General features: G+C 66.8%; 42 protein-coding genes. 29 read left to right on the plus strand and 13 right to left on the minus strand.

Annotated features, from left to right (window positions below; translation table 11 throughout):
• Positions 1–299: 299 nt before the first annotated feature.
• Positions 300–1,496 carry a PQQ-dependent sugar dehydrogenase gene (locus tag AC3A4T_RS14070; RefSeq protein WP_487675963.1) on the minus strand — a complete coding sequence of 399 codons (1,197 nt, stop codon included), beginning with the start codon at positions 1,494–1,496 and terminating at the stop codon, positions 300–302.
• Positions 1,497–1,755: 259 nt separating this feature from the next.
• Between AC3A4T_RS14070 and AC3A4T_RS14075 the strand changes: the two genes are divergently transcribed.
• Entirely contained in the window at positions 1,756–2,247 is a 492-nt protein-coding gene (locus tag AC3A4T_RS14075; RefSeq protein WP_487675964.1) for a hypothetical protein, read from the plus strand.
• 17 nt (positions 2,248–2,264) lie between these two features.
• Here the strand turns inward: AC3A4T_RS14075 and AC3A4T_RS14080 are convergent, their stop codons facing one another.
• Positions 2,265–4,157, minus strand: coding sequence for an ABC transporter ATP-binding protein (locus tag AC3A4T_RS14080; protein ID WP_487675965.1), 1,893 nt, complete (start codon positions 4,155–4,157; stop codon positions 2,265–2,267).
• Positions 4,158–4,251: 94 nt separating this feature from the next.
• Positions 4,252–4,560, minus strand: coding sequence for an NIPSNAP family protein (locus AC3A4T_RS14085; RefSeq protein ID WP_487675966.1), 309 nt, complete (start codon positions 4,558–4,560; stop codon positions 4,252–4,254).
• Between the two features lie 228 nt (positions 4,561–4,788).
• Here AC3A4T_RS14085 and AC3A4T_RS14090 point away from each other — a divergent pair, with 228 nt between their 5' ends.
• Positions 4,789–5,025 carry a hypothetical protein gene (locus tag AC3A4T_RS14090; protein WP_310981115.1) on the plus strand — a complete coding sequence of 79 codons (237 nt, stop codon included), beginning with the start codon at positions 4,789–4,791 and terminating at the stop codon, positions 5,023–5,025.
• A gap of 99 nt (positions 5,026–5,124) precedes the next feature.
• Here the strand turns inward: AC3A4T_RS14090 and AC3A4T_RS14095 are convergent, their stop codons facing one another.
• Positions 5,125–5,493, minus strand: coding sequence for a hypothetical protein (locus tag AC3A4T_RS14095; protein WP_487675967.1), 369 nt, complete (start codon positions 5,491–5,493; stop codon positions 5,125–5,127).
• Positions 5,494–5,640: 147 nt separating this feature from the next.
• On the opposite strand from AC3A4T_RS14095, the gene AC3A4T_RS14100 reads away from it, so the two are divergent.
• The gene (locus AC3A4T_RS14100) at positions 5,641–7,194 is read left to right on the plus strand and encodes a fumarate hydratase (protein ID WP_487675968.1); all 1,554 of its coding nucleotides are present in this window, start codon (positions 5,641–5,643) and stop codon (positions 7,192–7,194) included.
• 184 nt (positions 7,195–7,378) lie between these two features.
• Here AC3A4T_RS14100 and AC3A4T_RS14105 read toward each other — a convergent pair whose 3' ends face one another.
• From AC3A4T_RS14105 to AC3A4T_RS14115, 3 genes are all read right to left on the minus strand, one after another.
• Positions 7,379–8,335, minus strand: coding sequence for a patatin-like phospholipase family protein (locus AC3A4T_RS14105; protein ID WP_487675969.1), 957 nt, complete (start codon positions 8,333–8,335; stop codon positions 7,379–7,381).
• 81 nt (positions 8,336–8,416) lie between these two features.
• Positions 8,417–9,589, minus strand: coding sequence for a phospholipase A (locus AC3A4T_RS14110; RefSeq protein WP_487675970.1), 1,173 nt, complete (start codon positions 9,587–9,589; stop codon positions 8,417–8,419).
• A gap of 144 nt (positions 9,590–9,733) precedes the next feature.
• Positions 9,734–10,219: a DUF456 domain-containing protein gene (locus tag AC3A4T_RS14115; protein ID WP_487675971.1), complete on the minus strand. Its 486-nt coding sequence runs from the start codon at positions 10,217–10,219 to the stop codon at positions 9,734–9,736.
• Between the two features lie 213 nt (positions 10,220–10,432).
• Between AC3A4T_RS14115 and AC3A4T_RS14120 the strand changes: the two genes are divergently transcribed.
• On the plus strand, positions 10,433–10,639 hold the full coding sequence (locus AC3A4T_RS14120) for a cold-shock protein (RefSeq protein WP_036109558.1): 207 nt from the start codon (positions 10,433–10,435) through the stop codon (positions 10,637–10,639).
• 830 nt (positions 10,640–11,469) lie between these two features.
• On the opposite strand, the gene AC3A4T_RS14125 is transcribed toward AC3A4T_RS14120, so the two are convergent.
• The 3 genes from AC3A4T_RS14125 to AC3A4T_RS14135 form a co-directional block, all read right to left on the minus strand.
• Complete coding sequence (locus tag AC3A4T_RS14125) at positions 11,470–12,576, minus strand: M35 family metalloendopeptidase (protein ID WP_487675972.1); 1,107 nt, start codon at positions 12,574–12,576, stop codon at positions 11,470–11,472.
• 239 nt (positions 12,577–12,815) lie between these two features.
• The gene (locus tag AC3A4T_RS14130; RefSeq protein ID WP_056108264.1) at positions 12,816–13,322 is read right to left on the minus strand and encodes a glycine zipper 2TM domain-containing protein; all 507 of its coding nucleotides are present in this window, start codon (positions 13,320–13,322) and stop codon (positions 12,816–12,818) included.
• Positions 13,323–13,664: 342 nt separating this feature from the next.
• A complete protein-coding gene (locus AC3A4T_RS14135) occupies positions 13,665–14,117 on the minus strand; it encodes a hypothetical protein (protein WP_036109564.1) in 453 nt (150 codons plus the stop codon).
• Between the two features lie 258 nt (positions 14,118–14,375).
• Between AC3A4T_RS14135 and AC3A4T_RS14140 the strand changes: the two genes are divergently transcribed.
• Positions 14,376–15,191, plus strand: a complete 816-nt coding sequence (locus AC3A4T_RS14140; protein ID WP_487675973.1) for a tRNA threonylcarbamoyladenosine dehydratase — start codon at positions 14,376–14,378, stop codon at positions 15,189–15,191.
• A 466-nt stretch (positions 15,192–15,657) separates the two neighbouring features.
• Here the strand turns inward: AC3A4T_RS14140 and AC3A4T_RS14145 are convergent, their stop codons facing one another.
• Complete coding sequence (locus AC3A4T_RS14145; protein WP_487675974.1) at positions 15,658–16,428, minus strand: TatD family hydrolase; 771 nt, start codon at positions 16,426–16,428, stop codon at positions 15,658–15,660.
• A 4-nt stretch (positions 16,429–16,432) separates the two neighbouring features.
• A complete protein-coding gene (locus AC3A4T_RS14150) occupies positions 16,433–16,654 on the minus strand; it encodes a DUF6116 family protein (protein WP_036109572.1) in 222 nt (73 codons plus the stop codon).
• 222 nt (positions 16,655–16,876) lie between these two features.
• Here AC3A4T_RS14150 and AC3A4T_RS14155 point away from each other — a divergent pair, with 222 nt between their 5' ends.
• The 5 genes from AC3A4T_RS14155 (at position 16,877) to AC3A4T_RS14175 (ending at position 22,862) form a co-directional block, all read left to right on the plus strand.
• On the plus strand, positions 16,877–17,707 hold the full coding sequence (locus AC3A4T_RS14155) for a glycine zipper 2TM domain-containing protein (RefSeq protein ID WP_487624081.1): 831 nt from the start codon (positions 16,877–16,879) through the stop codon (positions 17,705–17,707).
• A gap of 185 nt (positions 17,708–17,892) precedes the next feature.
• On the plus strand, positions 17,893–19,056 hold the full coding sequence (locus AC3A4T_RS14160) for an acyl-CoA dehydrogenase family protein (RefSeq protein ID WP_487675975.1): 1,164 nt from the start codon (positions 17,893–17,895) through the stop codon (positions 19,054–19,056).
• Between the two features lie 229 nt (positions 19,057–19,285).
• The gene (locus AC3A4T_RS14165) at positions 19,286–19,846 is read left to right on the plus strand and encodes a GNAT family N-acetyltransferase (RefSeq protein WP_487676264.1); all 561 of its coding nucleotides are present in this window, start codon (positions 19,286–19,288) and stop codon (positions 19,844–19,846) included.
• A complete protein-coding gene (locus tag AC3A4T_RS14170) occupies positions 19,846–20,484 on the plus strand; it encodes a glutathione S-transferase family protein (RefSeq protein WP_487676265.1) in 639 nt (212 codons plus the stop codon). Before AC3A4T_RS14165 ends, AC3A4T_RS14170 begins: the two co-directional genes overlap by 1 nt.
• A gap of 125 nt (positions 20,485–20,609) precedes the next feature.
• A complete protein-coding gene (locus AC3A4T_RS14175) occupies positions 20,610–22,862 on the plus strand; it encodes a thiamine pyrophosphate-dependent enzyme (protein WP_487676266.1) in 2,253 nt (750 codons plus the stop codon).
• 286 nt (positions 22,863–23,148) lie between these two features.
• On the opposite strand, the gene ygfZ is transcribed toward AC3A4T_RS14175, so the two are convergent.
• Positions 23,149–24,021: a CAF17-like 4Fe-4S cluster assembly/insertion protein YgfZ gene (ygfZ, locus tag AC3A4T_RS14180; RefSeq protein ID WP_487675976.1), complete on the minus strand. Its 873-nt coding sequence runs from the start codon at positions 24,019–24,021 to the stop codon at positions 23,149–23,151.
• A gap of 30 nt (positions 24,022–24,051) precedes the next feature.
• Between ygfZ and AC3A4T_RS14185 the strand changes: the two genes are divergently transcribed.
• The 19 genes from AC3A4T_RS14185 (at position 24,052) to AC3A4T_RS14275 (ending at position 40,528) form a co-directional block, all read left to right on the plus strand.
• Positions 24,052–24,240 (plus strand): DUF1674 domain-containing protein, encoded by a 189-nt coding sequence (locus tag AC3A4T_RS14185; protein ID WP_082124256.1) that lies wholly within the window; start codon positions 24,052–24,054, stop codon positions 24,238–24,240.
• Positions 24,241–24,384: 144 nt separating this feature from the next.
• Entirely contained in the window at positions 24,385–24,780 is a 396-nt protein-coding gene (sdhC, locus tag AC3A4T_RS14190; protein WP_487675977.1) for a succinate dehydrogenase, cytochrome b556 subunit, read from the plus strand.
• The gene (sdhD, locus tag AC3A4T_RS14195) at positions 24,777–25,175 is read left to right on the plus strand and encodes a succinate dehydrogenase, hydrophobic membrane anchor protein (protein WP_487675978.1); all 399 of its coding nucleotides are present in this window, start codon (positions 24,777–24,779) and stop codon (positions 25,173–25,175) included. Before sdhC ends, sdhD begins: the two co-directional genes overlap by 4 nt.
• Before the next feature lie 42 nt (positions 25,176–25,217).
• Entirely contained in the window at positions 25,218–26,972 is a 1,755-nt protein-coding gene (sdhA, locus tag AC3A4T_RS14200) for a succinate dehydrogenase flavoprotein subunit (RefSeq protein ID WP_487676267.1), read from the plus strand.
• Between the two features lie 80 nt (positions 26,973–27,052).
• The gene (locus tag AC3A4T_RS14205; RefSeq protein WP_036109593.1) at positions 27,053–27,841 is read left to right on the plus strand and encodes a succinate dehydrogenase iron-sulfur subunit; all 789 of its coding nucleotides are present in this window, start codon (positions 27,053–27,055) and stop codon (positions 27,839–27,841) included.
• Positions 27,842–27,959: 118 nt separating this feature from the next.
• Complete coding sequence (locus AC3A4T_RS14210; protein WP_487675979.1) at positions 27,960–28,301, plus strand: hypothetical protein; 342 nt, start codon at positions 27,960–27,962, stop codon at positions 28,299–28,301.
• Between the two features lie 141 nt (positions 28,302–28,442).
• Positions 28,443–28,862: an MAPEG family protein gene (locus AC3A4T_RS14215; RefSeq protein WP_487675980.1), complete on the plus strand. Its 420-nt coding sequence runs from the start codon at positions 28,443–28,445 to the stop codon at positions 28,860–28,862.
• Positions 28,862–29,554 carry a hypothetical protein gene (locus AC3A4T_RS14220; protein ID WP_487675981.1) on the plus strand — a complete coding sequence of 231 codons (693 nt, stop codon included), beginning with the start codon at positions 28,862–28,864 and terminating at the stop codon, positions 29,552–29,554. The genes AC3A4T_RS14215 and AC3A4T_RS14220 overlap by 1 nt, the downstream gene beginning before the upstream one ends.
• Positions 29,551–29,823, plus strand: a complete 273-nt coding sequence (locus AC3A4T_RS14225; protein WP_056108221.1) for an FAD assembly factor SdhE — start codon at positions 29,551–29,553, stop codon at positions 29,821–29,823. The genes AC3A4T_RS14220 and AC3A4T_RS14225 overlap by 4 nt, the downstream gene beginning before the upstream one ends.
• Complete coding sequence (locus tag AC3A4T_RS14230; protein ID WP_487675982.1) at positions 29,774–30,400, plus strand: hypothetical protein; 627 nt, start codon at positions 29,774–29,776, stop codon at positions 30,398–30,400. Before AC3A4T_RS14225 ends, AC3A4T_RS14230 begins: the two co-directional genes overlap by 50 nt.
• Before the next feature lie 154 nt (positions 30,401–30,554).
• A complete protein-coding gene (locus AC3A4T_RS14235; RefSeq protein ID WP_487675983.1) occupies positions 30,555–31,799 on the plus strand; it encodes a lipoprotein-releasing ABC transporter permease subunit in 1,245 nt (414 codons plus the stop codon).
• A 16-nt stretch (positions 31,800–31,815) separates the two neighbouring features.
• On the plus strand, positions 31,816–32,661 hold the full coding sequence (locus tag AC3A4T_RS14240; RefSeq protein ID WP_487675984.1) for an ATP-binding cassette domain-containing protein: 846 nt from the start codon (positions 31,816–31,818) through the stop codon (positions 32,659–32,661).
• Between the two features lie 2 nt (positions 32,662–32,663).
• The gene (locus AC3A4T_RS14245) at positions 32,664–35,048 is read left to right on the plus strand and encodes a DNA internalization-related competence protein ComEC/Rec2 (protein ID WP_487675985.1); all 2,385 of its coding nucleotides are present in this window, start codon (positions 32,664–32,666) and stop codon (positions 35,046–35,048) included.
• Positions 35,049–35,075: 27 nt separating this feature from the next.
• Positions 35,076–35,741, plus strand: a complete 666-nt coding sequence (locus tag AC3A4T_RS14250) for a MotA/TolQ/ExbB proton channel family protein (protein WP_036109612.1) — start codon at positions 35,076–35,078, stop codon at positions 35,739–35,741.
• Between the two features lie 10 nt (positions 35,742–35,751).
• On the plus strand, positions 35,752–36,228 hold the full coding sequence (locus AC3A4T_RS14255) for an ExbD/TolR family protein (RefSeq protein WP_487675986.1): 477 nt from the start codon (positions 35,752–35,754) through the stop codon (positions 36,226–36,228).
• Positions 36,225–37,979, plus strand: a complete 1,755-nt coding sequence (msbA, locus tag AC3A4T_RS14260) for a lipid A export permease/ATP-binding protein MsbA (RefSeq protein WP_056108205.1) — start codon at positions 36,225–36,227, stop codon at positions 37,977–37,979. The genes AC3A4T_RS14255 and msbA overlap by 4 nt, the downstream gene beginning before the upstream one ends.
• Positions 37,980–38,043: 64 nt before the next feature.
• Complete coding sequence (gene lpxK, locus AC3A4T_RS14265; RefSeq protein WP_487675987.1) at positions 38,044–39,087, plus strand: tetraacyldisaccharide 4'-kinase; 1,044 nt, start codon at positions 38,044–38,046, stop codon at positions 39,085–39,087.
• A gap of 151 nt (positions 39,088–39,238) precedes the next feature.
• A complete protein-coding gene (kdsB, locus tag AC3A4T_RS14270; protein ID WP_487675988.1) occupies positions 39,239–40,045 on the plus strand; it encodes a 3-deoxy-manno-octulosonate cytidylyltransferase in 807 nt (268 codons plus the stop codon).
• Between the two features lie 3 nt (positions 40,046–40,048).
• Positions 40,049–40,528 carry a low molecular weight protein-tyrosine-phosphatase gene (locus AC3A4T_RS14275; RefSeq protein ID WP_487675989.1) on the plus strand — a complete coding sequence of 160 codons (480 nt, stop codon included), beginning with the start codon at positions 40,049–40,051 and terminating at the stop codon, positions 40,526–40,528.
• The last annotated feature ends 178 nt before the right edge of the window (positions 40,529–40,706 follow it).

A 40,706-nucleotide genomic window follows, 5' to 3' on the forward strand; every position in this document is an offset into this window, starting at 1 on the left:
GCGCCACACGAGACATCCTGTCTCGGTGGCGCACGGCGCACATCCATGTGCGCCGCCCTTCGGGTGTGCTGTTGCTAACGCGAGTTCGTGGCTTCGCGGCGCTGGATGAACTGCGCGACTTCAAGCCCAAGCAAAAGCGACATGGCCTGCCTGTAGGAGCGGCGTAAGCCGCGACCGCGAAAACGCGACTACGACGCAAATTTCGACGTGGCTGAAATGCCGCGGTCGCGACTCGCGTCGCTCCTACAAGAAGGCCATGTCGCCACGTCGGCTCGTGCTTCGACGGCGGATACGTCCGCTTACTTGGCCGCAGGCGGATCCAATCGCAACAACTTGCCCTGATCCTCATCCGTCAACACGAACACCTTGCCGTCGCTGGAAACCCGCACATCGCGAATCCGCCAGCCCAGCGACCGCAGCAGCCGTTCCTCCTTGACCACCTTGTCCCCGTCCAGGCTCAGCCGGATCAGGCTGCCGTCGGCCAACGCCCCGAGAAACAGACTGTCGTTCCACGGCGAACCCGCGTGGCCGGTGTAGAAGGCCATGCCCGACAAGGCCGGCGACACCTCCCAGACGTGATACGGCGACTCCAGGCCCGGCTTCTCCTTGCCCTGTGCCTCGGCGATCTTCAGTCCGCTGTAATCGATGCCGTTGGTGATCAACGGCCAACCGTAATTCTTGCCCGGCTGCGGCAGATTGATTTCGTCGCCGCCGCGCGGGCCGTGCTCGGCTTCCCACAGCGTGCCGGTGCGCGGGTCGACCGCCAGCGATTGCATGTTGCGATGGCCGTAGCTCCAGATCTCCGGACGCGCGTCCTTGCGGCCGACGAAGGGATTGTCGGCCGGCACACTCCCGTCGAGATTGAGCCGCACCAGCTTGCCCTGCAGCTTGTCGAGCTCCTGCGAGGCCATGCGCTGTTGGCGCTCGCCCTGGGTGATGAAGATATGGCCGTCCTTGTCGAAGGCCAGGCGCGAGCCGAAGTGATTCGGACCGACCAGCTTGGGCTGCTGCTGATAGATCACTTTCACGTCCGACAACGCAGCATCGCCCAGCGTGGCCGACGCCACCGCGGTGCCGGCGCTGTCGTCCGGGCCGGGTTCGGCGTAGCTCAGGTAGATGCGTTTGCTGCTGGCGAAATCCGGCGCGAGCACCACGTCGAGCAGGCCGCCCTGGCCCTTGGCCCATACCGCGGGCACCCCGGCGATCGGTGCGGAGATCGCGCCGTCGGCGCCGACGCGACGCAGGCGTCCGGGGCGTTCGGTGATCAGGAACGCGCCGTCGGGTAACAACGCCACCGACCACGGATGGTCGAGTCCCGATGCGATCTCGTGCACGCGCACGGGTCCGGATTCGCTCGGAACTTCGTGGGACGCGCGTTGCGCCGGTGCCGGCACGGGTTGGGCGGCGGCGGCTTCGGCCTGGCCGCCGCGGTCGCAGGCGGACAGGCCCAGCGCCAGGATGAGGGCCGCAATAGTGCGGGTGAGGGCAGTCGTCATGCGATCGCTCCAATAAAGGAAGGGCTTCGGCGATCCACACCATAGCCGCTGGCCGCGGGTCGGACAAACGCGCCGCGTGATGCGCGCGCTTGAGCGGCGTGATTGGCGAAAACGTGAACCCGCACAACCGCGGCTTGCCAGCCGCGGGCATGCGGCGGCATGCTCCGATCCGCGCCGGTGGCCGGCGCGGCCGAACCGATGCGTCGTCGGGCGGCCAGGGTCACCGCCGCACGGCGGTGCAACGAAAAGGAGTTCATCGATGCCGTTGCCGGCTCACCCTGTCGCGTGCGGTCTTGCCGCACTGAGCCTGACCTCATTGAGCGTGCTCTCACTGAGCCTGGTCTCACTGAGCATGTTCGCGACCCCGGCCCATGCCGGCGAGCATGCGTGTTTCATCGATCGGGTCGAGTCCGTGCCCGAGGGCGTGCGGGTGTATTTCGATGCGGCGGCGGATTCGACCGTGTCGGTTCGGCTCAAGGGCGAGACGGCGTATACCCGCAGCTACCGCACCCGCAACGGCAAGCTGCGTCCAGGCGACGACGATCAGGCGGTCGAGCAGGCGTTCGTGCTGCTGGCCGAAGGCGACGCCATGAGCATGCTCAACGGCCCCCACGATCGCTGCACGGTCGAGGTGGCCCGGCATGGCGGTTACACCGGCGTGCTCGCGGCGAACGTCGTCAGCGAGCCGGGCGCGTCGCGGGTGCAGGAAGAATTCATCCCCGCGCTGGTGTCGGCGATCGCGCCCCTCTGAACGGCGCGCGCGGGCGCTCAGCGATAACCGGCGGCCTGCAGTTCGAACAATTCGGCGTAGCGTCCGCCCTGCGCGAGCAGTTCGGTGTGGGTGCCGCTGGCTTCGAGCCGGCCCTCGGCCAGCACCAGGATGCGGTCGGCCATGCGCACGCTGGAGAAGCGGTGCGAGATCAGCACCGCGGTGGTGTCGGCCGACAATTCCTTGAAGCGCTGGAACACTTCGAACTCCGCGCGCGCATCCAAGGCCGCGGTCGGTTCGTCGAGGATCATCACCTGCGCATCGCGCATGTAGGCGCGCGCGATCGCGATCTTCTGCCATTGCCCGCCCGACAGGTCGACGCCGGTCTTGAAACGCCGGCCGATCAGCTGGTCGTAGCCGCGCGGCAGGCTTTCGATCACTTCGTCGGCCGACGAGCGCCGCGCCGCATTGCGGATGCGTTCGAGGTCGGTCATCGCATCGATCTGGCCGACGCCGATGTTTTCGCCGGCGGTCAGGTGATAGCGCACGAAGTCCTGGAAGATCACCCCGATGCTCGCGCGCAATTCGTCCAGGTCGTAGTCGCGCAAGTCGCGGCCGTCGAGCAGGATGCGGCCTTCGTCCGGGTCGTACAGACGCGCGAGCAGCTTGACCAGGGTGGTCTTGCCGGCGCCGTTCTCGCCGACCAAGGCCAGCACTTCGCCCGCGCGCAGTTCGAAGTCCAGACCGCGCAAAGCCCAACGTTCCGCATCGGGATAACGAAAGCCCACGTTCTCGAACACGAAGCCGCGCGCGATCGGTTTCGGCACCGCGACCGGGTTGGCCGGCGAGGTGATCTCAGGCTGGATTTCGAAGAACGAGAACAGGTCTTCCAGGTACAGCGCCTGTCCCGCGACTTGCGAGAAACCGACCAGCAGCCCTTCCAGCAACTGCCGCAGACGGCGAAAGCTGCCGGCCAGGAAGGTGAGGTCGCCGATGCTGAAATCGCCGCGCACCGTGCGCCAGGCGATATAGCCGTATGCGATGTAATAGCCCAGCGTGCCCAGCCCGGCGAGCACGGTTCCCCACAGCGCGCGTCGGCGTGCGAGGGCGCGGTTGGCGGCGAAGAACTTGTCGGCGAGCTCGCGGTACTTGGCGATCAGGAAGCGGTGCAGATTGAAGATCTTCACTTCCTTCGCGGTCTCGACGCTGGCGCCCATCTGACGCACGTATTCGAGCTGGCGCCGTTCCGGCGTCCAGGCGAAATTGAGCGAATAACCCAGGGCGTTGAAATGCGCTTCGCCGATGAAGGCCGGGATCAGCGCCACCGCCAGCAACAGGATCAGCCACGGCGCATACACCAACAGGCCGACCGCGAAGCTGACCACGGTGATGCTGTCCTGCAACTGGCCGAACAACTGGCTCATCAGGCTCATGCGGCCCATGGTCTGGCGGCGCGCGCGGTCGAGCTTGTCCTGCAGGTCGGGGTCTTCGAAGTCCTCCAGGTCCAGGGTCGCCGCGTGTTCCATCAGGCGCACGCTGGTGGCGTTGGTGAACAGCTCCGACAGCAGCGAATCGCCGTAGTTGACGATCCGGCCGAGCAGGTCGGAGCCGATCGCCAGACCGAACTCCAACGCGAGCAGCGCTAATAAGGTGTTGAGCTGACCGCTCGCCCAGGCGTCCGTCAACGTACCGAAGCCATGCCCGGTCGCGACCAGCCGCACCGCTTCGTCGATGATCAGCTTGCCGACGTACAAGGTCGCGATCGGCAGCAGCGCGCGGATCAGGCGCAGGCCGAGCGTGAGCAGGGTCAGCGACGGACTGGTCGCCCAGATCTGCTTGAGGAACGGACGCAGGTTGCGCAGCGCGTCGAAGCGCTCGCGCAGGGACGGTTTGCCGCCGTTGCCGGGGCTGGCGTTACGGGACGGCTTGGAGGCGTCGCTGGGAGTGCTCATGCGGCGATTGTGCCCAAGTCCCGGGTCAAGGGCGTGTTTCGATTGCGAACCGGTCCGAACGTCGCGACCGCGCCGGCGGCCGCGGCGCGCTTAATCAATCGCCGAACACCGGCCGGAAGAAGCTGCGCTCATAGCTGACGATGCAACGGTTCTCGCGGGCGTAGGCGAACGCGGCCTGACAGTCGGGATCTTCGAACGAGCGTGTGCGGTAGTCCTCGTAAGCCGCCAGGCTGGGGAAAGAGAACATCGCCAATGCAACGTTGCTGCTGCCTTCCGACGGCATGAAGTAGCCGTGGTGGGTGCCGCCGAATTTCTCGACCAGTGGAATCCACAGGCGGCCGTAGTGTTCGAATTCGGCCAGTTGATACGGGTCGATGACATAGCGCAGATAGCAGGTGATCACGGGACGCTCCGCGTTGGGGTTCGGACCAATCTAACCGGCGCGGCTGAAGGCACAAGTGACGTTTGAAATCCGCGCGGCCCGGCGGCGTCGGCGAGGAACTGCCCAGTGGCGCACAAACCGCCACGCCGGCGCTGTCGCCGATGCGGGCGCTCGCGTACCGTGGCCCGGCTCCGCGAGGAGCGCATGGAACGTGCAGTGCTGATCCATCCATCGAAAAGGAGAGTTCGAATGAAGATCCAGCCGTTGAAAGGCAAGCTGTCGAACCGTCGCTTCACCGTGGCCCTGGCCGCGTTCGCCTTTGCGTTCGCGTTCGGCGCCAGCGCGGCGCCGCGCGATCTGATCGTGTGCGCGGGCGGTGTCTACTGTTACTACGATGTCCTCGAGACCTGCCGCGAGTCCGGCCAGGACGAGTACTACTGCCAGATGCTATGGCGCGGCTGCGTGCTGGACGCGTGCCCGCAGTAAGGCGCTGACGCCGGCCGTCTACGCCGGCGCGATCGCGGCCCGCGGTCCCAGGCACGGGGCGCGGGTCGCGCTCGCCAGTGGATTCAACCGCTCGGCTCGTCAGACCACGGCGGCCAGCTTGAAGATCGGCAGGTACAGCACGACCACCGTAAGCGCGATCATGCCCATCCCGCCGACCACGCCGAACACACACGCGACCAGATCGCGCCGCGGCCGCGGCCACAGCCCCCACAGCGCCAGCACCAGCAAGGGCAGCGGACAGCCCAGCCAGGGCCGGGCGATCAGCAGCGCGGTCGCCGCGGGCAGGTCGGCGCCGAAGGCGGTGAAGGTCTGCGCGAACGAGGGCACCACCAGCAACGGCAGCAGCCCGCAAAAGGCCGATACGATCAGGCCGATCGCCAGCAGCAGCGGCCTTGATCGGTTCGCCGGGAGCGCCGGCAGTTCGGAACGTGGCGCGGTATAGGGCATGGCGTCGGGCTCGCAGGCGCGGGGCGATGACGGCCGGAGCCGTGGCCGAGGCAGCTTAACCGGCGACGCCTCGCCCGTCCCGGCAAGGGCCGGGAGCGGGCCGGGCGGGTAGAATGGCGATCCCCACCGCCAGCCTCGATGCCCGCCGTGACCGCCAGCCCGTCCCACGCCGCTTCCAGCGGCCCCGTCGTCATCCGCCAGGACGACCTGATCCAGTCCGTCGCCGATGCCCTGCAGTACATCAGCTACTACCACCCGGTCGACTACATCAAGAACCTGACCAAAGCGTACGAGCGCGAGGAAAGCGCCGCGGCCAAGGACGCGATCGCGCAGATTCTGATCAATTCGCGCATGTGCGCCGAAGGCCACCGGCCGATCTGCCAGGACACCGGCATCGTCACCGTGTTCCTGGAGATCGGCATGGACGTGCGCTGGGACGGCGCCACCATGGGCGTCGAGGACATGGTCAACGAAGGCGTGCGCCGCGCCTATCTGCATCCCGACAACAAGCTGCGCGCCAGCGTGCTCGCCGATCCGGCCGGCAAGCGCAGCAACACCAAGGACAACACGCCCGCGGTGGTCAACGTCAAGGTCGTGCCGGGCAACAAGCTCGACGTGATCGTCGCGGCCAAGGGCGGCGGTTCGGAAGCCAAGTCGAAATTCGCGATGCTCAACCCGTCCGACTCGATCGTCGACTGGGTGCTCAAGACCGTGCCGACCATGGGCGCGGGCTGGTGCCCGCCGGGCATGCTCGGCATCGGCATCGGCGGCACCGCCGAGAAGGCGATGCTGCTGGCGAAGGAATCGCTGATGGAGCCGATCGACATCACCGATCTGCAGGCGCGCGGCGCCAGCAATCGCGCCGAAGAGCTGCGGCTTGAACTGTACGAAAAGGTCAACGCGCTCGGCATCGGCGCGCAGGGCCTGGGCGGCCTGACCACGGTGCTCGACATCAAGGTCAAGGATTACCCGACCCACGCCGCCAATCTGCCGGTGGCGATGATTCCCAACTGCGCCGCGACCCGCCATGCGCATTTCACCCTCGACGGCAGCGGCCCGGTGATGCTCGATCCGCCGTCGCTGGAAGACTGGCCGACGCTGACCTACGACGCGTCCAAGGGCCGTCGCGTCGATCTCGACACGGTTACGCCGCAGGACGTCGCCAGCTGGAAGCCCGGCGAAGTGCTGCTGCTCAACGGCAAGCTGCTGACCGGCCGCGACGCCGCGCACAAGCGCATGGTCGAGATGCTCAACAAGGGCGAAGCGCTGCCGGTCGATTTCAAGGGCCGCTTCATCTATTACGTCGGCCCGGTCGATCCGGTGCGCGACGAAGTGGTGGGCCCGGCCGGTCCGACCACCGCCACGCGCATGGACAAGTTCACCGAACAGGTGCTGGCGCAGACCGGCCTGCTCGGCATGGTCGGCAAGGCCGAGCGCGGCCCGGCCGGTATCGATGCGATCAAGAAACATCGTTCGGTGTACCTGATGGCGGTCGGCGGCGCCGCCTATCTGGTGTCGAAGGCGATCAAGGCCTCGCGCGTGGTCGGTTTCGCCGATCTGGGCATGGAAGCGATCTACGAATTCACCGTGCAGGACATGCCGGTGACGGTCGCGGTCGACAGCACCGGCGAGTCGGTGCACAAGACCGGGCCGAAGGAATGGCAGACGCGGATCGGCAAGATTCCGGTGGTGGTGGAATAAATCGCGTCGCCGCAAACAAAACGCCCGGTTATCCGGGCGTTTTTGTGTCGATGCCTGCCTGTAGGAGCGGCGCGAGCCGCGACCGCGACATCACGGTTACGACGCAAGCGCGATGTCGCGGTCGCGGCTCGCGCCGGTCCTACAGGGAGCTGTCGCGATAAACGTCGCGATCACGCAACCGCGATCAAAGCCGCTTCACCAACTGCGCCAGCATCTTCTTGGTCGCCGCCCGGGTCAGATACTCCTTAGCCAACGTCTCCAACCCCAGCACATTGGTCTGGCTGGTGTCGTCCAGATCGTCCAGCCCGATCAACAACTCGGCCTGCATCCGGAAATACCCGTCGCCGACCAGTTGCCGCGCGATGTAATCGACCGAATCGGTATTGCCGTCGAACAGCACGTCGATGATCGGCACCGCCCATTCCAGCGCGCCCCACGAGCGCGCCGAGTCCAGGTCGATGCTGCGCGTGCGCTCGCCGGTGCCGACCGACAACACCACCAGGTCGCGGCTGTTGTCGACCCGGGCATCCTTGCGCAGCGCTTCGGCGATCGCGCACGCGGTCGGATTGTTGGCGACCACGCCGCCGTCGATCAGCGCGCACTCCTTGCCCTCGACCTTCATCGCATGCGCCGGGAAATAGGTCGGCGCGGCGCTGGACGCGCGGCAGACCTCCCACACCAGCAAGTCGCGATGCTTCGGGTCGAAGCTCTTGAAGATCACCGGCGTGCGCGAAATCGTGTCGTAGCTGGTGATCAACACCGGCGCCTTGAGCTGGCCCAGCGTGGTCTTGCCGAACACCTTGCGCAGCACCTTCTCGATGCCGACGCCGTCGTAGCGCGGCGCCGACATGCCGTCGCTGATCAGGCGATTGGCGCGCGACCACAACCGCCCGGCGAGATTGGGAAAGATCACGTGGCGCTGCGCGCGATACAACTCGGCCAGCGCGTCGGGACTGATGCCGTGGGCGAGCCCGCACGCGACCAGCGCGCCGGTCGAACTGCCGGCGATCAGGTCGAAATGTTTCAGCAAGCCGGGTTTTCCGGCGCTGGCCAGCGCGCGTTCCACGCCGGCCAACCAATGGCAACTCACCAGGCCGCGGATGCCTCCGCCGTCCAGCGAGAGGATGCGCTGCATCTTCATCGGGTTCTCCGTCGAACCGGCGCAGGTTAACGCAGCCGGTCGACGTCCCGGGTCATACCCGGTCGCAGTTTCGCGTCGCGATCAATACCACTCCAGCAACGACACGCCCAGGCCGATATAGGTCGCGCGATGGTTGTAGTCGATCAGGCTTTCGCCGTAACCGTCGAACACCTGCAGATGGCCGCGCAGCTGGTTGTAGATCGGAAAGCCCCAGTCGAACTGCAGCGCGCCGTGCGAGCGATCGCCGCTGCGCAGCGAATGCCGCGCCATCAGCGAAAACTCGTGGCCGCCGCGACGATGCACGATGGTCAGATCGCCGCGGCCCATGTAATCCTCGATATCCGGATTATCGTCGTCGTTGCCGTCGGAGATGCGCCACCACGGACGCGCGACGATCGACCAGTTCTCGCGATCCAGGCCGACCTGGCCGATCACCCGGTTCCAACTGCGCGAGAGCGGATCGGCGCGGCCGTTGGACTGGTGATTGAGCCCGATCGCCGCCATGCGGCCGCTCCATCCGCCGATGCGGTAGTTGTTGCGGAACACCAGCATCGCTTCGGGTTCGTAATTGGTTTCGCGGAACGGACGCGAGTTGTCGCTGTTGTAGACCTGCCAGCGCGAGGACTGGGTATAGCCCAGCCACACATCGCCGTTGTCGCCGAACAGGTTTTCCACCGCCTTGGTCTTGAAGCTGATCTGGAACTTGGCCTCGACGCTCTGCAGCGACTGCGGTTCGGTCACGGTGTTGCGCGGGTTGGGCGACTGCGGCAGGACGTTGGGGTCGCTGTTCCAGAACGCCGGCAACAGGTACACCGGCTTATAGGCGCGGAAATTGAACAGGCCCAGCTTGGAATCCTTGGCCAGTTCCCAGCGGCTGTCGAGCAGGCCGCCCTTGCCGGCGTTGGCGATCGCATCGGCCAGCGGTTCTTCGTGACTGAACAGATTGCCCGCCACCGCGCGGCGCGCGCGTTCGCTGACGCTCGGCTTGGACTCACCGGCCAGTTCGTCGCTTACTTCCAGATTCTTGCGGATCGCCTTGGCCTCCTTGGCGGCGATATCGGCCTGGCGCGCGTCGCCGGCCTGGCGGCCGAGCGCGGTGTCGTAACAGGCCAGGCGATCGGCGTCGACGTTGATCGCCAGGCAGGCTTCGGGCGTAGCCGGTTGCACGCCGGTCTGCGCGAACGCGAGCCAGGGCGTCGCGGTCGCGGCCAACAGCAACGCGGCGCGGAATGAAGTGATGGAGGAATAGGGCATCGGGCGACTCGTTGGTGGTGCAAGGCAGGTGGGTAAAGCCGCGGCAGTCTTGCACTGCGCCGCGAACGAAGCGTGAATCGTGCCGGTGCGGCGTCGGCGCGGAACGGCCGCGGGCTCCGGCTGAGAGGCCGGAGCCCGCGTGGATCAAAAGAACCAGGAGATCGCGAACAGGCCGAGCATGGCGAACGCCAGACCGAGCTTGAGCACGGTGCCGACCAGGATGCCGACCCAGGTGCCGACCCCGACCTTGGTGGCCTGGTCGAGCTTGCGGGTATGGATCCATTCGCCGATCAGCGCACCGACGAACGGGCCGATGAAGACGCCGATGAAGCCGAACATCAGGCCGGCGAAGGTGCCGATGATCGAGCCGATGATCGCCAGCTTGCTCGCCCCGACCCGTTTGGCCCCCATCGCGGTGGCGGCGAAATCGATCAGCATCGACAGCGCGGTCAGCAGACCCAGCACGACCAGGGTGACCCAGCCCACTTTCTCGAAACCCGATGCCCACGAGGCCAGCAGCATGCCGCCGAAAACCAGGGGCAGGCCGGGCAGGGCGGGCAGCACCGTGCCGACGATTCCGAGCACCACCAGTACGCCCGCCAAGATGTAATAAAACGTAGTCAAATCCATGCGCAATCCCCGTCCGGACAGGCTGTCCGGGCTGTTTGCATTTTGGCCCATGTCGGGGTACGTTGCGGGCGCTTGGTTTGCCAAGGGTCACCGTGAATCGTGGCCCGATGCGGTTGATCCATCGATCTGCTACATCGTTGCACCTCGCTTCCTCCTTGCAACCAGCACGCGATGCTCGCGTTAACAACACCTCGTTCCAAGGAGAGAGTAACGATGTCCAAAGAAACCGGAACCGTTAAGTGGTTCAACGACGCCAAGGGTTTTGGCTTTATCAGCCGTGAAAATGGCGAAGACGTCTTCGTGCATTTCCGCGCTATCCAGTCCCAGGGCTTCAAAAGCTTGAAGGAAGGCCAGAAGGTTTCCTTCACCGTCGTGCAGGGCCAGAAGGGCCTGCAGGCGGACGCGGTCGAACCGCTGTAATACGACACGGACCCGCTCGATCGCGACGCTTCGCCGCGCCGCATCCGCGTCAGAAGAACCCGGCCCAGGCCGGGTTTTTCTTTTGTGTATTTTTGATGTTTGTCACACTTCGAAATACTCATTCGCCGGCCGTCGCAAAACCGCTACGAAACGTGCCTGTGCGTCCCGCCGCCGAGCGTGAACAGTTCATCGGCGTCACGGCCTGGGCGGCGCTTGAATTTATATCGATTTAAATTTCGCCGGGACGGGCGGCGGGCAATCCAGATAGCGGCGATCGGGTTGATATGCCCGAGCTCGATGTCGCCGACGCGATCCTAACGCCATGACGAAAAGGCCGGGGACTCCATGCCCCCGGCCACCCCGTCGCCTCGCCCGGCCGTCGCCCATCCCTGTCGCGGCGGCGCTGTCCATGGCGATGCGGATACCGGCGCCCCGATCTGTCTCGCGCCGGTCCCGCGCTTGCGCTCATCCGCGCGCAAGGAGCCTGTTGCGCGGCGCGCGATGGGCCTCGTCTCCCATCGCCTGCCGCCGCGTCCTGTCGCGCGATCGCATCCTGCGCCAGGCTCGTGGGTATCCAACGCATGGATCGTGGCGATGGGGTTGGGTCGTGCGGACGGATCATCGGCGGTGTCCACGCCGATGGCGCGTGTCGCGACAGGCGTCAGGCATCGAGCGATGAAGACCTGCGCTTGAGGCAGGTAACTAAACCGGTCAGCCGATCGGTCGCGCACACCCCGCGCGCTGAATCGAATCGCAAAAAAACGGCCCGCCGAAGCGGGCCGTCGTTACCTGTTGTAACGCGCGATTGCGATGTGCGCGCGACGCGCCGATCAGTTCTGGAACGGGGTGTTCTCGGCGAAGTACTCGTGGTTGTCGGCGTTGTCGAGCGCATTGGTCGGGTTGCTGATCGCCAGGTTCTTCGCGCCGGTCTGGCCGTAGACGTGATCGTCGGTGCCGGCGACCACGGTGAAGTGGCTCATTTCGTGGATCAGCGTGCCGGCCTTGGAGTCGGTGCCGGTCAGCGGCGCGTTCCAGAACGCGTTGCAGACATAGATCTGATACGGCTGGTTGGCGTAGACATACGCGTAGGCGCTGCTGGTGCAGCCGCAGTTGATGGTGATCTGGCCGTTGTTCTGGTCGAGCGCCGAATCGATGTTGACGAAGTGGCTGCGCGCGGTGTTGAGGCGGCTGGAGGTGTAAGCGCCGAACCAGGTGGTGTAGCGCGGGCCGATGGTGCCGGTGTTGAGATAACCCTTGGCGTTTTCGGCGTAGGTACGCGCGGCGTTGACCGCTTGGCCCGCGCTGCTGGTGCGCGCGGTGGTGCAGCCGACGTAGTTCACGCCGTTGACCACGGCGGTGGGGCCGACCGGCTTCTTCGCCACGGCGGACATTTTTTCGCCGCCGAGCTGATCCAGGCCGTCGACCCACAGGCTCAGCGGCGCGCTCTGCGCCGACATCGGCAGACCGTTGCCCTGATGCAGCATCACCCGGTCCGAGGTCGAAGCATGTTGCAGCGGGGTGTTGAAGGCGACCACGTACTGGCCGGTCCTGGACAGGTCGTAACCCGCCGACAGATCGATCACCCGGCGATAGGTTTCGCCCGGCTGCAGGATCGCGAAGTCTTCGGCCTGCGGCAGGCCGCGCTTGACCAGCGCGCCTTCGTACGCGACCGGTTGGCCGTTGTAGCTGATCGAGAACAGCTTGGAATCGAACTGATCCGACGGCAGCTGCCACTTCGGCAGGCGCACCGCCTTGCGGCTGGTGTTGGTGATGCTGACCTCGACCGAGCCGAGGAAATCGTCGGCGGCGCCGTTGACGGCGACCATGCCGACACGCAGCGGATTGTTCTGCGCCGCGCCGGGCGCGGCGATGGCGGCGGCGATGGCGCCGGTCAATACCGCACCCGCGGCAACCACATGCACGAAACGAAGGTTCATTCCACGATCTCCTGATCTTGCGTTGACGAGGCCCGCGAGGCGGACGCGATCGACCCTAGCGCAACGCCCTCGTCATGAAGACCCCAATAAGTGCGCCAGTTCCATGCCTAATCGTGATGTGCGTTGTGGACTCGGATCGTGCTCGCGGCAAACGAAAAACGGCCCGCGTGGCGGGCCGTTTTTCTTCGTTACATTGTTTCAACCAAGCGGGCGTCGCGAACGCCGCGTTGCGCCGCCGATCAACGCACGTAGGCGCGACCGTTGTTGACGCGCACGTAGGTGTTCTCGCGAATGCCGCCGAGGTCCTTCTGGGTGACGACCTGGGTGCGGCCGTCGTCCATGCGCACATACACGTTGTAGCTCGGCGCGCCGACCCGGTTCTGGATCGCGTTGCCGGCGATGGCGCCGGCGACCGCGCCGCCGACGGTGGCGGTGTTCTTGCGGCCCTTGCTGTCGGTGTGGTCGTCGGCGATCTTGCGGCCGGCGACAGCGCCGACCAGGCCGCCCAACACCGCGCCGGTAGCGCTCGGGGCGTTGCTCTGGGTGCTGATCTGCTCGATCCGGGTGACCACGCCGCAGTCGTAGCAACTGTTGTTCTGGTTGCCGTAACCCGACGGCGGCGGGTTGTTGTAACCGCCGTTGTTGTAGCCGCCGCCACCGCCGTAACCCGGCGAGGTCGCGCAACCGGCGAGCGCCAGCGAAGCCGCGGCGGCTACGGCCAGCAATCGGAAATTCTTGGTATTCATTCGAGGCTCCTGCGCTGTGAGCGAGTGGCGGAAGTCGCCACGCGCTGGACACGCTATAAGCCGGCGCGTGAACACGTGTTCAATTTATGTGGCTGCCCGCGCTTTGTTTGCGGGCGCGTTCAGGTTGGGGCAGGGCTTGAGCCGTCGCCGTGACACGTGACACGGCGCGCGTATTCGGGCTTACCCGGCCGTTACGCCGCGGGCGATGGGCGAAACGCACTCAGGAAAACGGGAAGGGAAGCGAGCAACCAGCCGCCCGCCGTTCGTCAGCGCGAACACCGACAAACCGACACGATCGCCGCGGCGATTCCCGATTCCCGATTCCCGATTCCCGACTCCCGCTTAGCCGCGGAAATCCTGATGACAGGCCTTGCACGCCTCGCCGATCTGATTGGACACCTCGGTCACTCCGGCGCAGCTCACCGGCGGACTGGCCAGCGCGCTGTCGAGGGCGGCGCGCATCTTGGCCGAATGCTGGGCGAAGCGCGGGTCGTCCTTGAGGTCGGGGAAGGCCGGGTCGAGATCATCGGCCAGCATGCGCAGCGACTTCAGGTGCGGCAGGGTGTCGGTGGCGGCGCAACGGTTCTGCTCGGCCTTGCCCTTGAGCTGGCCCAGGTGCCACTGCTGCAGGTGCATGACGCTGTCGGGGAAATGGTCCTTGCGCTGCTCGAGCGCGCGTACGGCCATGACCGTGGCGACCGCGCCGCCGACCAGACCGAACAGGAAAAGAAACAGGTACTTCGAACCATTGCCTTTGCGTTTGACTGCGGCATTGGTGGGCTGGGTTTCGCTCATTGCCTGGCCTCCATCCAAGATCGCGGAACCATAGCACGCAGCGATGTGAGGCCGGGGTCAGCGGCGTGGTGTGCGGGTGGCGGGCGAAGGCAAGAGGGAGGCTGGTTTAAATCAGCGGGATGGGGCGGCTGGGCTGCGTTTGGCGGGCTCGCGTCCTCGCGATACAGGCCTCCGACGAGGCCTCGCAGTTGCGGCCATGAGCCGCTGCTTTCCATCGCCACGGCCGGAATCGCCGGCCTTCGCCACTACAATGGGCGGATGAGCGAATCCACTTCCGATACCGTCTGGCAAGAGCGTTTTGCCGGCATCGACCGACTGTACGGCCAAGGCGCCGTGGCCCGTTTCCGCCAATGCCGCGTCGCCGTGGTCGGCATGGGCGGGGTCGGCTCCTGGGCGGTGGAGGCGCTGGCCCGCACCGGCATCGGCCACCTGACCCTGATCGACGCCGACGATCTGTGCGTGTCCAACACCAATCGCCAGTTGCCGGCGCTGGATGGAAATTACGGCCGCGCCAAGGTCGAGGCGATGGCCGAGCGCTGTCGCGCGATCAGTCCGGCGATCGAGGTCGATGCGGTCCAAAGCTTCCTGACTCCGTCCAATCTCGATGAGCTGCTCGATCGCGGTTTCGATCTGGTGCTGGACGCCTGCGACAGTTTCCGCAGCAAGGTCGAGCTGATCGCCTGGTGCCGGCGGCGCAAGCTTCCGGTGATCGCGGTCGGCTCGGCCGGCGGGCGCACCGATCCGACCCTGGTGCGGGTGCGCGATCTGTCGCGCACCGAGCACGATGCGATGTTGGCGTTGATTCGCAAGAAGCTGCGCGGGGAGTTCAATTTCCCCAAGAATCCGGATCGCTATTTCGGCGTGTCGGCGATTTATTCGCTGGAGAACGTGAAATATCCGCAGCCTGACGGGACGGTGTGTGGGCTGCGGCCGAAGGTCGATGGGGATGCGTCGCTCAAGCTCGATTGTGGGGCGGGATTGGGGGCGGCTACGCATATCACCGGGGTGTTTGCGTTTGCGGCGGTGGCGCGGGCGTTGGAGATTCTGCTTAAGCCTAAGGTGGCGGCGGGTTGAGGGGCTGGGCGAGTCAGTGGCTTCGCGGCGCTGGATGTACTGCGCGACTTCAAACCCAAGCCGAACTTGCATGGCCTGCCTGTAGGAGCGGCGCAAGCCGCGACCGCGCCACTTCAATCACGTCGAATCTGGCTGGGTCGAATTCATCCGCGCCGAGGTTCTTGCGCCGAAGCTAGCCACGATTCTGGCTAAAACCACAACAACCCTGGAAAGCCTCGTCCATATCGCATCGACATAGACATGGCCCACGCCATCCCCAAGCCGTCATCCCCGCGAAGGCGGGGATCCAGGGCTCCATCGCGACATGATGGTGAAGTCGAGCGAAGCACGTGATTGGCTCGTCACTGTGCGATTAACTACTCGCCGTCGCGTTTGCAAAGCGACTGCGGTTCGTCGCAAAGCTATGAAGTATTGCGGGTGGGGCTTTAGGTCCCGCCGCTTTGTGCTTCGCCGTCTCGCAGTTCGCTCAATCCGCCAGCGCGAACAACCGCTGCGCATTAGCCGAAGTCGCCTCGGCGACCTGCTCGTAAGGCACCCCGCGCAATTGCGCGATGATTTCGCACACGCCGGCCAACCGCGCCGGCTCGTTGCGTTGTCCGCGGATATCGGCATCGGGCTGATCCGGGGCGTCGGTTTCCAGCAGCAGGAATTCGATCGGCATCGCCGCGACGATGCGGCGCAGGCGCTTGGCGCGGTCGTAGGTGACCGGGCCGCCGAGTCCGATCAGGAAACCGAGTTTCCATAACTGCTCGGCCTGTTCCTCGCTGCCGGAGTAGCTGTGCACCACGCCGCGCAGGCCGCCGACGCGGCGGATCGCGGCGATGGTGGCTTCGACCGCGTGCCGCGCATGCACGATCACCGGCAAGTCGAATTCGCGCGCGAGTTGCAGCTGGCCGTCGAAATAACGCGACTGCTCGTCGCGATCCAGGCCGTCGACGAAATAATCCAGCCCGCATTCGCCGACCGCGCACGGACGTTCGCGCTCGAGCCACTCGCGCAGTTCATCCAGATGTTGCGGCCGATGCGAGGACAGATACATCGGATGCAGGCCGTAGGCCGGATGCAGGCCCGGATCGGCCGCGCAGACCTCGCGCAGTTTCGGCCAGCCCGCGGCGTCGATCGCCGGCACGACCTGCCGGGTCACTCCGGCCTGGCGCGCGCGCGCGACTACCTGCGCGCGATCGGGATCGAATTCGGGCGCGTCGAGGTGGCAGTGGCTGTCGACCAGCGCGGCCATGCGCTCAACGCGACGGCGGCAGCACGGTCGGCGGCTGCGGTTCCTTGCGCTTTTTGAAGTTCGCCAGCAGCAAGGTGCCCAGGCCGAGCAGGATCTCGTCGGCGAACGGCACGAAATCCGGAATGACCAGATCGAACGCGAACAGGGCTGCGGTCAGCATGAACAGACGCGGATAACTCAGGCGTCCGAGAAAACCCATCAGGGGAGCGAGCAGCGGATTGGCCATGGCGATTGAGGTGTGACCGGGTTGGCAAACACGCTAGCACGTAGCCGCGTGACGGTTCAGACAGGGGACAGATTAGCGAAAATCAATAGGCACCGGTTCAGCATTCCGGTGGTGGAATGGCGGCGTCCACAACGCGGTCCTGCATTGTCCGGCGACGCCTCGTTCGCGGCCGCTGTCAGGACCGAATCATCACCGCGGTGACCCCGCTGCAGGAGGCTCCAAATGAACAAGAACTTGATTGCAGTCGCGATTGCGTCGCTGCTGGTAGGCGGCGTGGCCGTCGCCGCGTTCCAGAGCTTCCGCGGCAACGATGCCGCCAACGCGCAGGCCGGTCTGGCCCCGAACGCGCAGTTGCCGATCAACGGCGTCACCGCCGAGGGCGACAACATCGCCGCGAACGGCGCGATCAACGCCCCGGCGCCGCAGCTCGATTACGCCGACGTGGTCAACGTCAAGCCGATCAACCAGAAAGAAAAGCTCTACGCGACCGTGATCGGTACAGATCCGGTGCGCGAGACCAATACCGTGTCGACCCCGCGCGAAGTCTGTAACGACGTGGTCGTGCAGGAACGCCTGCCCGAGCGCGACGGCAACGTCGGCGGCACCGTCGCCGGCGCGGTCATCGGCGGCTTGCTGGGTAACCAGGTCGGCGGCGGCAACGGCAAAAAGGCCGCGACCGCGGCCGGCGCCGTGGCCGGCGGCTTCATCGGCAACCGGGTCGACCGCAATCATGTCGGCGGCCGGGTCGTGAACCGCACCGAGCGCCAGTGCCACACCGTCTCCGACAGCTCGCAGTCTTCGCGCGTGGTCGCTTACAACGTCACCTTCCGCAATCCGGACGGCACCACCGGCACCATGCGCACCGAGACCAAGCCGGGCAGCCGCATCGCCCTGGGCAACGAGAACAAGGTGGTCGGCTACGACGTGACCTATCGCTATCAGGGTCAGGAACAGACCATCCGCATGGATGAGCGTCCGGCTCAGCGCCTGCCGGTCATCGACGGTCAGGTCGTGACCCAGACCGCGACCGCCTCGGTGCCCAGCCGCGGCTGATCGTCGCCCGACATGCAGTTCCCGAACGGGGCCGGATCATCCGGCCCCGTTCTTTTTTGCGCGCGCCATGGCGCGAATGCGGGAAACTTGCGTAATGCGACGGGCCGGTCCGATTGGGCTACTCCGGCCCGGCGCGACCATTACAATGGCGGTCTTTCTGCCCCACAGGTCTCCCAAAGCCCGCCATGGCCCTGAATCCCTACGATCTGTTCGACGTCCGTTCCCTGCTCAGCGAAGAGGAGCGCGCTGTACAGGACACCGTGGCGCGCTTCACCGACGAGCGCGTGATCCCGATCATCGGCGATGCCTTCGATCAGGGCCGTTTCCCCAAGGAACTGGTGCCCGAGATCGCCGAACTGGGCCTGCTGGGCTCCTCGCTGCCTGAGAAGTACGGCTGCGCCGGCCTCAACGCGGTCAGCTACGGCCTGATCTGCCAGGAACTCGAGCGCGGCGACAGCGGCATCCGCAGCTTCGTCAGCGTGCAGTCTTCGCTGTGCATGTACCCGATCTTCGCTTACGGCAGCGAAGAGCAGCGCGAGCGCTGGCTGCCGGGCATGGCCAAGGGCCAGATCATCGGCTGCTTCGGCCTGACCGAGCCGCACGGCGGCTCCGATCCGGCCAACATGAAGACCAACGCCAAGAAGGACGGCGGTGATTGGGTCCTCAACGGCTCCAAGATGTGGATCACCAACGGCAACCTGGCCGACATCGCGATCGTCTGGGCGCAGACCGAGGACGGCATCCAGGGCTTCGTGGTCGAGAAGGGCATGCCCGGTTTCGCCGCGCAGGAAATCAAGCACAAGATGAGCCTGCGCGCGTCGGTGACCTCGTCGCTGTTCTTCGACAACGTGCGCGTGCCCGAAGCCAACCGCCTGCCGAACGTGAAAGGCCTCAAGGGCCCGCTGGGCTGCCTGACCCAGGCGCGTTACGGCATCACCTGGGGCCCGATCGGCGCGGCCATCGCCTGCCTCGACGAAGTGCTGGGTTACACCAAGGAACGCATCCTGTTCGATCGTCCGGTCGCGGCGACCCAGTCGGCGCAGATCAAGATGGCCGAGATGGCGCGCCGGATCACCCTGGCGCAGATGCTGGTGGTGCAGCTCGGTCGCCTGAAGGACGCCGGCACCATGCAGCCGACCCAGGTGTCGCTGGCGAAGTGGAACAACTGCCGCATGGCCATCGACATCGCGCGCGAATGCCGCGATCTGCTCGGCGGCGCCGGCATCACCACCGAGCATGCGGCAATCCGGCATGCGCTGAATCTGGAATCGGTGATCACGTACGAAGGCACCGAGACGATTCACCAGTTGGTGGTCGGACGCGAGTTGACGGGAATCAACGCTTTTTAATTTTGCTGCCGCAGGCAGCGCGATATCCCTTCTCCCGCTTGCGGGAGAAGGTGGCCCGAAGGGCCGGATGAGGGCGCGCGGCAAGTGGCGACTTGCGCAATCAGCGCAACTCGCGCCCCTCACCCCAACCCCTCTCAGCTCTGCACTTCCTTCGGTCGCCGCAAGCGGGAGAGGGGCTTTCAGAAGCGGAGAGGGGACTTCGAATGCGCAGCAGGAGTACGCGACCGTGATGACGATCCCCGACATCCAGTTGGAAACCCCGCGCCTGATCCTGCGCCCGCCGCGCCTGGAGGATTTCGACGCCTGGGCCGAATTCATGGCCGACGCCGAGCATGTGCGCTACATCGGTGGCGCGCAGCCGCGGTTGTTGGCCTGGCGCGCGATGATGTCGGTGATCGGCTCGTGGGCGGTGCAGGGCTTCGCGTTCTTCTCGGTGATCGAAAAGAGCAGCGGCCGCTGGATCGGCCGGCTCGGCCCCTGGTACCCCGAAGGCTGGCCCGGCGCCGAAGTCGGCTGGGGCATCGCCGCGTCGGAAAACGGCAAGGGCTATGCGAGCGAGGGCTCGGCCGCGGCCATCGAATGGGTGTTCGAGCACCTGGGCTGGCGCGAGATCATCCACATCATCGATGCGGACAACCTGGGCTCCAAGGCCGTCGCCGCCAAGCTCGGTTCGCGTTACCTGCGTCAAGGGCGTTTCCTGCCGGAACCTCACAGCGACAAGGAAATCGAGGTCTGGGGCCAGACGGTCGAACAATGGCGCGCGCGGCGCAAGGCCGGAGCCTCGGCGTGATCACCGTGCATGGCTTTTCCCCGTCGGGCAATTGCCACAAGCTGCGCCTGCTGCTGGAGCAGTTGGGCGAGCGCTACCGCTGGGTCGAAGTCGACAGCAGCCAGGGCCAGACCCGTACGCCGCAGTTTCTCGCCCTCAATCCCAACGGCAAGGTGCCGGTGGTCGAGTTCGACGACGGCCGCACGCTCAGCGAATCCAACGCGATCTTGTATTACCTCGCCGACGGCAGCGAGTTCATGCCCACCGACCTGTGGCGGCGCGCGCAGGCGCTGAGCTGGATGAACTTCGAGCAGTACAGCCACGAACCCTGCATCGCGGTGGCGCGTTTCATCGCCGGCTGGACCGAGCTGGATTCGCCGCGCCGCGCCGAACTGCCGCGCTTGCGCGAACGCGGCCATCAAGCCCTGGCGGTGATGCAGCGGCATCTGCACGACCATCCGTGGTTCACCGGCGAACGCTACGGCATCGCCGATATCGCGCTGTTCGCTTACACCGACGTGGCCGAACACGGCGGCATCGGTTTGTCTTCCTATCCGGCGGTGCAGGCCTGGCTGGCGCGCGTGCGCGCGACACCGGGTTTCGTCGCTTTGCCCGAGCCGGATGCGCAGGCCGCGCAGCGGATCGCCCTCACCTCCTGATCTTTCCTACCGATGAGCCGACCCGCGAGCGGGCGGCGGAGCTTGCAATGTCAGCGCAACCGCAGTCTTCGATTTTCAGCAGCGTGCCCAACTTCAATCCCGTCGCGAGCCCGATTCCGGCGCGCATGAAGGGCCTCAACCGGGCCGAGATCTGCGACGTCAATTTCGTCGAGTTCGTGCAGGCCTGGAACGGTCGCGCCGATGCGCGTCCCGCTGCCGACGAGGCCATCCTCGACGGCAGCGCGCTGGACGCGCGCGGCTTTCGCGAGCTGTTCGAATCGCAGTTGATCAGCCGTCATCTCGATCTGATGGCGCGCGTGCTGCGGGTGCAGAACAAGGTCTTCTACACCATCGGTTCCAGCGGTCACGAAGGCAATGCGATGGTCGCGCGGCTCGCGCGCCACACCGATCCGGCGTTTCTGCACTATCGCAGCGGCGGCTTCATGGCCGAGCGTTTCCGCAAGCTGCCCGGGATGGACCCGGTGATGGATTCGGCGCTGTCGTTCGCGGCCAGCAAGGACGACCCGGCCTCGGGCGGGCGCCACAAGGTCTGGGGCAGCAAGCCATTGTGGGTGCTGCCGCAGACCTCGACCATCGCCTCGCATCTGCCCAAGGCGCTCGGCACCGCCGTCGCCATCGAAACCGGCCGGCGCCTGGGGCATGGCTTGCCGATCCCCGACGACAGCATCGCGATCTGTTCGTTCGGCGACGCCTCGGCCAATCACGCCACCGCGCAGACCGCGTTCAACGCCGCGGCCTGGACCGCGTACCAGAAGCTGCCGGCGCCGGTGTTGTTCGTGTGCGAGGACAACGGCATCGGCATCTCGGTGAAAACCCCGGGCGGCTGGATCGGCAATCGTTTCCGCAGCATGGACGGGCTGGATTATTTCGCCGCCGACGGCCTCGACCTGGCCAGCGGCTACGGCGACGTGAAGCGCGCGGTCGAACATTGCCGCCGCACCCGTCGTCCGACTTTCCTGCATTTGCGCACCACCCGCATCATGGGTCATGCCGGCACCGATTTCGAAATCGAATGGCGCTCGGTCGAAGAGCTGTGCGCGGTCGAGGCCAGCGATCCGTTGCTGCGTTCGGCGGCGATCGCGCTGGAGTCGGGGCTGATGTCGAAGGCCGACGTGCTCGATCTGTATGAAGCAACGCGCAAGCGCTGCTTCGCCGCGGCCGAGGAGGCCGATCGCCGGCCGAAGCTCGACGATCTGGCTGAAGTGATCGCGCCGCTGGCGCCGTACACGCCGGCGGCGGTCGCGAAGGAAGCCGCGCGCGCCGATTTCGCCGAGCGTCGTCTGGAGGTGTTCGGCGGCGAAGCCAAACTGCCGGAGAACCAGCCGCCGCGGCACCTGGCGATCCAGATCAACAACGCGCTGCACGACATCTTCGCCAAATACCCCGAGACGCTGTTGTTCGGCGAAGACGTCGCCCAGAAGGGCGGCGTGTACACGGTGACCAAGGGCTTGCAGAAAGCCTTCGGCCCGCGCCGTGTGTTCAACACTTTGCTCGACGAAACCATGATTCTCGGCATGGCCCAGGGCTTCGCCAATGTCGGCCTGCTGCCGATTCCGGAAATCCAGTACCTGGCGTATTTCCACAATGCCTGCGACCAGATTCGCGGCGAAGCGGCGTCGCTGCAGTTCTTCAGCAACAACCAGTACCGCAATCCGATGGTGGTGCGCATCGCCGGGCTGGGCTATCAGCGCGGCTTCGGCGGGCATTTCCACAACGACAACTCGATCACCGCGCTGCGCGATATCCCCGGCCTGGTGGTCGGTTGTCCCTCGCGCGGCGACGACGCGGCGACGATGCTGCGCACGCTGACCGCGTTGGCCAAGGTCGACGGCCGGGTGGCGGTGTTGCTGGAGCCGATCGCGCTGTACATGACCAAGGATCTGTACGAAGCGGGCGACGGTCGTTGGCTGACCCAGTATCCGTCGCCCGATCAGGCGATGACCTTGGGCGAGGGGCGCGCGTATCTGCCCGAAACTGGCGGTGATGGCGACGATCTGGTCATCTTCACCTATGGCAACGGCGTCCCGATGAGCCTGCGCGCGGCGCGGCAGATCGAACAGTCGCTTGGCTGGAAAGCCCGGGTGATCGACCTGCGCTGGCTGGTGCCGCTCAACGACGCCTATATCGCGCAGCAGGCCAGCAACGCCAAGCGCATCATCGTGGTCGACGAAGGTCGGCGCAGCGCCGGGGTGGGTGAGGGCGTGATCACCGCATTGGCCGAAGCCGGATTCGGCGGCGTGCCGATGCAGCGCGTGGTCGGCGTCGATACCTACACGCCGTTGGCCGGCGCGGCGTTTCTGGTGATTCCGGGTGAAGAGGATATCGTGCGCGCAGCAGATTTGTTGGCGAAAGGCTGAGTCGGACGCGAGCCGGCTGGGCTGCGTGTAGGAGCTGCGTGAGCTGCGACCGCGTAGCTTCCAGATCGCTTCGTCGCCATTCGTGGTGTCGCGGTCGCGGCTTACGCCGCTCCTACAGTCGGGAATGATGCTTCGGATGCTCGCTGTAGGAGCTGCGTGAGCTGCGACCGCGTAGTGTCCGGATCGCTTCGTCGCGGTTCGTGGTGTCGCGGTCGCGGCTCACGCCGCTCCTACAGTCGGGAGTGGTGCTTCGGTCGCTCCCGCACGATGCGCGGCGCAACGAGGTTCAGCGCGCCAACCCATCCAGCAGCGGCGTTTCCACCACCGCATGTCCGTCGATGCTCGCCGCCGTCTCGCCGCGGTCCAGCGGCAGCACCGCCAGCGCGAGGTGGGTCGCGCCGTGATCCGCGCTCGCGGCGACCGTGCCCAGCACCGCCGCGTCGCCGCGCACCTCCGCGCCCGCGGCGATCGCCGCCGGACTTTCGAACAGGGCCAGGCCGCGCTTGGCCTTGCCCAGGAAATGGGTGCGCGCGACGATTTCCTGGCCCGGGTAGCAGCCCTTCTTGACGCTGAAGGCGCGCAGCCGCTCCAGCGAAAGCTGCTGCGGCGTCCATTGCTCGGCCTGACTCGCCGGCAGACGCGGCAGACCATGGCGCAGATCGGTCTGCGCCCACAGCGCCACCGCGGCGGCGTTTTCGGCCGCGGCCGGGCCGGCGTGGATGCGCAGGCTGCGCGGCGATTCCGCGCTGCTCAGGTCCAATTCGAGCCCGGAGGCCTCGTCGCCGCCGATCGCCGCGTCGCGCGCCGACGTCGGCGCGGCGAACCGTCCCTCGATCACGAGGTCTTCACGCAGCCCGATCGCGACCTTGCTGCGAAACACGAATCGCTTCAAGGATTCGGCAAAGGCGGCCGCGTCGGCGTCCGGCACGAGCAGCCAGATTCGCTGCTCAGACAGGCGCAGCAAGGCGAACAGCGCGATCACCCGGCCCTTGGGCGTCAGCCAGCCGTTCCATTGCCAATGGCCGTCGGCCAGCGCCTTGACCTCGTTCATGAACTGCGAATGGGCAAAAGCGGCCGCGTCGCGGCCTTCCAGGGCGATCAGTTGTTGACCGGACAGGGCGAATGCTTGTCCGTACAAGGCTTGCGGGTTGTCAGGCATGGGGGGCGGGACTTAATATTTAACGCTGTGATGATAGGCGAAACCACCCCGGAAGCACGTTCGGACCTCGCGTCCGAGAACCCGGCGACTCCCGTTACCGAAACGGGAGGCCATTCGCCTTCCGCCAAGGACGCTCCGAAAGAGCACGGTGGTCGCGAGGGTCTCGAACCGACCCGCTACGGCGATTGGGAAAAGAACGGCCGCTGCATCGACTTCTAGTCCGGCTTGCATGATGTGTCTGGTATGAGCGTGTCGTGCATGAGTGTCTAGATCCGATCCCCGGTCCCGCTTTTCAACACCCCACCCAGCGCTCCCACGCTTCCCGCCACGCGGCGCCGCCGCCCAGCCGAGATTGCCACGCTAATGGCGAACCGCGAACGACCCAAGTCACCGCATCTGCAGGTGTATCGCTGGCAGATACAGATGGTGACCTCGATCCTGCACCGGACCACCGGTGTCATCCTTTCCGTCGGCGCCTTGCTGATCGCCTGGGCGCTGCTCGCCCTGGCGGCCGGTCCGCAGGCCTGGGCGAGTTTCACCGCCTGCGCCCGCTCGCCGCTTGGCTTCCTGATCCTGTTCGGCTGGACCTGGGCGTTCGCCTATCACCTGATCAACGGCATCCGCCATCTGGTCCAGGACGCGGGCTACGCCTACAAGGTCGATACTTTTGTGCGCAACGGCTGGATCAGCGTCATCGGCAGCCTGGTGCTGACCGCGCTGATCTGGATCGTGGCGATGATGTCGCGAGGTGGCGCATGAGCACGGCCAACAACAAGAACCTGCGCAACCCGCTCAAGACCGCGCGCGGCCTGGGCTCGGCGAAGGACGGCACCCATCACTTCATCGTCCAGCGCGTCACCGCGATCGCGCTGATCGGCCTGACCCTGTACGTGCTCGGCCTGATCGTGTCGTGGATCGGCGGCGACTACGCCAGCGTGCGCGCCTCGGTGCATAACCCCTGCAACGCCGTGCTGCTCAGCGCGTTCGTGATCGCGATGTTCTGGCACGCCAAGCTCGGCCTGCAGGTGATCATCGAGGATTACGTGCATGCCCCGGGCCTGGCGGCCGCCTCGCAGATCGCCGTCGTTTTCGTTTGCGTACTCGCGGCCCTGGCCAGCGTGCTCGCCATCATCCGCATCGCGTTGGGAGCCTGAGTCGTGGCCTCTGCCTACAAGATTCAAGAACACAAGTTCGACATGATCGTGGTCGGCGCCGGCGGCGCCGGTCTGCGCGCCACCTTCGGTCTGGCCCAGAAGGGCCTGAAGACCGCCTGCATCACCAAGGTGTTCCCGACCCGTTCGCACACCGTCGCAGCGCAAGGCGGCATCTCCGCCGCGCTCGGCAACATGGGCGAGGACGACTGGCGTTACCACTTCTTCGACACCGTCAAGGGTTCGGACTGGCTGGGCGACCAGGACGCGATCGAGTACATGTGCAAGGAGGCCATCCCGGCCATCATCGAACTCGAACATCAGGGCGTGCCGTTCTCGCGCACCGACGAGGGCAAGATCTATCAGCGCCCGTTCGGCGGCATGACCACCAAGTACGGCGAAGGCCCGCCGGCGCAGCGCACCTGCGCCGCCGCCGACCGCACCGGTCACGCCATCCTGCACACGCTGTACCAGCAGTCGCTGGCGCACGACGCGCAGTTCTTCATCGAATACTTCGCCCTCGACCTGATCATGGACGAGACCGGTGCCTGCCGCGGCGTGCTCGCGCTCGACATGGCCGAGGGCACGCTGCACCTGTTCCGCGCCCAGGGCACGGTGCTGGCGACCGGCGGCTACGGCCGCGCCTATTTCTCCGCGACCTCGGCCCACACCTGCACCGGCGACGGCGGCGGCATGGCGCTGCGCGCCGGGCTCGGTCTGCAGGACATGGAGTTCGTGCAGTTCCACCCGACCGGCATCTACGGCGCCGGCTGCCTGATCACCGAAGGCGTGCGAGGCGAGGGCGGCATCCTGCGCAACAGCAACGGCGAACGCTTCATGGAGCGCTACGCGCCGAGCGTGAAGGACCTCGCGCCGCGCGACATGGTCAGCCGTTCGATGACCATCGAAATCCGCGAAGGCCGCGGCGTCGGCGAGCACAAGGACCACATCCTGCTCGACCTGACCCACCTCGGCCCGGAAGTGATCCACGAAAAACTCCCCGGCATCGCCGAGTCGGCGCGCATCTTCGCCAACGTCGACGTCGAGAAGGAGCCGATCCCGGTGATCCCGACCGTGCACTACAACATGGGCGGCATTCCGACCAACTACCACGGCGAAGTCGTGCAGTTGAAGGACGGCAATCCGGACGCGGTGGTCGAAGGCCTGTACGCGATCGGCGAAGCGGCCTGCGTGTCGGTGCACGGCGCCAACCGCCTGGGTTCGAACTCGCTGCTCGATCTGGTCGTGTTCGGTCGCGCGGTGGCCAACCGCTGCGCCGAGACGATCAAGCCGGGCGGCCCGCACGCCAAGTTGCCGGCCGACGCCTGCGACGCGGCGCTCGCGCGCCTGGACAAGCTGCGCAACGCCAGCGGCAGCACCCCGACTTCGGTCATCCGCGACAAGATGCAGCGCACCATGCAGGCCGACGCGGCGGTGTTCCGCACCGGCGAAACGCTGAGCGACGGCGTGCGCAAGATGCGCGAGATCCACGCGCTGTTCGCCGACGTCAAGGTCAGCGACCGCTCGCTGATCTGGAACTCGGACCTGATCGAGACCTACGAGCTGTCGAACCTGCTGAGCCAGGCGCTGGCGACGATCGTCTCGGCCGAGAACCGCACCGAGTCGCGGGGCGCGCATGCGCGCGAGGACTTCCCCACGCGCAACGACGACGAGTGGCAGAAGCACACCCTGTGCTATGTCGACGAGAAGGGCACCACCAGCATCGACTACCGGCCGGTGCACAACTACACCCTGACCGACGACGTGGCCTACGTGCCGCCCAAAGAACGCAAGTACTGATCTTTCGATCGCGGCGCGCGGCCTGTCGCGCGCCGGCAACGACCCCACTTCAGTACGACGCAAGCCGAGAGATCGCCAGCATGGCTGAATTCGCCCTACCCAAGAACTCCCAGATCCAGAAGGGCCGCCATTGGCCGACCCCGGGCGCCAAGCAGCCGCGCACCTTCAAGGTCTACCGCTGGAACCCCGACGACGGCATGAACCCGCGCGTGGACACCTACGAGGTGGATCTCGCCGCTTGCGGTCCGATGGTTCTCGACGCGCTGATCAAGATCAAGAACGAGATCGATCCGACCCTGACCTTCCGCCGCTCCTGCCGCGAAGGCATCTGCGGCTCGTGCGCGATGAACATCGACGGCACCAACACCCTGGCGTGCACGCGCGCGATCGCCGATTGCGGCGACGCCAAGAACGACGTGCCGGTGTATCCGCTGCCGAGCATGCAGGTGGTCAAGGATCTGGTTCCCGATCTGACCCACTTCTATGCCCAGTACGCCTCGATCAAGCCGTGGCTGCGCACCCAGAGCGCGACCCCGTCCGATCGCGAGCGCCTGCAGTCGCCGGAAGACCGCAAGAAGCTCGACGGCCTGTACGAATGCATCCTGTGCGCGTGCTGCTCGACCAGCTGCCCGAGCTATTGGTGGAACGGCGACCGTTACCTCGGCCCGGCGATCCTGCTGCAGGCCTACCGCTGGATCATCGATTCGCGCGATGAAGACACCGGCGCGCGCCTGGACGATCTGGAAGACCCGTTCAAGCTGTATCGCTGCCACACCATCATGAACTGCGCCCGCACCTGCCCGAAGGGTTTGAACCCGGCGCAGGCGATCGGCGAGATCAAGAAGCTGATGCTGGCGCGCCGGGTCTGATCCGGACTTCGCGTCGTGGCCGCGGCCCCCGGCGTGGGGCCTTCGGCCGGCGAGCGAGCATCGGTGCTTGGCGCAGTGCGGATCGATTGCGTTGCCACGGAGAGGTGAGACCGGTCGCATGAACAAGAAATCGCTGTTGCTCGTGCTGGCTGGTCTGCTTGTGTTCGTGGCCGGCGCTTGGCTGAAATTCTCCGACGGACCGGGCGATGTGGACATCGCGGTGGTCGAAAAATGCCGCGCGGAAATGGACAAGCGCAACGCCGATGCGACCATGCGCGACAAGTGCGAGGAAGCCGCGTTCGCGCATATGATCACCGCGACCGATGCGGCCAGCGCGGCGCGCGCGATCAGCGCCGCGAACGAGAACGAAATCGGCGGCAACGGCCTGGCGATGTTCCTGCTCGGCCTCGGCGCCGCGTTGACGGTCGGCGGTGTGCTGGTGGGGCGCCGGCGCGGCTGAGCCCGCGGCGGCCGGCACGCACGGGGTTCGCCGACGAATACCGCAACGCAGTGCGATACCGCCGACACCGCGATCCGCGGTGTCGTACAGGCAGTCGAACCGCCGCGCGAGCGCGCGGCCCGCTCAGGAGCGAGGCGATCGATGGAGTCGAAGGCGATTTTCCTTCCCGCACTGGCGATGGTTGCGTTGACCCTGGTCGTGTGGCTGCGCATGTATGTCGTCCGCATCGGTCAGATGCGCCGCGACCGCATCCATCCGCAGGCGGTGGCGACCTCGGCCCAGGTCAGCGCGCGGCTGACCCAGAGCAGCGCGGCCGATAATTTCCGCAATCTGTTCGAACTGCCGGTGTTGTTCTATCTGGGCCTGACGGTGGCTGCGTTCGCCCAACTGGCCGATACGCTGACGCTCGGCCTGGCCTGGCTGTTCGTGATCACGCGCATCGTCCACAGCGCGATCCAGTGCGGCTACAACAAGGTCATGCACCGTTTCTTCGCTTATGCCAGCGGCGCGTTCGCGCTGTGGGCGCTGTGGATACGACTTGGAATAGGACTGCTCGCATGATGAGTTTGCTTCGAGATTCGCTTCGGCCGTCGTTGTCGCTTCGCGTCTGCGGCGCATTGGCGGTGCTGGTGTTGGCCGCCAGCGCGAATGCGCGCCCGGCCGAAGAGGCCGCGCCCGCCGCGCCGACCGCGGCCGATAAGGCCACCGTGGCGCAGGCAAGCAGCCTGCTCGACACGATGGGCTTCGAGAACGTGCTGCGGCAGATGATGGTGCTGGTCAACGATCAGACCCTGCCGGAAGAACCGCGCGAGGACGGCGACAAGGCCCTGTTGCAGCGCTGGATGGCGGCGACCAAGCTGCAGCCGGTCGCGGCGCAGACCGCGCAACGCCTGGCCGAGCAGACCAGCGCCGCGCAGCTCGACGAAGCCCTGCGCTATTTCCGCAGCCCGGCCGGCCAGACCGAGCTGAGCTGCGTGCGCGATTCCGCCGCTACCCCGGCGGTGTCGGCCTGCATCGAACAGCGCGGCGGCGAGGCGCAGTTGCAGGCGCATCGGGCCTTCGCCGACAGCGACATCGAGAACACGATCGGCGACGTGCTCGGCGATTCGTTCGGCCCCGAGCTGTTCGCCGCCGCGTCCGCGGCGCTGGACGGCGATGCCGCGCTCAAGCGCGACGTGGCGCGGTACTGCAAGCGCCGTCCCACCGGCTTGTGCGCGATGGTCGGTGCCGCGCCGGCCGAGAGCGGCTCATGAGCGAACAACTCTCGGCCGAGCAACGCGACGAAATCGAACTGCGCCGCCTGCGCTGGCGCTGCCGGCGCGGCATGCGCGAACTCGATCAACTGCTGGGCCGTTACCTGGACCGCGAATGGAAGCAGGCTTCCGAATCGCAGCGCGGGGTTTTCCTACGGCTGCTGGAAACCGAGGACGATAAGCTCTGGCACTGGTTCATGGGCCACGAGACCTCCGGCGATGCGCAGCTTCAGCAACTGGTTGAGTCGATTCGCCAACTGCCGCCTTGAGCGGCAGTTGGTGCGCGGTCGCGGCCTTGAGGAGCAGTTGCAGGAGCGTAGTGGTCTTGAGCGGAAAGCGCACGATGTCGGTTTCGAGCGGTCGGGATCGACAACATCGGGCGGCAGCGCGATTCAACCGAAACCGAGCGAGTCCTTCCGCGGCCACGCCATGGCCGATTGCGAACTGCAATGGCGACCGTCGCGCTGGCTTGCGCTGGCATTGATCGTATTGGGCCTGCTCGGCGGCGTTTCCGTGTGGGCGTCCGAACTGCCGCGGTCGCTGTCCCTGCCGATCGCCGCGCTCGCGCTGCTCTGGGCGATCGCGAGCGCCCGCCGGGAATTGCGGCTACCGGCGCGTTCCTTGGTGATCCGCGGAGGGCGCGCCACGCTGGCCGGCCAGGCGATCGCGGACCTGCGTCCGCACTGGCGCGGTTGGCTGGCCCGGCTCGATTTCACCGGTCCGGACGGCCGCCGGCAGCGGCTGCTGTGGTGGCCCGACACCCTGGACGCGGCCGCTCGCCGTGAACTGCGGCTGGCCGTCGCGGTCACAGCCCCTGCGCGCGATACGCGTTCGGTGGCAACATGAGCCGGGATTTGGGAGTCGGGATTCGGGATTCGCACAGCGAGAATCGCAGCGAATCGGCCACCGTCACCGACCCGAAGCCGTCCGGCCTCCTCAGAGACAGATACCCGCAATGAACCCAATCCCGAATCCCGAATCCCGAGTCCCGGCTGCATAAATGTTCAAACCCATTTCAGTCGCCATCGGCCTGCGCTATCTGCGCGCCAAACGGCGCAACGGCTTCATCTCCTTCATCTCGCTCGCCTCGATCGGCGGCATCGCCCTGGGCGTGACCGCGCTGATCACGACCCTGGCGGTCATGAGCGGGTTCCAGCGCGAGATCCGCGACCGCATGCTGCAGATGGCCGCGCATGCCACGGTCAGCGCCTACGGCGAACCGATGACCGAGTGGCGGGTCGCGGTCGACAAGGCCATGGCCGATCCGCGCGTGGCCGGCGCCGCGCCCTACGTCGACAAGGAAGCGCTGCTGTCGGCCACCCGCCAGCAGCCGGCGATCGTGCGCGGCGTCGATCCGGTCGAAGACCACAAGGTCTCGGTGCTCGCCGACAAGATGGTCGAGGGCAAGCTGGACTCGCTGACACCGGGCAGTTTCAACATCGTGCTCGGCAAGGAACTCGCGCTGTGGATGGGCGCGCAGGTCGGCGACAGCGTGGTGGTGATGACCGCCGACGGCCGCAGCACGCCGATGGGCGCGATGCCGCAACTCAAGCGCTTCACCGTCAGCGGCATCTTCGAAGCCGGCTACAACGAATTCGACAAGGGCCTGGCGGTGGTCAACATCCGCGACATGCAGCGGGTGTTGCGCATGGGCGACGGCGTGACCGGCGTGCGGCTGCGATTGCACGACATGGATCAGGCCTGGAACGTGGCGCGCGATCTGGCGCTGAGCCTCGGCGGCCCGTACCGGGTCACCGACTGGAGCAGCGACAACGCCAACATGTTCCGCGCGCTGAAGATGGAAAAAGTGGTGATGGCGGTGCTGCTGTCGCTGATCATCGCGATGGGCGCGTTCAACCTGGTGTCCTCGCAGGTGATGCTGGTCACCGACAAGCAGGCCGACATCGCGATCCAACGCACGCTTGGCCTGACTCCGATGAGCGTGATGGCGGTGTTCGTCGTACAGGGCACCTTGATCGGCATCATCGGCACCGTGCTCGGCGTCGTCGGCGGCATTACCCTGACCTTGAACCTGGAGCACATCCTCAAGGCCATCGAGACCGTGCTTGGCGTGCAACTGCTGCCCGAGGACGTTTACTACATCACCGGCCTGCCGACCGACCTGCGCAGCAGCGACGTGATCGTCATCGCCTGCGTGGCGTTGGCGATGGCGTTCCTGGCCACCATCTATCCCGCCTGGCGCGCCGCGCGTACGGCTCCGGCGGAGGCGTTGCGTTATGAGTGAGGTTCGCGAATCTAAGATGGAACAACGCAATCCGGCCGGCCATGGCGCGGACGACGTGGTGCTCAGCTGCACCGGCCTGACCATGACCTATTCGGAAGGCAAGCTGCGCACGCCGGTGTTCGACGGGCTCGACTTCTCGGTCAAGCGCGGCGAGACCGTCGCGATCCTCGGCGCTTCGGGCGCCGGCAAGAGCACCTTGCTGCACTTGCTGGGCGGTCTGGACACGCCGACCAAGGGCGAGGTCTATGTCGATGGCCATCGCATGAGCGCGCTGTCGAACCGGGCGCGCGGCATCGTGCGCAACAAGTCGTTGGGCTTCGTCTATCAGTTTCACCACCTGCTGCCAGAATTCACCGCGTTGGAAAACGTGATGCTGCCGATCCTGCTGAGCGGACGCTCGATGCAGCCCCGGCGAATACTCGGCGCAAGCAGCGTGGCCTTCGGCCTGGCCGCATTCGTCCTGGTGGATCTGCCGCTGGCGATATTGCATTCGGTGGTCGATGAGTTTCAGGCGCCGTCCGTGGCGCAGGCGCGCGAGCGCGCGACCGTGTTGCTGGAATCGGTCGGACTGGGGCATCGACTGCACCACAAGCCCGGCGAATTGTCCGGCGGCGAGCGCCAGCGCGCCGCGGTGGCGCGCGCGCTGATCAATCGCCCGGCCTGCGTGCTCGGCGACGAGCCCACCGGCAACCTCGACGAAAAAACCGCCGCGACCGTGTTCGAGCTGATGCTCGCGCTCAATCGCGAGCAGGGCACCAGCCTGGTGCTGGTGACCCACGACCGCCGCCTCGCGCGGCGCCTGGACCGCGTGCTGGAATTGCACGAGGGCAAACTGCGGCAACTGGACGCCGCCGAGGTGTAGACATGCTCGACGCGGCAAGGACGCCGCCCTTCGGAAAACTCATCGCGATCGCATTGTTGGCCGGCATCGGTGCCGGTCTGGCCTTGCCGCGTGCGTGTCCGTGGGGACTTTCGTTACCGATTCTGATTCTGGCCGCGCTGATGTGGTGGCGCTCGCCGCGTTGGCGCGCGTTCGCCGCGGTCGGGTTCGGCTTCGCCCTGGTCAGTCTGCACGCGGCTTATGCGCTCAGCCTGCAACTGCCGCCGGACTGGGAAAAGCGCGACGTCGCGGTGACCGGCCGCATCGTCGAACTGCCGCTGCACGAGCCGCGCCGCACCCGCTTCGAATTCCGCGTCGACGACGATGCCGCGCAACCGGCGCCGCTGCGCGGGCGTCTGCTACGGCTGGCCTGGTACGACGAACGCATCGAACCGCGACAGGTGCTCGCCGCCGGCCAGCGTTGGCGATTCGTGGCACGCGTGCGCGCGCCGCGCGGCTTGCGCAACCCGGGCGGTCCCGATGCGGAAAAATACGCGCTGATGCAGCGGCTCAGCGCGACCGGTTACCTGCGTGATCCGCAGCACGCGCGACGCCTGGCCGAAGCCCGCGGCCTGCAGGCCTGGCGCGAATCGATCAGCAATCGCATCGCCGCGCGAGTGAATTCGGATGCATCGCGCTTCGTGCGCGCGCTCGCGCTGGGCGACACGCGCGCGCTCGGCGAACGCGACTGGAGCGTGCTGCGCGCGAACGGGTTGACCCATCTGATCGCGATTTCTGGGTTTCATGTCGGGCTGGTGGCGGGGTTTTTCGCCTTGTTCGTGCGCGGGTTGTGGTGGTTGTGGCCGGGGTTCGGGAGGCGGGTGCCGGCAGCGGTTTCGGCTTCGGTGGCGGCGATGCTTGGCGGCTTGCTGTATGCGGCTTCGGTTGGCTTCGCCCTGCCGACCGTGCGCACCTGGCTGATGATCGCGGTGATCGCCGGGTTGCGTCTGTCGCGGCGTCCTTTCCATGCTTTCGACGCGCTGGCGCTGGCCGCGATCGCGGTCTTGCTCGCCGATCCATTGGCGGTGCTCGGGGCCGGTTTCTGGCTGAGCTTTCTGGGCGTGGCCTGGTTGCTGTGGTGCCTGCCCGATCAGGCCGATAGCCGCGGTTGGCGCGAACGGCTGCGCGCGTTCGTGTCGGCCCAGGGCGTCGCTAGCCTGGGGTTGCTGCCGCTGAGCGTGCTGCTGTTCGGCCAGGCCTCGTTGGCGGGACCGTTCGCGAACCTGATCGCGGTGCCGTGGTGGAGCCTGCTGGTGGTGCCGCTGGCGCTGATCGGCACCGGGCTGGAGGCGCTGCATGCTGGCACTGGCGAATTCGCATGGCGCTGGGCCGCGGCCTGTTTCGAGCCGGGCTGGCCGTGGTTCGAAGCGCTGGCCGACAGCGGCCTGGCCTTGTGGTGGCTGCCCGAAGCGCGCTGGTTCGCCTTGCCGCTGGCCTTGCTGGGTGCGTTCTGGCTGCTGCTGCCGCGCGGCGTGCCGGGCAAGGCGCAGGCGGTGCTGCTGTGGCTGCCGTTGCTGTGGCCGGATCGCCATCTGCCCGCGCATGGCGAGGCCGAACTGGTGGTGGTCGACGTGGGGCAGGGGCTGTCGGTGCTGGTGCGTACCGCGAATCACGCGATGCTGTTCGACGCCGGTCCGGCGGTGCGCGACGGCTTCGATGCCGGCGAACGCGCGGTGGTGCCGGCCTTGCATGCCCTGGGCGTGCGCAGGCTCGACCGCGCGGTCGCCAGCCATGCCGACAACGACCATGCCGGTGGCCTGGCGGCGGTGTTGCGGGCGTTCCCGGCGGGCGAGGTGTCGGCGCCGCCGGAGGTCGAGGGCGAGGCGTTGCAACACATCGCGACCCGGCCCTGCGAGGCCGGGCGCAGTTGGACCTGGGACGGCGTGCGCCTGCGCTGGCTGCATCCGCCGCGGCATTTCCCTTATCTCGGCAACGAATCGAGCTGCGTGCTGCGGATCGACAGCCGCCATGGTTCGGCGCTGCTGACCGGCGACATCGGCGAGGTGATCGAACGCGACCTGGTCCGCCGCGCCGCGGTTTCGCCCGAGGACGATCTGCGCGCCGACGTAGTGCTGGTGGCCCATCACGGCAGCGGCGGTTCGTCCGATCCGGCCTTCGTCCAGGCCACCGGCGCCCGCCATGCGCTGGTCTCCAGCGGCCACGGCAACCGCTTCGGCCATCCGCGCGCGGACGTGCTCGAACGCTGGGCCCGCGCCGGCGCGCAAACCCGCGACACCGCCGCCGATGGCGCGTTGCGGGTCGGCCTGCGCACCGGCGGCACCACGGTCGAAACGCGACGTCAGGCACACCCGCGTCTGTGGGATGCGACCCGGCGCACGGACCCTGGGCTATCCTATCGGCCGGATTGAAGTCGGCCACAGGCCGGAGGTTCGCGAGTGCTGGAACTGGTCAAGGCCGGCGGTTGGCCGATGATTCCGTTGTTGATCCTGTCGGCGCTGGCGCTGGCGATCATCATCGAGCGGCTGTGGACCCTGCGCCGGCGCGCCGTATTGCCGCCGCAGCTGGGCCAGGAAGTGCGGGCCTGGGCGGCGACCGGAAAGCTCGACCCGGCGCACATCGAGTCGCTGCGCGCGACCGCGCCGCTGGGCGCGTTGCTGGCCGCCGCGCTGGACGTGCGCAATCGCCCGCGCGAGGAAATCCGCGAACGCATCGAGGACGTGGGCCGGCATCTGGTCCACCGCATGGAGCGTTACCTGAACACGCTCGGCACCATCGCCGCCGCGGGGCCCTTGCTGGGCCTGTTCGGCACCGTGGTCGGCATGATCCAGATGTTCATGGTCATCAACGACCACGGCATCGGCGACGTCAACCAGCTCGCCGGCGGTATCGGCAAGGCGCTGGTGTGCACCGCGACCGGCATGATCGTGGCGATTCCGGCGCTGATGGCGCACCGCTGGTTCCGCGGCCGCATCTCCGAATACATCGTCGCGATGGAGCATGAGGCCATCGCCTTGATCGACGTGTTGACCCCGGGCACCGCCGAAGCGCGCCAGGCCGAAGCGGCGCGCGCGCCGGTGCGGCTGGCCGGTCAGGCCGGCTGAGGCGCGCTCGATGCGTATCCGCGACCATCGCGCCGACGATGAGCCCGAGATCAACCTGGTTCCGTTGATCGACGTGATCCTGGTGTTGATCATCTTCTTCGTGGTCACCGCGACCTTCGACGCGCGCTCGGTGCTCAAGCTCGAGTTGCCGCGCGCCACCGGCGAACCGTCCGGGGATGCGAGCAAGGTGCTGATCGTGCTGGTGAATGCCGAGGGCCGTTACTTTGTCGGCGACCGTGAGGTGCTGCGCGACGATCTGGAATCGCTCAAGGCCACCATCGCCGAAGTCGCTGGCAGCGATCGCGACCGCAGCGTGATGCTGCGCGCCGATGCGCGTACGCCGTATCAGGCCGTGGTCACCGTCTACGACGCGCTCGGCCAGTTGGGCTTCCGCAAGATCATGAGCGCGACCGCGCCGCCGCAGAACACCGGCGGCGCCGCTGACGCCAGCGGCAACGCCAAGCCCGCGGCGGGGCCGGCGCGGTGACCGCGAGCGCAACCGCGTCGCCCTGGCAGACCTACCGCCGGTTGCTCCGATTCGCGCTGCCGTACCGGCCCCTGCTGTGGCTGGCGTTGATCGGCATGCTGATCGAAGCGGCCGCCGGCGCCGGTTTCACCAAGTTGATGGAACCGGTCATCAACCAGACTTTCATCGCCAAGAACGAGCGCATCGCGATCTGGCTGCCGCTGACCATCGTCGGCCTGTTCGTGATGCGCGGCCTCGCCGGCTATGTCACCGATTACTACATGGCCAAGTCCGGGCGCGGCGTGGCGCGCGATTTGCGCGTGCAGGTGCTCGGCAAGTACCTGCGTTTGCCCGGCGCGCGCTTCGACACCGAGCCGGTGCCGTCGATGCTGGTGCGGCTGGGCTCGGACAGCGACCAGGTCGCGCAGGCATCGGTTGACGCGCTCAAGGTCATGGTCCAGCAATCGACCCAGGCCCTGGGCCTGCTCGCGGTGATGATCTGGACCAGTTGGCAGGTCACCCTCGCGGTGCTGGTGGTGGCGCCGCCGCTGGCCTGGGTCATGGACAAGGTCGGCCGCCGTTATCGGCGCATCAGCCATCGCATCCAGGAAAGCGGCGCGCAGTTGCTGCTGGCCGCCGACCAGACCTTGTCCAACCAGCAGGAAGTGAAGGTCTACGGCGCGCAGCAGTCCGAACTCGCCCGTTACGGCGCGATCGCCGATCACTACCTCAAGCTCAGCCTCAAGGTCGAATCCACCCGCAGCATCGCCTCGGCGATGGTGCAGTTGATGGGATCGATCGGTCTGGCGGTGCTGCTGTTCGTGGCCGGCTACGAAGCGTTCAACGGGCGCTTGAGCGCCGGTGGTTTCGTCGCGCTGATGATGGCGATGATGGCGATGATCCCGAACCTGCGTCAGCTCACCAACGTGCAGAACATGCTCCAGCGCGGCGTCGCTTCGGCCGAGCGATTGTTCGAAGTGTTAGACGCGGTCGAGGAACCAGACACCGGCACGCGCGAACTCGCGCGCAGCCAGGGCCTGATCGAATTCCGCGACGTCACCGCGCGCTATCCGGGGCAGGCCTCGCCGGCCTTGTCGAACATCAGTTTCACCGCGCGGCCCGGCACGGTGACCGCGATCATCGGCCGTTCCGGCAGCGGCAAGTCGACCCTGATCAAGCTGATTCCGCGTTTCTACGATCCCGAGTCCGGGCAGATCCTGCTCGATGGTCATCCGCTCGAAGAGTACAAACTGCTCGACCTGCGCCGCCAGATCGCCCTGGTCGGCCAGCAGGTGATGCTGTTCGACGGCACCGTCGCGGCCAACGTCGCTTACGGCGAAATGCAGCAGGCCGATGCCGCCGCGCTCGACAGCGCGGTGCGCGGCGCCAACGCGGCCGAGTTCATCGAACGCCTGCCCGAAGGCGTCGACACCTCGATCGGGGCCAAGGGTGGCAAGCTCTCCGGTGGCCAGCGCCAGCGCCTGGCGATCGCGCGCGCGATGCTCAAAGACGCGCCGATCCTGATTCTCGACGAAGCCACCGCGGCGCTGGATACCGAATCCGAGCGCCTGGTGCAGGACGCGCTTGAGCGATTGATGCCCGACCGCACCACCTTGGTGATCGCGCATCGCCTGTCGACCATCGAACACGCCGATCAGGTGCTGGTGCTGGATCAGGGCCGCATCGTCGAACGCGGTTCGCATGCCGAACTGCTGGCGCAGGGCGGCCTGTACGCGCACCTGCACCGCATGCAGTTCCGGGACGCCGAGTGAGCGTTCCGATGCGCATGCTCGCAATCGCAGCGATGCATGGCCCGCACGGTCGCGGGAGCGCGCGATGAGCGGCGCCTCCGATCGCCGCGGCGGCGTGCCGGCGTACTGGTACGACGACAGCGCGGTGCCGATGTATGCGCGCCTGCTCTCGGGCGTGTACGCCGCGGTCACTTCGTTCCGCCGCGCGCTGTACCGCAAGGGCCTCAAGCGCCGCCGCCATCCCGGCGTGCCGGTGATCGTGGTCGGCAACATCACCGTCGGCGGCGCCGGCAAGACGCCGTTGACCATCGCCCTGGTGCAGCGGCTCAAACAAGAAGGCTGGACCCCCGGCGTCGCCAGCCGCGGCTACGGCCGCGACGACATCGCCACGCCGCTGTGGGTCGATCGCGATACCGATCCGCGCGTCGGCGGCGACGAACCGGTGTTGATTGCGCGCCGCACCGGGGTCAAGCTGCGCGCCGACCGCGATCGCGCCGCCGCGGCCAAGGCGCTGGCCGAGGCCGGCTGCGACATCGTCATCTGCGACGACGGCCTGCAGCATTACCGGCTGGCTCGCGACATCGAGATCGAAGTGGTCGACGGCCGCCGCCGTTACGGCAACGGCCAGTTGCTGCCGGCCGGTCCGCTGCGCGAGCCGCCCGAGCGCGCCGCCGATTGCGATTTCCGCGTGGTCAACATGCCGCAGGCCGCCTCCGGCGATCCCGCCGCGAGCGCCGGTTTCGGCGAATGGCCGATGCGTCTGGTCGCCGATCAGGCGTTGCCGCTGGTCGGCGCGCGCGCGCTCAAGCTCGAGGCCTTCGTCGGCCAGCGCGTGCACGCGGTCGCCGGCATCGGCGACCCCGAACGTTATTTCGCCATGCTGCGCGGCCTCGGCATCGCGATCGTGCCGCACGCGTTTCCCGATCATCACCGCTACACCCAGGCCGACTTCGGCTTCGGCAGCAAATTGCCGGTGCTGATGACCGAGAAGGACGCGGTCAAGATTCCGTTGAGCGGCGAGGGCGCGTTCGCCTCGGAGTCGTATTACAGCGTGCCGGTGCGCGCGGAGTTGCCGGAAGCGTTCTGGGTGTCGTTGCTGGATAAATTGCAGGCGTTTGCCAAGCGCTGAGTCGTCGCGTCGCAGTCGCGGCTTGCGCGATCCGCAATCTCCCCTTGTAGGAGCGGCGTAAGCCGCGACCACGAATCCACGACCACCGCGCAAACCATCGTCCTCACCGCCGCCGCATCCGCATCCGCCTCACCTGTTTCGGAGCCAACCCATGAGCCAGGATTTCGTCGCCGCCATCCCCGCCCGCTACGCCGCCTCGCGCCTGCCCGGCAAGCCCCTGCGCGACATCGGCGGCGAACCGCTGGTGCTGCACGTCGCGCGCCGCGCGCTCGCGGCCGGCGCGCGCGAGGTCTGGGTCGCGGCCGACGACGAGCGCATCGCCCAGGCGCTCAAGGACAGCGGCGTGCAGGTCGCGATGACCTCGCCCGACCACGCCTCCGGCACCGACCGCCTGGCCGAGTGCGCCGACATCGCGGGCTGGCGCGACGACACCGTGGTGGTGAATCTGCAGGGCGACGAACCGTTCGCGCCGGCCGCCGGCATCGTCGCCACCGCGCAGACTCTGCGCGACAGCGGCGCGGAGATGTCGACCCTGGCCGTGCCGATTACCGAGGTCGAGGTGTTGTTCGATCCGAACGCGGTCAAGCTGGTACGCGCCGGCAACGGCGATGCGCTGTATTTCAGCCGCGCGCCGATTCCGTGGCCGCGCGACGCCTTCGCCAAGGATCGCGAGCGCATGCCCGGCGGCGACGAATGGCTGCGGCATATCGGCATCTACGGCTACCGCGCCGGGTTCCTGCGCAAGTTCGCCAAGCTGCGTCCGGGCCGGCTGGAACAGATCGAATCGCTGGAACAACTGCGCGTGCTCGAGGCGGGTTATCGCATCGCGGTCGGGATCACGCCCGAACCGTTCCCGCCCGGCGTCGACACGCCCGAGGACCTGATTCGCGCCGAAGCGTATCTGGCGCAGACGCGCCAGGGCGAAGCGAACGCGCCGGCGAGCGGCGAGGGCGCCTGAGCCGTGCGCCTGCTTGTGGTCTGCCTGGGCAACATCTGTCGCTCGCCGGTCGCCGAAGGCGTGCTGCGCGCGCGCATCGAGGCGTCATCGCTGGTCGGTCGGATCGAACTCGATTCGGCCGGCACCGGCGACTGGCACGTCGGCGATCCGCCGGACCGTCGCGCGATCGCGAATGCGGCCGAACACGGCGTGGATATTTCCGGCTTGCGCGCGCGTCAGTTGGCCGCGTCGGATTACCAGAATTTCGATTGGCTGCTGTGCGCCGACAAGGCCAACCTGCGCGACGTGCGCGCACGCGCGCCGAAGGGCGCCCGCGCGCGCAGCGCCTTGCTGCTGGACTGGTGCAACACCGTCACCGACGGCGAGGTGCCCGATCCCTACACCGGCGGACCTGCCCAGTTCGAGCATGTGTTCCAGTTGTTGGATAGAGCCGCGGATGGGGCGATCGCGCGCTTGCGCGAGGAGCTGGGACTGCGCGGGTAGGGCGTGGCCGGATCGCCGCGCAAATCGGCACCCGACTGTAGAAGCTGCGCAAGCTGCGACCGCGACATCACAGCTACGACGCAAGTTTCGGCGCAATCGGACACAGCGCGGTCGCGGCTCGCGCCGCTCCTACAGGGGGCTGCCATGCAACACCGCCCCCTGATCGCCGCGCAAATCG

It is taken from the genome of Lysobacter sp. Soil_N_51 (genome assembly GCF_057655755.1).

What these genes read in the sequence shown, in the direction of transcription:
- ygfZ (WP_487675976.1), bottom strand. Translation starts at nt 24,021, where the DNA reads ATGCCTGACAACCCGCAAGCCTTGTACGGACAAGCATTCGCCCTGTCC.
- AC3A4T_RS14175 (WP_487676266.1), top strand. Translation starts at nt 20,610, where the DNA reads ATGAAGGGCCTCAACCGGGCCGAGATCTGCGACGTCAATTTCGTCGAG.
- AC3A4T_RS14155 (WP_487624081.1), top strand. Translation starts at nt 16,877, where the DNA reads ATGAACAAGAACTTGATTGCAGTCGCGATTGCGTCGCTGCTGGTAGGC.
- AC3A4T_RS14160 (WP_487675975.1), top strand. Translation starts at nt 17,893, where the DNA reads ATGGCCCTGAATCCCTACGATCTGTTCGACGTCCGTTCCCTGCTCAGC.
- AC3A4T_RS14135 (WP_036109564.1), bottom strand. Translation starts at nt 14,117, where the DNA reads ATGAGCGAAACCCAGCCCACCAATGCCGCAGTCAAACGCAAAGGCAAT.
- AC3A4T_RS14255 (WP_487675986.1), top strand. Translation starts at nt 35,752, where the DNA reads ATGCGTATCCGCGACCATCGCGCCGACGATGAGCCCGAGATCAACCTG.
- sdhC (WP_487675977.1), top strand. Translation starts at nt 24,385, where the DNA reads ATGGCGAACCGCGAACGACCCAAGTCACCGCATCTGCAGGTGTATCGC.
- AC3A4T_RS14095 (WP_487675967.1), bottom strand. Translation starts at nt 5,493, where the DNA reads ATGCCCTATACCGCGCCACGTTCCGAACTGCCGGCGCTCCCGGCGAAC.
- AC3A4T_RS14185 (WP_082124256.1), top strand. Translation starts at nt 24,052, where the DNA reads ATGATAGGCGAAACCACCCCGGAAGCACGTTCGGACCTCGCGTCCGAG.
- AC3A4T_RS14150 (WP_036109572.1), bottom strand. Translation starts at nt 16,654, where the DNA reads ATGGCCAATCCGCTGCTCGCTCCCCTGATGGGTTTTCTCGGACGCCTG.
- AC3A4T_RS14140 (WP_487675973.1), top strand. Translation starts at nt 14,376, where the DNA reads ATGAGCGAATCCACTTCCGATACCGTCTGGCAAGAGCGTTTTGCCGGC.
- AC3A4T_RS14215 (WP_487675980.1), top strand. Translation starts at nt 28,443, where the DNA reads ATGGAGTCGAAGGCGATTTTCCTTCCCGCACTGGCGATGGTTGCGTTG.
- AC3A4T_RS14230 (WP_487675982.1), top strand. Translation starts at nt 29,774, where the DNA reads ATGCGCAGCTTCAGCAACTGGTTGAGTCGATTCGCCAACTGCCGCCTT.
- AC3A4T_RS14235 (WP_487675983.1), top strand. Translation starts at nt 30,555, where the DNA reads ATGTTCAAACCCATTTCAGTCGCCATCGGCCTGCGCTATCTGCGCGCC.
- sdhD (WP_487675978.1), top strand. Translation starts at nt 24,777, where the DNA reads ATGAGCACGGCCAACAACAAGAACCTGCGCAACCCGCTCAAGACCGCG.
- AC3A4T_RS14070 (WP_487675963.1), bottom strand. Translation starts at nt 1,496, where the DNA reads ATGACGACTGCCCTCACCCGCACTATTGCGGCCCTCATCCTGGCGCTG.
- kdsB (WP_487675988.1), top strand. Translation starts at nt 39,239, where the DNA reads ATGAGCCAGGATTTCGTCGCCGCCATCCCCGCCCGCTACGCCGCCTCG.
- AC3A4T_RS14220 (WP_487675981.1), top strand. Translation starts at nt 28,862, where the DNA reads ATGAGTTTGCTTCGAGATTCGCTTCGGCCGTCGTTGTCGCTTCGCGTC.
- AC3A4T_RS14245 (WP_487675985.1), top strand. Translation starts at nt 32,664, where the DNA reads ATGCTCGACGCGGCAAGGACGCCGCCCTTCGGAAAACTCATCGCGATC.
- lpxK (WP_487675987.1), top strand. Translation starts at nt 38,044, where the DNA reads ATGAGCGGCGCCTCCGATCGCCGCGGCGGCGTGCCGGCGTACTGGTAC.
- AC3A4T_RS14075 (WP_487675964.1), top strand. Translation starts at nt 1,756, where the DNA reads ATGCCGTTGCCGGCTCACCCTGTCGCGTGCGGTCTTGCCGCACTGAGC.
- AC3A4T_RS14145 (WP_487675974.1), bottom strand. Translation starts at nt 16,428, where the DNA reads ATGGCCGCGCTGGTCGACAGCCACTGCCACCTCGACGCGCCCGAATTC.
- AC3A4T_RS14110 (WP_487675970.1), bottom strand. Translation starts at nt 9,589, where the DNA reads ATGCCCTATTCCTCCATCACTTCATTCCGCGCCGCGTTGCTGTTGGCC.
- AC3A4T_RS14240 (WP_487675984.1), top strand. Translation starts at nt 31,816, where the DNA reads ATGGAACAACGCAATCCGGCCGGCCATGGCGCGGACGACGTGGTGCTC.
- AC3A4T_RS14205 (WP_036109593.1), top strand. Translation starts at nt 27,053, where the DNA reads ATGGCTGAATTCGCCCTACCCAAGAACTCCCAGATCCAGAAGGGCCGC.
- AC3A4T_RS14115 (WP_487675971.1), bottom strand. Translation starts at nt 10,219, where the DNA reads ATGGATTTGACTACGTTTTATTACATCTTGGCGGGCGTACTGGTGGTG.
- AC3A4T_RS14090 (WP_310981115.1), top strand. Translation starts at nt 4,789, where the DNA reads ATGAAGATCCAGCCGTTGAAAGGCAAGCTGTCGAACCGTCGCTTCACC.
- AC3A4T_RS14210 (WP_487675979.1), top strand. Translation starts at nt 27,960, where the DNA reads ATGAACAAGAAATCGCTGTTGCTCGTGCTGGCTGGTCTGCTTGTGTTC.
- AC3A4T_RS14225 (WP_056108221.1), top strand. Translation starts at nt 29,551, where the DNA reads ATGAGCGAACAACTCTCGGCCGAGCAACGCGACGAAATCGAACTGCGC.
- AC3A4T_RS14165 (WP_487676264.1), top strand. Translation starts at nt 19,286, where the DNA reads ATGACGATCCCCGACATCCAGTTGGAAACCCCGCGCCTGATCCTGCGC.
- sdhA (WP_487676267.1), top strand. Translation starts at nt 25,218, where the DNA reads ATGATCGTGGTCGGCGCCGGCGGCGCCGGTCTGCGCGCCACCTTCGGT.
- AC3A4T_RS14125 (WP_487675972.1), bottom strand. Translation starts at nt 12,576, where the DNA reads ATGAACCTTCGTTTCGTGCATGTGGTTGCCGCGGGTGCGGTATTGACC.
- AC3A4T_RS14080 (WP_487675965.1), bottom strand. Translation starts at nt 4,157, where the DNA reads ATGAGCACTCCCAGCGACGCCTCCAAGCCGTCCCGTAACGCCAGCCCC.
- AC3A4T_RS14105 (WP_487675969.1), bottom strand. Translation starts at nt 8,335, where the DNA reads ATGAAGATGCAGCGCATCCTCTCGCTGGACGGCGGAGGCATCCGCGGC.
- AC3A4T_RS14130 (WP_056108264.1), bottom strand. Translation starts at nt 13,322, where the DNA reads ATGAATACCAAGAATTTCCGATTGCTGGCCGTAGCCGCCGCGGCTTCG.
- AC3A4T_RS14120 (WP_036109558.1), top strand. Translation starts at nt 10,433, where the DNA reads ATGTCCAAAGAAACCGGAACCGTTAAGTGGTTCAACGACGCCAAGGGT.